Annotated in this window: 54 protein-coding genes (1 of these 54 only partly in view); 43 read left to right on the forward strand and 11 right to left on the reverse strand. The window is 64.0% G+C overall.

The window, feature by feature from the left end; all coding sequences use genetic code 11:
• Window positions 1-144 precede the first annotated feature (144 nt).
• The gene (locus AC6LKD_RS15515) at window positions 145-1,347 is read right to left on the reverse strand and encodes an aminotransferase-like domain-containing protein (protein WP_498116705.1); all 1,203 of its coding nucleotides are present in this window, start codon (window positions 1,345-1,347) and stop codon (window positions 145-147) included.
• Window positions 1,348-1,526: 179 nt separating this feature from the next.
• Between AC6LKD_RS15515 and AC6LKD_RS15520 the strand changes: the two genes are divergently transcribed.
• The 7 genes from AC6LKD_RS15520 (at window position 1,527) to AC6LKD_RS15550 (ending at window position 7,896) form a co-directional block, all read left to right on the forward strand.
• Window positions 1,527-2,012: a GAF domain-containing protein gene (locus AC6LKD_RS15520; RefSeq protein ID WP_498116706.1), complete on the forward strand. Its 486-nt coding sequence runs from the start codon at window positions 1,527-1,529 to the stop codon at window positions 2,010-2,012.
• A gap of 73 nt (window positions 2,013-2,085) precedes the next feature.
• Entirely contained in the window at window positions 2,086-2,214 is a 129-nt protein-coding gene (locus tag AC6LKD_RS15525; RefSeq protein WP_013396910.1) for a hypothetical protein, read from the forward strand.
• 141 nt (window positions 2,215-2,355) lie between these two features.
• A complete protein-coding gene (gene dapA / locus AC6LKD_RS15530) occupies window positions 2,356-3,252 on the forward strand; it encodes a 4-hydroxy-tetrahydrodipicolinate synthase (protein ID WP_498116707.1) in 897 nt (298 codons plus the stop codon).
• A 123-nt stretch (window positions 3,253-3,375) separates the two neighbouring features.
• Window positions 3,376-4,152: a sterol desaturase family protein gene (locus AC6LKD_RS15535; protein WP_498116708.1), complete on the forward strand. Its 777-nt coding sequence runs from the start codon at window positions 3,376-3,378 to the stop codon at window positions 4,150-4,152.
• Window positions 4,112-5,044, forward strand: a complete 933-nt coding sequence (locus AC6LKD_RS15540; protein ID WP_498116709.1) for a fatty acid desaturase — start codon at window positions 4,112-4,114, stop codon at window positions 5,042-5,044. Before AC6LKD_RS15535 ends, AC6LKD_RS15540 begins: the two co-directional genes overlap by 41 nt.
• A gap of 33 nt (window positions 5,045-5,077) precedes the next feature.
• Entirely contained in the window at window positions 5,078-7,000 is a 1,923-nt protein-coding gene (locus AC6LKD_RS15545) for an iron-containing redox enzyme family protein (RefSeq protein WP_498116710.1), read from the forward strand.
• On the forward strand, window positions 7,000-7,896 hold the full coding sequence (locus tag AC6LKD_RS15550; protein ID WP_013396905.1) for a DUF6999 family protein: 897 nt from the start codon (window positions 7,000-7,002) through the stop codon (window positions 7,894-7,896). Before AC6LKD_RS15545 ends, AC6LKD_RS15550 begins: the two co-directional genes overlap by 1 nt.
• Window positions 7,897-7,900: 4 nt before the next feature.
• On the opposite strand, the gene AC6LKD_RS15555 is transcribed toward AC6LKD_RS15550, so the two are convergent.
• Window positions 7,901-8,773 carry a MurR/RpiR family transcriptional regulator gene (locus tag AC6LKD_RS15555; protein ID WP_492273871.1) on the reverse strand — a complete coding sequence of 291 codons (873 nt, stop codon included), beginning with the start codon at window positions 8,771-8,773 and terminating at the stop codon, window positions 7,901-7,903.
• A gap of 26 nt (window positions 8,774-8,799) precedes the next feature.
• Complete coding sequence (locus AC6LKD_RS15560; protein WP_498116711.1) at window positions 8,800-10,131, reverse strand: aspartate aminotransferase family protein; 1,332 nt, start codon at window positions 10,129-10,131, stop codon at window positions 8,800-8,802.
• Between the two features lie 129 nt (window positions 10,132-10,260).
• Between AC6LKD_RS15560 and AC6LKD_RS15565 the strand changes: the two genes are divergently transcribed.
• The 8 genes from AC6LKD_RS15565 (at window position 10,261) to clsB (ending at window position 19,610) form a co-directional block, all read left to right on the forward strand.
• Window positions 10,261-11,241 carry a Bug family tripartite tricarboxylate transporter substrate binding protein gene (locus AC6LKD_RS15565; RefSeq protein ID WP_498116712.1) on the forward strand — a complete coding sequence of 327 codons (981 nt, stop codon included), beginning with the start codon at window positions 10,261-10,263 and terminating at the stop codon, window positions 11,239-11,241.
• A gap of 24 nt (window positions 11,242-11,265) precedes the next feature.
• Window positions 11,266-12,777 carry a M81 family metallopeptidase gene (locus AC6LKD_RS15570; protein ID WP_498116713.1) on the forward strand — a complete coding sequence of 504 codons (1,512 nt, stop codon included), beginning with the start codon at window positions 11,266-11,268 and terminating at the stop codon, window positions 12,775-12,777.
• 134 nt (window positions 12,778-12,911) lie between these two features.
• Window positions 12,912-14,195: a putative Na+/H+ antiporter gene (locus tag AC6LKD_RS15575; RefSeq protein ID WP_498116714.1), complete on the forward strand. Its 1,284-nt coding sequence runs from the start codon at window positions 12,912-12,914 to the stop codon at window positions 14,193-14,195.
• 228 nt (window positions 14,196-14,423) lie between these two features.
• Window positions 14,424-14,732 carry an FmdB family zinc ribbon protein gene (locus AC6LKD_RS15580; protein ID WP_498116715.1) on the forward strand — a complete coding sequence of 103 codons (309 nt, stop codon included), beginning with the start codon at window positions 14,424-14,426 and terminating at the stop codon, window positions 14,730-14,732.
• 16 nt (window positions 14,733-14,748) lie between these two features.
• Window positions 14,749-15,414, forward strand: coding sequence for a DUF502 domain-containing protein (locus AC6LKD_RS15585; RefSeq protein WP_498116748.1), 666 nt, complete (start codon window positions 14,749-14,751; stop codon window positions 15,412-15,414).
• A gap of 41 nt (window positions 15,415-15,455) precedes the next feature.
• A complete protein-coding gene (gene aspS, locus AC6LKD_RS15590) occupies window positions 15,456-17,243 on the forward strand; it encodes an aspartate--tRNA ligase (protein WP_498116716.1) in 1,788 nt (595 codons plus the stop codon).
• A 292-nt stretch (window positions 17,244-17,535) separates the two neighbouring features.
• On the forward strand, window positions 17,536-18,402 hold the full coding sequence (locus AC6LKD_RS15595) for an endonuclease/exonuclease/phosphatase family protein (RefSeq protein WP_498116717.1): 867 nt from the start codon (window positions 17,536-17,538) through the stop codon (window positions 18,400-18,402).
• Window positions 18,399-19,610: a cardiolipin synthase ClsB gene (gene clsB / locus AC6LKD_RS15600; RefSeq protein WP_013396895.1), complete on the forward strand. Its 1,212-nt coding sequence runs from the start codon at window positions 18,399-18,401 to the stop codon at window positions 19,608-19,610. Before AC6LKD_RS15595 ends, clsB begins: the two co-directional genes overlap by 4 nt.
• 11 nt (window positions 19,611-19,621) lie before the next feature.
• Here the strand turns inward: clsB and AC6LKD_RS15605 are convergent, their stop codons facing one another.
• The 3 genes from AC6LKD_RS15605 to AC6LKD_RS15615 form a co-directional block, all read right to left on the reverse strand.
• Window positions 19,622-20,491 carry a DMT family transporter gene (locus AC6LKD_RS15605; protein ID WP_498116718.1) on the reverse strand — a complete coding sequence of 290 codons (870 nt, stop codon included), beginning with the start codon at window positions 20,489-20,491 and terminating at the stop codon, window positions 19,622-19,624.
• A 19-nt stretch (window positions 20,492-20,510) separates the two neighbouring features.
• Window positions 20,511-21,863, reverse strand: coding sequence for an MFS transporter (locus AC6LKD_RS15610; protein ID WP_498116749.1), 1,353 nt, complete (start codon window positions 21,861-21,863; stop codon window positions 20,511-20,513).
• 96 nt (window positions 21,864-21,959) lie between these two features.
• Entirely contained in the window at window positions 21,960-22,529 is a 570-nt protein-coding gene (locus AC6LKD_RS15615) for an SRPBCC family protein (protein WP_498116719.1), read from the reverse strand.
• Window positions 22,530-23,047: 518 nt separating this feature from the next.
• On the opposite strand from AC6LKD_RS15615, the gene AC6LKD_RS15620 reads away from it, so the two are divergent.
• The 17 genes from AC6LKD_RS15620 (at window position 23,048) to AC6LKD_RS15700 (ending at window position 43,650) form a co-directional block, all read left to right on the forward strand.
• Window positions 23,048-23,839 carry an ABC transporter permease gene (locus AC6LKD_RS15620; RefSeq protein WP_498116750.1) on the forward strand — a complete coding sequence of 264 codons (792 nt, stop codon included), beginning with the start codon at window positions 23,048-23,050 and terminating at the stop codon, window positions 23,837-23,839.
• Window positions 23,829-25,256: an ABC transporter ATP-binding protein gene (locus AC6LKD_RS15625; protein ID WP_498116720.1), complete on the forward strand. Its 1,428-nt coding sequence runs from the start codon at window positions 23,829-23,831 to the stop codon at window positions 25,254-25,256. Before AC6LKD_RS15620 ends, AC6LKD_RS15625 begins: the two co-directional genes overlap by 11 nt.
• Before the next feature lie 32 nt (window positions 25,257-25,288).
• Window positions 25,289-27,274 (forward strand): class I SAM-dependent methyltransferase, encoded by a 1,986-nt coding sequence (locus AC6LKD_RS15630; protein ID WP_498116721.1) that lies wholly within the window; start codon window positions 25,289-25,291, stop codon window positions 27,272-27,274.
• A 178-nt stretch (window positions 27,275-27,452) separates the two neighbouring features.
• Entirely contained in the window at window positions 27,453-28,682 is a 1,230-nt protein-coding gene (locus tag AC6LKD_RS15635) for a glycosyltransferase family 4 protein (protein WP_498116722.1), read from the forward strand.
• Complete coding sequence (locus tag AC6LKD_RS15640) at window positions 28,679-29,755, forward strand: acyltransferase (protein WP_498116723.1); 1,077 nt, start codon at window positions 28,679-28,681, stop codon at window positions 29,753-29,755. Before AC6LKD_RS15635 ends, AC6LKD_RS15640 begins: the two co-directional genes overlap by 4 nt.
• A 4-nt stretch (window positions 29,756-29,759) precedes the next feature.
• Window positions 29,760-31,034: a glycosyltransferase family protein gene (locus tag AC6LKD_RS15645; RefSeq protein ID WP_498116724.1), complete on the forward strand. Its 1,275-nt coding sequence runs from the start codon at window positions 29,760-29,762 to the stop codon at window positions 31,032-31,034.
• A gap of 66 nt (window positions 31,035-31,100) precedes the next feature.
• Window positions 31,101-32,165, forward strand: a complete 1,065-nt coding sequence (locus AC6LKD_RS15650; RefSeq protein ID WP_498116725.1) for a glycosyltransferase — start codon at window positions 31,101-31,103, stop codon at window positions 32,163-32,165.
• Window positions 32,162-33,406, forward strand: a complete 1,245-nt coding sequence (locus AC6LKD_RS15655) for a glycosyltransferase family 4 protein (RefSeq protein WP_498116727.1) — start codon at window positions 32,162-32,164, stop codon at window positions 33,404-33,406. The genes AC6LKD_RS15650 and AC6LKD_RS15655 overlap by 4 nt, the downstream gene beginning before the upstream one ends.
• 1 nt (window position 33,407) lies before the next feature.
• Complete coding sequence (locus tag AC6LKD_RS15660) at window positions 33,408-34,274, forward strand: dTDP-4-dehydrorhamnose reductase family protein (protein WP_498116728.1); 867 nt, start codon at window positions 33,408-33,410, stop codon at window positions 34,272-34,274.
• Between the two features lie 19 nt (window positions 34,275-34,293).
• Complete coding sequence (locus tag AC6LKD_RS15665) at window positions 34,294-35,304, forward strand: polysaccharide biosynthesis protein (protein WP_498116729.1); 1,011 nt, start codon at window positions 34,294-34,296, stop codon at window positions 35,302-35,304.
• Entirely contained in the window at window positions 35,297-36,424 is a 1,128-nt protein-coding gene (wecB, locus tag AC6LKD_RS15670) for a non-hydrolyzing UDP-N-acetylglucosamine 2-epimerase (RefSeq protein WP_498116730.1), read from the forward strand. The genes AC6LKD_RS15665 and wecB overlap by 8 nt, the downstream gene beginning before the upstream one ends.
• Before the next feature lie 19 nt (window positions 36,425-36,443).
• Window positions 36,444-37,472 carry an MraY family glycosyltransferase gene (locus tag AC6LKD_RS15675; RefSeq protein ID WP_498116731.1) on the forward strand — a complete coding sequence of 343 codons (1,029 nt, stop codon included), beginning with the start codon at window positions 36,444-36,446 and terminating at the stop codon, window positions 37,470-37,472.
• 282 nt (window positions 37,473-37,754) lie between these two features.
• Window positions 37,755-38,330, forward strand: coding sequence for a PglD-related sugar-binding protein (locus tag AC6LKD_RS15680; RefSeq protein ID WP_498116732.1), 576 nt, complete (start codon window positions 37,755-37,757; stop codon window positions 38,328-38,330).
• 58 nt (window positions 38,331-38,388) lie between these two features.
• Complete coding sequence (locus AC6LKD_RS15685; RefSeq protein ID WP_498116733.1) at window positions 38,389-40,278, forward strand: polysaccharide biosynthesis protein; 1,890 nt, start codon at window positions 38,389-38,391, stop codon at window positions 40,276-40,278.
• Entirely contained in the window at window positions 40,275-41,147 is an 873-nt protein-coding gene (locus AC6LKD_RS15690; protein WP_498116734.1) for an NAD-dependent epimerase/dehydratase family protein, read from the forward strand. Before AC6LKD_RS15685 ends, AC6LKD_RS15690 begins: the two co-directional genes overlap by 4 nt.
• A 165-nt stretch (window positions 41,148-41,312) precedes the next feature.
• Window positions 41,313-42,353 carry a lipopolysaccharide heptosyltransferase I gene (gene waaC / locus AC6LKD_RS15695; protein ID WP_498116735.1) on the forward strand — a complete coding sequence of 347 codons (1,041 nt, stop codon included), beginning with the start codon at window positions 41,313-41,315 and terminating at the stop codon, window positions 42,351-42,353.
• A gap of 1 nt (window position 42,354) precedes the next feature.
• Window positions 42,355-43,650 (forward strand): 3-deoxy-D-manno-octulosonic acid transferase, encoded by a 1,296-nt coding sequence (locus AC6LKD_RS15700; protein WP_498116736.1) that lies wholly within the window; start codon window positions 42,355-42,357, stop codon window positions 43,648-43,650.
• 36 nt (window positions 43,651-43,686) lie between these two features.
• Here AC6LKD_RS15700 and AC6LKD_RS15705 read toward each other — a convergent pair whose 3' ends face one another.
• The 3 genes from AC6LKD_RS15705 to AC6LKD_RS15715 are packed head-to-tail and all read right to left on the reverse strand — an operon-like array spanning window position 43,687 to window position 45,530.
• Complete coding sequence (locus AC6LKD_RS15705) at window positions 43,687-43,863, reverse strand: hypothetical protein (RefSeq protein ID WP_013396859.1); 177 nt, start codon at window positions 43,861-43,863, stop codon at window positions 43,687-43,689.
• Between the two features lie 15 nt (window positions 43,864-43,878).
• A complete protein-coding gene (locus AC6LKD_RS15710) occupies window positions 43,879-44,685 on the reverse strand; it encodes a type III pantothenate kinase (protein ID WP_498116737.1) in 807 nt (268 codons plus the stop codon).
• Entirely contained in the window at window positions 44,682-45,530 is an 849-nt protein-coding gene (locus AC6LKD_RS15715) for a biotin--[acetyl-CoA-carboxylase] ligase (RefSeq protein ID WP_492273905.1), read from the reverse strand. The genes AC6LKD_RS15710 and AC6LKD_RS15715 overlap by 4 nt, the downstream gene beginning before the upstream one ends.
• 96 nt (window positions 45,531-45,626) lie before the next feature.
• Between AC6LKD_RS15715 and AC6LKD_RS15720 the strand changes: the two genes are divergently transcribed.
• From AC6LKD_RS15720 to AC6LKD_RS15740, 5 genes are read left to right on the forward strand one after another with little or no spacing between them, the layout of a single operon-like run.
• Window positions 45,627-46,757 carry an MlaE family ABC transporter permease gene (locus tag AC6LKD_RS15720; protein ID WP_492273906.1) on the forward strand — a complete coding sequence of 377 codons (1,131 nt, stop codon included), beginning with the start codon at window positions 45,627-45,629 and terminating at the stop codon, window positions 46,755-46,757.
• Window positions 46,757-47,596, forward strand: a complete 840-nt coding sequence (locus tag AC6LKD_RS15725) for an ABC transporter ATP-binding protein (RefSeq protein ID WP_424238224.1) — start codon at window positions 46,757-46,759, stop codon at window positions 47,594-47,596. Before AC6LKD_RS15720 ends, AC6LKD_RS15725 begins: the two co-directional genes overlap by 1 nt.
• Window positions 47,583-48,539 (forward strand): MlaD family protein, encoded by a 957-nt coding sequence (locus AC6LKD_RS15730; RefSeq protein WP_013396854.1) that lies wholly within the window; start codon window positions 47,583-47,585, stop codon window positions 48,537-48,539. Before AC6LKD_RS15725 ends, AC6LKD_RS15730 begins: the two co-directional genes overlap by 14 nt.
• Complete coding sequence (locus AC6LKD_RS15735; protein ID WP_498116751.1) at window positions 48,539-49,138, forward strand: ABC-type transport auxiliary lipoprotein family protein; 600 nt, start codon at window positions 48,539-48,541, stop codon at window positions 49,136-49,138. Before AC6LKD_RS15730 ends, AC6LKD_RS15735 begins: the two co-directional genes overlap by 1 nt.
• 33 nt (window positions 49,139-49,171) lie before the next feature.
• Entirely contained in the window at window positions 49,172-49,825 is a 654-nt protein-coding gene (locus AC6LKD_RS15740; RefSeq protein ID WP_492273907.1) for an alpha/beta hydrolase, read from the forward strand.
• Between the two features lie 33 nt (window positions 49,826-49,858).
• Here AC6LKD_RS15740 and AC6LKD_RS15745 read toward each other — a convergent pair whose 3' ends face one another.
• Window positions 49,859-50,500, reverse strand: coding sequence for an HD domain-containing protein (locus AC6LKD_RS15745; RefSeq protein WP_498116738.1), 642 nt, complete (start codon window positions 50,498-50,500; stop codon window positions 49,859-49,861).
• Between the two features lie 135 nt (window positions 50,501-50,635).
• On the opposite strand from AC6LKD_RS15745, the gene AC6LKD_RS15750 reads away from it, so the two are divergent.
• The 6 genes from AC6LKD_RS15750 (at window position 50,636) to AC6LKD_RS15775 (ending at window position 55,834) form a co-directional block, all read left to right on the forward strand.
• Window positions 50,636-51,601: a GlxA family transcriptional regulator gene (locus AC6LKD_RS15750; RefSeq protein ID WP_207472682.1), complete on the forward strand. Its 966-nt coding sequence runs from the start codon at window positions 50,636-50,638 to the stop codon at window positions 51,599-51,601.
• A 155-nt stretch (window positions 51,602-51,756) separates the two neighbouring features.
• A complete protein-coding gene (locus tag AC6LKD_RS15755; RefSeq protein WP_498116739.1) occupies window positions 51,757-53,022 on the forward strand; it encodes a D-alanyl-D-alanine carboxypeptidase family protein in 1,266 nt (421 codons plus the stop codon).
• A gap of 126 nt (window positions 53,023-53,148) precedes the next feature.
• A complete protein-coding gene (locus AC6LKD_RS15760; protein ID WP_498116740.1) occupies window positions 53,149-54,015 on the forward strand; it encodes a D-amino acid aminotransferase in 867 nt (288 codons plus the stop codon).
• Window positions 54,016-54,176: 161 nt separating this feature from the next.
• Window positions 54,177-54,452, forward strand: coding sequence for a YbeD family protein (locus AC6LKD_RS15765; protein WP_013396847.1), 276 nt, complete (start codon window positions 54,177-54,179; stop codon window positions 54,450-54,452).
• A gap of 18 nt (window positions 54,453-54,470) precedes the next feature.
• On the forward strand, window positions 54,471-55,109 hold the full coding sequence (gene lipB / locus AC6LKD_RS15770) for a lipoyl(octanoyl) transferase LipB (RefSeq protein ID WP_013396846.1): 639 nt from the start codon (window positions 54,471-54,473) through the stop codon (window positions 55,107-55,109).
• Entirely contained in the window at window positions 55,106-55,834 is a 729-nt protein-coding gene (locus AC6LKD_RS15775; protein WP_013396845.1) for a tetratricopeptide repeat protein, read from the forward strand. Before lipB ends, AC6LKD_RS15775 begins: the two co-directional genes overlap by 4 nt.
• A 54-nt stretch (window positions 55,835-55,888) precedes the next feature.
• Here the strand turns inward: AC6LKD_RS15775 and AC6LKD_RS15780 are convergent, their stop codons facing one another.
• On the reverse strand, window positions 55,889-56,211 hold the 3' end of the coding sequence (locus tag AC6LKD_RS15780) for a substrate-binding domain-containing protein (protein WP_013396844.1). It continues 490 nt past the right edge of the window; the window shows 323 of its 813 coding nt (coding positions 491-813); its start codon lies off the right edge, out of view; its stop codon occupies window positions 55,889-55,891.

Below are 56,211 nucleotides of genomic sequence, written 5' to 3' on the forward strand. Positions count from 1 at the left end.
CCGTTCATGTCCTACAGCACCTACGAGGCACCCGCGTCATATTGCCACTGTCGTGGCGAAAGCGGGGCCGCACGGATCCGGGCTCCGCCGGTCCGTAGCGGCGCCCCCCTGGGGGGGAAGCGCCGCAGGCGCTTCGGGGGGGGCCTACTTCACCTCGTCTTTTAGCAGCTTGCCCAGGATCGCGATGCCGCGGCGGATCTTGTCTTCCGGCACGGTGGCGAAGCTCAGGCGCAGCGTGTTGGTCTTGCCGGCGCCGCAATAGAACGGCGCGCCGGGCACGAACGCCACGTTTTGCGCGATGGCCTTTTCCAGCAGCTTGGTGCTGTCGATGTGGTCGGGCAAGGTCAGCCAGATGAACATGCCGCCTTCAGGCTTGGTCCAGGTGACGGTGTCCGGGAACTCCTGCTTGATGGCTTCCAGCATGCAGCTGCCCTGGGCGCGGTAGATTTCGCGCACGTTGGGCAGGTGCTCTTCCAGGAAGCCGTCCTTGACGATCTCGTACACGGCCATCTGGGTCAACGTGGGCGTGTGCAGGTCGGTGGCTTGCTTGGCCTGCACCAGCTTGTTGATCAGCGGGCGCGCGGCGGCGATGTAGCCCAGGCGCAGGCCGGGGGCCAGCACCTTGGAGAACGTGCCCAGGCGCACCACGTTGGCGCCGTATTCGGCGGCCAGCGCGATCAGGCCAGGTTGCGGTTCGCCCGCGTAGCGCAGTTCGCCGTAGGGGTCGTCCTCGACGATGGTCAGGTTCAGTTCCGCGGCGCGCTTGACCAGCGCGATGCGGCGTTCCAGGTTCAGCGTGCGGCCGGTGGGGTTCTGGAAGTTGGGCAGGGCGTACAGGAAGCGGGCGCCTTCGGCCAGTTCAGGGGTGATGGCTTCCGGGATCAGGCCGCCTTCGTCGGTGGGCACCGGCACGAAGTTGGGCTGGTACAGGCTGAACGATTGCAGCGCGCCCAGGTAGCTGGGGTCTTCGACCAGCACCTTGCTGTCCTTGTCGATCAGCACCTTGCCCAGCAGGTCCAGCGCTTGCTGCGAACCCGACACGATCAGGATCTGGTCGGCGGCGACGCTGGTGCCGGCCTTGTTCAGATCATCGGCAACCCATTGACGCAGCGGCGCAAAGCCTTCCGTGGGGCCGTACTGCAGGGCGGCGCGGCCGTTGGTGGACAGTACCTTGTCGAATGCCGCGCGAACTACCTCTACCGGGAAGCCGCCGGGCGCCGGCAGGCCGCCGGCGAACGAAATGACTTCGGGGCGCTCGGTGACCTTGAGGATCTCGCGGATGGCGGAGCTGGTGAGTTGCTGGGCGCGTTCCGAAAAGGAAAACGCAGGTTCGAGAGGCTTGTCCATGGAGTGCTTCTTGAAAAAGAAGGGTAGGAAAATACGGGCGGTTGGTCCCTTTGGGTGGCCCGGCGGAAAAACATTCGGCAAAAAACTATTGTCCCACACGGCGGCGGCCCGGCCCCCCTTAACGGCCGCAGCCCCTAAAATCACCTGCATCGATAACCGCCTGTACAGTTACATTTCCCATGTTCGAAGCCGCTCCCATCGTCGCCGACTCCAAGGCCGCCCTGTATGCCGGCCTGGTCGCCCAGGCCCGCGCCCTGCTCGACGGCGAGCCCGACCGCATCGCCAACGCCGCCAATCTGAGCGCGCTGGCTTACCTGGCTCTGCCCGACCTGAACTGGGCGGGCTTCTATTTCTATGACGGCACGGAACTGGTGCTGGGCCCCTTCCAGGGCAAGCCGGCTTGTGTGCGCATTCCGCTGAACCGCGGCGTGTGCGGAGCCGCGGCCAGCCAGCGCCAGACGCAGCTGGTGCCCGACGTGCATGCCTTTCCCGGCCACATCGCCTGCGACGCGGCTTCGCGTTCCGAGATCGTGGTGCCGCTGGTCCACCAGGGCCAATTGATCGGCGTGTGGGATGTGGACAGCCCGGTGCCGGATCGTTTCGACAGGGACGACCGCCAGGGCATGGAAGCCTTGTGCGCGGTGTTCCTGGCCAGCCTGGACTGAGCCGCGGCGGCAGCCGCCGCGCTGCACGCCGTTGACACGGTTGCGGCCTCCCGGTAGATTCCCGCATCTGCGCTTGCACACCACCGCATCCGTTCCCACATTCATGATTCATCAGGCCAAGCAATCCGCTTTCCCGTTCCGCGCCCAGGGCGTGGTACTGGCTTGCGCCGGCCTGAAATCCAAAAAACAGCCGCTCATCTGACCGGAGCATGCTGTTCCGTCAGATGGGCGACGGAACAGCGGCCTCCTGGCGGCGCTTGGCGCCGTCCGCGCATCCCCTGGCATCCCGAGCACTTCTGTACGGTCCCCAACCACGGTCCGCTTACAACGCAGGAGTGTTCACATGCAATCTCATCATCTATCTCCGATCCAGGGCGTCTGGGTGCCTCTGGTCACGCCGTTTTCCGGCGGCGCCGTGGATGGCGGGGCCTTGCGCCGCCTGGTGCGCCACTATGCCGCCGCGGGCGTGGACGGGCTGGTCGTGTGCGGCAGCACCGGCGAGGCCGCGTCGCTGGATGACGCCGAACAGCTGGCGGTGCTGGACGCCGTGCTGACCGAGGCCGGCAGGCTGCCCGTCATCATGGGCCTGGCGGGCAACCATCATGGACACGTGATGCAGCGCCTGGCCGCCTTCGGCACGCGTCCGTTGGCCGGCATCCTGGCGCCCGCGCCGTACTACGTGCGCCCCGGCCAGGAAGGCGCCGCCGCCTATTTCCGCTGCCTGGCCGATGCCTCGCGCTTCCCCCTGGTGCTCTACGATATTCCCTATCGCACCGGCACGACGCTGGATACAGCGACCTTGCTGGCGCTGGCCGCGCATCCCAATATCGCGGCGATCAAGGACTGCGGCGGCTCGCTGGAAAAGACGATTGCGCTGATCGCCGACGGCAACATGCACGTGCTGGCGGGCGAGGACCTGCAGGCGTTGTCCTTGATGAGCCTGGGGGGCGCAGGCATGATCGCGGCCGCGGCGCATATCCGTCCCGACCTGTTCGTGGCCATGCACCAGGCCGTGAAGGCACAGCAGTTGGACTTGGCCCGCAAGCTGTTCCACGCGCTGGTCCCCATCATCCAGCTGACCTTCGCCGAGCCCAATCCCGGTCCCTTGAAGGCGCAACTGGGGCGCCAGGGCCTGCTGAGCGAGGAACTACGCATGCCCATGCCGCCCGCCAGCATCGCCTTGGCCGCGCGCATGGACGCCGCCGTGGCGGGGTTGAACCGGCAATATCCTTGCCAGTAGCCCGAACTTGGTGAGCAGTCCGTCAGCTTTGTGGTGTTCGGATTCATTTAGTAATAAATGTCCTACCGGGAAGCTGACGGATTGCTTATCATGCGGCCATTCTTCGGGTGAAACAAAACGTTCATGGCCCAAGCTTTTGTAGCCTTGTCCGCCTGGCAAGTCATGCTGGCGGGCCTGCTTTTCTTCAGCGGCATCTATCTGGTGTTCGGTGCGGCCACCTGGCTGCTGACGCAGCACATCCTGCCCGCGTTGGGCATCGGGCGTCCGCTGGATCCGCGCCCGCTGGCGCCGGGCCAGTTGCGGCGCGAATTCGCGCAGTCCGGCCTGTCCATCCTGCTGTTCGGCACCGGCATGATTTTCCCGTGGGGCCTGTTGCAGCTGGGCTGGGCGCACCTGGACCCGGATGCGAGCTGGCAAAAGATCACGCTCGAGATCCTGGTGCTGGTGGCCTGGAACGACGTGCATTTCTGGATCAACCACCGCCTGCTGCACACCAAGCTGCTGCGCCGCTTCCACCTGCCGCATCACCGCTCGGTCGTGACCACGCCGTTCTCGACCTACAGCTTCCATCCCATCGAAGCGCTGATGCTGGGCAACGTGATCATGTTGCCCATGGTGCTGCATGACTTCAGTTTCTGGTCGCTGGCATCGGTGCCGCTGTTCAGCCTGTTCTTCAATTGCATCGGCCACGCCAACTACGACTTCTTTCCCAACGTGTCCTACGCGCACTGGTTCGCCGCCAGCCGCAGGCATCACCTGCACCACGCCTGCTACAACGGCAACTACGGCTTCCAGTTCACCTTCATGGACCGCCTGTTCCGCACCCGCCTCAAGGCCGAGGCAGCGCAGTCCCAGCTGAATGCTTTCCGGCAGCGAGAATCGCTTGGCGGGCGCGCGTAAGCGGCAGCGCCGCCTGCCGTCGCTGCGCAGCCGGCGCGACTGGCAAAGCCTGGCCTACCTGGCCGCGTTGCCGGCGCTGGCGGCGTGGCAGTGGGTGCACGGCTTCTGGTGGCCGCTGTACGGCCTGATGCTGTTCCTGACCCTGGGCGTGGGCGTCATCCACCACAACCATACGCACATCCGCATGTGGCGCGGACGCTGGATCAACCGCGCGACCGATTTCTGGATCACGCTGCTGCAAGGGCATCCGACCTTCGTGTTCTATCCGGCGCACGTGGCCAATCACCATCGGTACAAGCACGGCGCGCGCGACGTGGCGCGCACTTACCGCTTCGGCGGCGACACCAACCATCTGTGGGGCTACCTGATCCATCCATTGCAGGCGGGTTGGGTGCTGTATCCCTTGTTCTTCGCGTGGCTGGGCCGCTTGTACCGGCATTGGCCGGGCGCCTGGCGCTATTGCATGGCGCAGTACGGCGTATGGTTGGGCCTGTGGGGCGGGCTGCTGGCCGTAAACCCCATGAAGGCGCTGCTGTTCGTCATCGTGCCGCAGCTGCATGGGTTGCACTGGCTGCTGGCTACCAACTACCTGCAGCATGCGCACGCCGACGGCGGGCCGCGGTCCGTCGCGGGCCTGAACTATGCGCGAAATTTCGAAGGGCTGGTCAATCCGCTGCTCTTCAACATTGGCCTGCACACCGCCCACCACGAGCATCCGCGGGCGCACTGGTCCGAACTGACGCGCCTGCACCGCGAGCAATACCGCAACCGCGTGAATCCGGCCTTGAACGAGCCGGGCCTCACGCCCTATATGTTCCGCGTGTTCGTGCTGGGCGCCTTCATGCCGCGCTTTCGCAGCCGTTCATGCATGGCGCCCGAGCACATCCGCTAGCGCCGCACTCCCTACATCCACCAGAGGCCTCTCATGCCCATTGCGTTTCATCGTGTCTACCTGGAAAGCGCCGGCTACTTCATGCCGGGCGAGCCCGTGTCCAACGATGCCATGGACAGCTACATCGCGCCGCTGAACCGCATGTCCAGCCGCATCAAGAGCCGCATCCTGGCCGAGAACGGCATCAAGCAGCGCTACTACGCGATCGATCCCGAGGGCGCCACGGTATTCACCAACGCGCAGCTCGCGGCCAACGCCATCCGCGATTGCCTGCGGCGCAACGACAGCGACCTGTCCGCCGTGTCGCTGCTGGCCAGCGGCTCGTCGGGCGGGGACGCGTTGATGCCGGGTTTCTCCAACATGATCCAGGGCGAGCTGGCCGCGCATCCGATGGAAACCCTGTCGGTGCACGGCATTTGCGCGGCGGGCGTGTCGGCGATCCAGACGGCCGCGCAGGGCGTGGAGCTGGGCGGACACGCCAGCGCCCTGGCGGTGGCCAGCGAGCTGCCGTCGCGGCTGTTCAAGCGCTCGCGCTTCGCGGCGCGCGGCTACGACGCCGACTTCGACGCGCATTTCCTGCGCTGGATGCTGTCGGACGGCGCGGGGGCGGTGTTGTTGGGCAACAGCGGACGGCCCTTGCCGGGCGCCTCGCAAGGCGTGCGCCTGCGTCTGAAGTGGGTGCATCAGCGTTCGTTCTCGGGCGACTATCCGGTGTGCATGCAGCTGGGCCTGTCGGCCGACCGGGCCAAGGGTCATCTGGACTATCCGTCGTGGAACGAGGCCGAGGCCGATGGCGCGCTGTCCTTGCGCCAGGACATCCGCCTGCTGCCGCATCTGTTCGACATCGGCATCCATGAATACGCCAAGCTGGTGCGCGACGGCTGGGTGGATCCGGACCAGGTGGACCACTTCCTGTGCCATTACTCGTCGGAGAAGTTCATCCCCGTGGTGGAAGACTTGATGGAGAAGGCCGGCCTGGTGATCCCGCGTGAACGCTGGTTCAGCAACCTGGCATGGCGCGGCAACACCGGCGCGGCGTCCATCCTGATCATGCTGGCCGAATTCCTGGAAACGCGCGAAGTGAAGCCAGGTGAGCAGATCTTCTGCTACATCCCGGAATCGGGCCGCTTCATGGCCGCGTACATGCTGCTGGAAGCCGAGGCCGTGCACGCGCCGCAGATCGCCGTGGGCGCGCCCGCAGCGACTGCCGCGCGCGAGGACGCGAACAGCGACGACGCCGCCGCGATCGCGCCGCCGCACGATCCGGACATGGCGCCGCAAGGCCTGGGCCAGCTGCTGACCGAACTGGCCGCGATCTGGCACGACTACCGTTCGCGCGTATGGCGCACGCCGGTGGTGCGGCGCCTGCGCAACCGCCAGTTCCAGACGGCCGACTATCTGAACTGGATGGAGAACTGGATTCCGCAGGTGCGCGAGGGCAGCAAGTGGATGCGCGAAGGCGCGGCCTCGCTGACGGAGCAATACGCGCCGCTCGCGGCATTGATCGATACGCACGCCGGCGAAGAACAGAACGATTTCCAGATCCTGTTCCAGGACTACCGCAACGCGGGCGGTCCGGTGGACAGCATCGACGCCCTGCGCCGCAATCCCGGCGGCGAGGCGCTCAATGCCTATCTGCACGGCCTGGCCGCCACGCGCGATCCCATCGGCTTGTTGGGCGCCATCTACATCATCGAGGGCACCGGGCAGCGCATCGTGCCGGCGCTGCTGCCGTTGCTCAAGGCCAGCCTGCAACTGCCGCCGGACGCCTTCCGCTTCCTGGAATACCACGGCCACAACGACGAGCACCATCTGGCGCGCTGGCTGTCGGCGGTGGAACTGGCGCTGGACTGCGACGAGGATGGCCGCGCCGAACAGCGCATCGTCGACACCGCGCGCCGCACGGCCGCGCTGTACCTGATGCAGTTCCACCACGTGATGGAAGGCGACGCGTGATGAGCCAAGAGCCCGAATTCCTTGCCAAACCGCACGATCCCGCCGACCCCAGCCCCTGGCTGGCGCTCTACCTGGACCGCAGCACGCCTCTGCCGGACAAGGTCAAGAAGGCCTGGCTGACGGATTCCAGCTGCGCTTCGCGCCAGTATCTGCTGCCCTTTCTGCGGCCGCTGGCGCGCGCCTTCATCATCCTGATCCAGGTCATCAAGACCTTTCTGCCGCGCCGCTGGTCGCATTCCAAGCTGCTGCACCGCATCCTGGCCTGGGGCCTGAAGCGCTTCGTGTCGCCCGAGGCCAACTGGCTGATCCTGCGCCACTTCCACCTGGGCGCGCAGATACTGTCGTTCATCGCGGCCAACTCGCCGGTGCGTGTCACCACCACGCCGCTGGAGCCGCGCGATATCGACGATCTAAAGGACGAACTCTTCGTCAAGCACGACCTGAACCTGTTCAACTTCGTCATCCGCTTGAACCAGGCGTTGCGCGACGCAGGCGTGGAAATGCATGCGCCGGAACGGGTCGATTTTTCGATGATCCGCGATCCGGACCTGCTGCTCGAAGACATGCCGCAGGGCAAGCTGAACTTCCTGGACCTGCAAAGCGCGATCGAACTCTTCACGCCGCTGTATCAGCTGATGCTGACCGACAACGACTTCTGGCGCGCGGCCAATTCGCTGCAGCTGGACGAGACCATCGGCATCTACGCGGCCAAGCTGCTGGGTGCGCCGCAGCACCTGATCCTGGTCAACAACAACCATCCGCTGGTGCCGATGTCGACCCTGCGCGCAGGCTACCGGCTGGTGCTGCACGGGCTGTCCACCGAGATGCTGCACAGCCTGCTGATGGAAATGAAAGAGGCGCAGCAAGGCGGCGAGCCGCCCGCGCCGATCGCCTGAGGCCTTAGCGCTTTTCTGCGTACACGCCGAAGCGCTGCAGCTGCGCTTCGCTGTTGGAGATTTCGCGCAGGCTTTCCTCGCCGCTGTGCGCGACCAGCAGGGCGGCCAGCGTCTGCGCGATGGACAGCGCAGGCACCACCGAGGGAAACAGCGAGGGCGTGTCGTTGGCCACCAGCAGCAGCGCCTTTGCGCCTGGGGCAATCGGCGACACCGCGCTGTCGGTGACCGCCACCACGCCGGCGCCGCGTTCATGCGCGAATTCCACGGCCGTGACTGCCGCCTGCGCATAAGGTGCCTGGCTGAAGGCGATCAGCGCGTCGTCCGGCCCGATGCGGCGCAGTTCATCGGCCAAGGTGCCGCCTACGCCGCTGAGCAACGTGACCTTGTCCAGGAACATGCCGCAGGCATAGCTGAAGTGATAGGCCGCTGGATACAGGCTGCGCAGGCCGATGACGTAGATGCGGCGCGCGCCCGCCAGCAGGCCGTGCGCGGCCTTCAGCGCGGGCAGGGCGGCGGGGCCGAGGCTGCTGCCCAGGTTGCGCACTTCGGCATCGAGGATGTCGGCGACCAGGCCCGCGTCGGCGTCGTGCTGTGGGCGCTTGCGCAGGGCGGTGGCGCGGCCGGAAAAGCTCGACCCGCCCGCGGCCAGCCAGTCGCGGTACGGCTGGCGGAACGCCTCGTAGGTATCGAATCCCAGTTGCCGAGCCAGTCGCAGCATGACACCGGCCTGGACGCCGGCATGGCCCGCCGCGGCGCGCATCGACTCCAGGGCGATGTCCTTGGGATGATCGATCGCATAGCGGGCCGCCTGCCGCAGCTTGGGCGGCAGGGCGGAAAACTGGGCTTCGATCAGTTTGTCGATGGCGGCTTTATCCATCTGCGCTCCGTGTAAGGTGCCGCGTATTATGGCGTATCGTCCGCCAACGCCAGATCGATGGCGCGGGCCAGCGCATCGGCCGCGAACGCCAGCTCATCAGCCGTGCTGAGGTAGGGCGGCGCCAGCAGCACGTGGTCGCCGAGCTTGCCGTCCACCGTGCCGCCGCCCGGATAGCACAGCAGGCCCAGGTCGCGCGCCTGGGCCTTGATGCGTGCATGCAGCCGGCGCTGCGGCGCGAACGCGCGCAGGCTGCCGGGATCCTCGGCCAGCTCCACGCTCCAGAACATGCCGCGGCCGCGGATGTCGGCCACGTGTGGATGCTTTTCCAGGCGCGCCGCCAACATGGCGCCGAACTCCGCGCCCATGTCCGCCACGCGTTCCACCAGCTTGTCGCGCAGCACGATGCGCTGCACCGCGAGCGCCGCGGCGCAGGCCACCGGGTGGCCGACATACGTGTAGCCATGCTGGAACGCGCCCGAGCCCGCGTTGATGGCCCCGATGACGCGGTCATGCGCCAGCACGGCGCCGATCGGCAGATAGCCCCCGCCCAAGCCCTTGGCCAGCGTCAGCAGGTCCGGCACCACGCCTTCCTGTTCGAAGGCGTGATAGCTGCCGGTGCGGCCCAGTCCGCACATGACCTCGTCCAGGATCAAGAGCACGCCGTGGCGGTCGCACACCTGGCGGATCTTGCGGAAGTAGCCGGGTACGGGCGCGACGGTGCCGGCGGTGGCGCCGACCACGGTTTCGGCGATGAAGGCGGACACGGTGTCCGGGCCTAGGCGCAGGATCTCGGCGTCCAGTTCCCCGGCCAGGCGGTCGCTGTACTGCTCGTCCGTTTCGCCGGCCTCGCGGTAATGCAGGGCAAAGCAGGGCGAGACGTGGTGGCTTTCGATCAGCACGGGCTGGTACAGGGCGCGCCGGCCCGCGTTGCCGCCCACCGACAAGGCTGCCAGCGTGTTGCCGTGATAGCTCTGGCGCCGCGCGATGTAGCGGTAGCGTCCCGGCTCGCCGCGTTCAACATGGTATTGGCGCGCCATCTTCAAGGCGGTCTCTACCGCTTCCGAACCGCCCGAAACGAAATAGGCGTTGCCCAGGCCGGCCGGGCTGTTGGCCGCCAGCAACTCGGCCAGTTCTTCAGCCGCCGGCGTGGTGAAGAAGCTGGTGTGCGCGTACTCCAGCGCGTCCAGCTGCGCGACGGCGGCAGCGCGCACTTCGGGGTGCGCATGTCCCAGGCACGAGACCGCCGCGCCGCCCGAGGCGTCGAAGTAGCGCCGGCCCTCCTGGTCGATGATGAAGCAGCCTTCGCCTTTGACGGCGACGGGCAGGGGGCTGGCATTGCGATGAATGATGCGGCTCATGATGGGGGGCGGCGACTCGTGGTCTGGTTTGTCAAATAAAACACATGGTATATTTATTGTAAAAATAAACCAAACGGTTTTATTGCCGCATTGGCCGTTGCATCGTCATCATTCGCTCAAGGGGGCGTCATGAAGTTTTCCCATCTGTTGCGTGGCTGGACTCTAGGGATTGCGGCGGCTGCCGCGTTGGGCGCGGCCGGGCAGGCCGACGCCGCCTGGCCGGAACAGCCGGTGCGGCTGGTGGTGCCGTTCGCCGCCGGCGGCACGACCGACCTGCTGGGCCGCCTGATGGCCGAGGGTCTGGGCGCCGAACTCGGCCAATCCGTGGTGGTGGTCAACAAGGCCGGCGCGGGCGGCAGCCTGGGCGCGTCCGAGGTGGCGCACGCGCAGCCGGACGGCTACACCCTGCTGCTGGGCACGCCCGGCACGCAGATCATCAATGCCTACGTCTACAAGAAGATCGGCTACGACCCGGTCAAGGACTTCGCGCCGGTCGCCTATGTGGCGCAGGTGCCCAACGTGGTGCTGACGCATCCCGGGTCCGGCCTGAAGAACATGGACGACCTGCTGCGCACCGCGCGCGCGGAGCCCGGGCGGCTGAACTGGGGTTCGCCGGGCGTGGGCAGTTCGGGCCATCTGGCGCTGGAGATGATCAAGCGCATGGGCAAGGTGGACATCCGCCACGTGCCGTACAAGGGCGCCAGCCAGGCCAACAACGATCTGCTGGGCGGGCAGATCGATCTGTCCGCCGACAACCTGCCCACCGCCTTGCCCTTGATCAAGGCGGGCAAGCTGGTGGCTCTGGGCGTGACTTCGGCCCAGCCGGTGCCCGCCGCGCCGGGCGTGGTCGCCATCGCGCAGTCCGTGCCGGGCTTCGAGCTGACCTCCTGGTTCGTGGTGATGGCGCCCGCCGGCACGCCGCAAGCGGTCATCGACAAGCTCAACGCCGCCGCCCAGCGCGTGCTGGATGCGCCCGCCACGCGTGAACGGCTGGCAGCCTTGGCCGCGCAGCCCATCGGCGGCACGCCGCAAGCCTTGGCGCAGCATCTGCAGACGGAACGCGAGAAGTACCGCGTCCTGATCGAAGGCACCGACATCCGTCCGGAATAAGCGGGGAAACGCATGGGCAAGGGCATGAAGAAAAGGCTGGCGGTGGCGCGCTTCTGGTACGAAGGCAACGCCTTCTGCCCGGTGCCCTGCACCATGGCGGATTTCGAACGGCGCGAGTGGCGCAAGGGCGGCGACGCCCTGGCCGCCGCCGCTGGCACGGCCACCGAACTGGGTGAAGTGGCCGAGTTCGCCCGCGCGCATCCGGATTGGGAGGTCGTGGCCCTGCGCTGCGCATCCGCCCTGCCTGGCGGGCCGATAGTAGACGCCGTGCACCGCGCCTTTACCGAAGAGGTACTGGCCGAGCTGGTCGCGGACGACGCCGGCTGGGACGCCGTCTACCTGTCGTTGCACGGCGCCGCCATCACCGACCTGCGCCAGACGCCCGACCTGGACTTCGTGCGCGCCGTGCGGGCCCTGTTGCCCGGCGTGCCCCTGGGCGCGAGCTTCGACCTGCACGCGAACCTGGCCCCTGAACTGGGCAGTCTGCTGGATTGCGCCAGCGGCTACAAGACTTATCCCCACATAGACATGCGCGAGGCGGCGGGGCGGGTGCTCGACATGCTGCTGCGCGCGCAGGCCGGCACGCTGTCGCCGCGGGTGCTGGTGACCAAGCCGGATTTGCTGTTGTCCAGCTTCAACATGCGCACCGATGCCGGCCCGATGCGCGAGCTGCAGGATCTTGCCGCAGCGCAGGTACGAGAAGGCGTGGCCGAAGTCTCCGTGTTCGGCGGCTTTCCGTACGCGGATACCGTCGATACCGGCGCATCGGTGCTGGTGGTGGCCGACACGGCCCGCGATACCGCGGGCGCGCAGGCGCAGGCCGCGGCCGAGACCATGATGGCCGCCATGCGGCGTCTGGCGCCCGCGTTTGCGGTCACTCTGCCGACACCGCAAGAGGGCCTGGCGCAAGCCGTGGAGGCGGCGCGCGCCGGCGGCCTGGTGGCCGTTACCGATCCAGGCGACAACCCGCTGTCGGGAGGCGTGTGCGACACACCGGAACTGTTCCGCGCCTTGCTGGATGCGCAGATCGATCTGTCTTGTGTGTTCGCCAGCTTCGCGGATCCGGATGCGGTTAGGCGCGCGTACGAAGCAGGTCTGGGCGGCGATTGCGAATTGGACCTGGGTGGCCGCGTAAGCCGCGATTTCGGTCCGCCAGTGCGTGCGGCATTCCGGGTCGAACGCTACACCGACGGCGAATTCAGCAACACCGGGCCGATGGAAACGGGCGTTCGCACGCGTTGCGGTCGCACCGCGCTGCTGTCGCTGCGCGACCGGCCCAACGTGCAGGTCATCATTACCGAACTGGTGGCGCCGGCCAATGATCCGGGCTTCTTCACCCTGCATGGCATCGACCTCGATCAGGTACGGCTGCTGTGCGTGAAGGCCAAGAACCACTTCCGCGCGGCCTTCCTGCCGCTGTGCGCCGCGATCATCGACGTCGACGCGCCTGGACCCGCGGCGCTGGACCTGCGGCTGCTGCCGTTCCGGCATGCGCGCCAAGGCGCAGCCAGCGACGCGCAAGACTGGCGGAAATAGCGGCGCGGATCCGCGCGCCTTGGTGTTGACCCTGCGTTACACGGCAAGGGCCTTGCGCTATATTGCGACCCTTGCCCCGCAGGCCCGCCGGGCGGCGTCCGCGCTGTCGTATCCCTCTTCCGGAAGTCGTTTACATGCCCCAGACACTTGAAGTCATCGCCACTCTCCTGTTCGCCGTGGCGGTTCTTCATACCTTCTCGGTTCCCTTCTTCGCGCGGCTCGCGCATCGTGGCGGACCGCATGCGGGCATCTGGCATCTGTTCTCCGAAGTCGAGGCCGTGTTTGGCGTCTGGGCCTTCGTGCTGATCGTGGCGATGGCGGCGCTGTCGGGTCCGTCGCATGCCATCGAGTACATGGACACGCGCAACTTCACCGAGCCGCTGTTCGTCTTTGTGATCATGGTGGTGGCGGCCAGCCGGCCGATCCTTGAACTGGTGGGGACGCTGGTGCGGCTGGTGGCGCGGGCGCTGCCGCTGCCGCGCGAACTCGCCACCTTCTTCGTCGTGATGTCGCTGGTGCCGCTGGGCGGCTCCTTCATCACCGAACCGGCCGCCATGACGCTGGCTGCCATCCTGTTGCGCGACGCCTACTTCCGCAGCAGCGGGCGCGCGGGCTTCAAGTACCTGACTCTTGGCGTGCTGTTCGTCAACGTCTCCATCGGCGGCGTGCTGACCTCCTATGCCGCGCCGCCCGTGCTGATGGTGGCCTCCACCTTCGGCTGGGACTCGGCCTTCATGGCCCAGCACTTCGGCTGGCGCGCCGCGATCGCGGTCTGCCTGAACGCGGCCCTCCTGACCTTCATCTGCCGCAAGGCGCTGCTGGAGCGCTCGGTGGGCACGGGCGGCGGCGTGGACGCGCCGGAAGGCGGCGATGCGCGCGGACCGGTGCCGCTGCTGGTCATGCTGGTGCATCTGGTCTTCCTGGTCGCCGTGGTGCTCAGCGCGCACCATCCGGCCATCTTCCTGGGCTTGTTGATGATGTTCATCGGCTTTGCCGAAGCCTATAAGCGCTACCAGAGCCGCCTGATGATCAAGGAAGGCCTGATGGTGGGCTTCTTCCTGGCCGGCCTGGTGGTGCTGGGCGGCCTGCAGAAATGGTGGCTGCAGGACCTGCTGGGCGGGCTCGAGCCCTTCGTGCTGTTCTGGGGCGCCACCGCGCTCACCGCCATTACCGACAACGCCGCGCTGACCTACCTGGGTTCGCTGGTCGAAGGCACCAACGAGGCCTGGCGCTACATGCTGGTGGCCGGCGCGGTCACGGGCGGGGGCCTGACGGTGATCGCCAACGCGCCCAATCCTGCCGGCTTCGCCATCCTGAAGAACCACTTCCCGGACGGCAGCATTTCGTCGGGGCGGCTGTTCCTGTCGGCCCTGGCGCCGACCCTGGTGGCGGCCGTCATGTTCCTGCTTCCCGTATAGGGCGACGGGGCCGGAAAACCGGCTGGCGGCGTCCTTGAGGCGCCGCCCCAGGTGGGCTGCCGGGGGCGGACACCGGCCGTTCACGAAAAACCGCTAAAATTCAAGACTTTCCCGTATTTTTTCCGGCCTTGCCCGCCCGCCGCTTCCGTTCGGATTCAATCCGGCCCCGGACATCGCGTCCGGCGACAGCGGCTTTTGATACGCCGGGCCCGCGCCTGGGAGTCCTAGATGCCCATTTACGCTTACAAGTGCAGCGCCTGCGGCCATGCCAAAGACGTCTTGCAGAAGATTTCCGATGCGCCGCTTTCGGTTTGCCCCGAATGCGGCCAAAGCACGTTCTCCAAGCAGGTGACCGCGGCTGGATTCCAGCTCAAGGGCTCCGGCTGGTATGTCACGGACTTCCGCGGCAACGGCAACGGCAACGGCGCCAGCCAGGGTGCGGCTGCGGCCAGCACGCCGGCGGCGCCCGCTGAAAGCGCCGCGCCTGCAGCCCCGGCCGCCCCGGCGACGCCTGCCGCCGGTAGCGCCGCCTCCTAGAGCACACGCGATGCGTATGCGCGTCATCAAGAAGTACTTCATCACCGGCCTGCTGATCTGGGTTCCCCTGGTCATCACGGTGTGGGTGCTGGGCTTGCTGGTCGCGACCCTTGAAGGGTTCGTGCCAGGCTTCCTGTCGTCCGAATCGCTGTTCGGCATCGACATTCCCGGCTTCCGCTTCGTGCTGGTCATCGTGGTGGTGCTTCTGACGGGCGTGTTCGCCGCCAACCTGATCGGCCGCACCATGGTGGATCAGTGGGAAAATATGCTGGGCCGCATACCCCTGGTGCGCTCGATCTACAACTCGGTCAAGCAGGTCAGCGATACCGTGCTTGCGCCCAACGGCCAGGCCTTCCGGCGCGCGGTGCTGGTGCAGTATCCGCGCGCGGGCAGCTGGACCATTGCTTTCGTTACCGGCTCGCCCAGCGGCGAAGTGGCCGACCGGCTGCCCGGCGACCACATCAGCGTGTACGTGCCGACCACGCCGAATCCCACGTCCGGCTTCTTCCTGATGGTCCCGCGCGCTGACGCGATGGATCTTCAGATGAGCGTGGACGCGGCATTGAAGTACATCGTTTCCATGGGCGTAGTCGCGCCGGTTCAGGCGGCGACGCCCGCGGACCGGCCGGCCGCTCCCGTCCCGGCTCCTGGCGTGCAGGACACGCCTCGCGCCGATTCGTAACCCTTACGCTATAACCAAGCACATAAACGGAGTCATCCCGCATGCGTACCTGCTACACCGGCCAGGTTTGCCGTGACCATCTCGGCCAGACCGTCACCCTGTACGGCTGGGTGAACCGCCGCCGCGACCACGGCGGGGTCATCTTCATCGACCTGCGCGACCGCGCGGGCCTGGCGCAGATCGTGTTCGATCCGGACAACGCCGCCTTCGCCACCGCGGAGCGCCTGCGCAACGAATTCTGCGTCCGCGTCACCGGCCTGGTGCGCGAGCGTCCGGCGGGCACCGCCAACGCCGAACTGGCTTCGGGTGAAATCGAAGTGCTCTGCAAGGAAGTCGAGATCCTGAACGCGTCGGTCACGCCGCCGTTCCAGCTGGATGACGACAACCTCTCGGAAACGACGCGCCTCACGCATCGCGTGCTGGACCTGCGCCGTCCGCAGATGCAGCGCAATCTGATGTTGCGCTATCGCGTGTCGATCGAAACGCGCAAGTTCCTGGACCAACTGGGTTTCATCGACATCGAAACCCCGATGCTGGCCAAGAGCACGCCCGAAGGCGCGCGCGACTACCTGGTGCCCTCGCGTGTGAACGCTGGCCATTTCTTCGCGTTGCCGCAATCGCCGCAGCTGTTCAAGCAGATGCTGATGGTGTCGGGCTTTGACCGCTACTACCAGATCACCAAGTGCTTCCGCGACGAAGACCTGCGCGCCGACCGCCAGCCTGAATTCACCCAGATCGACTGCGAAACCTCGTTCCTGAACGAATTCGAGATCCGTGAAATCTTCGAGAACCTGATCCGCCACGTGTTCAAGGTGGTGCAGGGCGTCGACCTGGCTTCGCCGTTCCCGATCATGCCGTGGACCGAAGCCATGCGTCGCTACGGTTCGGACAAGCCGGACCTGCGCGTGAAGCTCGAATTCACTGACATGACCGACGTCATGCGCGATGTGGACTTCAAGGTGTTCGCCGCCGCCGCCACGGCGCCCGGCAGCCGCGTGGTCGCCTTGCGCGTGCCCGGCGGCGCCGAAATGTCGCGCAGCGAGATCGACGGCTACACCCAGTTCGTCGGCATCTATGGCGCCAAGGGCCTGGCCTACATCAAGGTCAACGAAGTGGCCAAGGGCCGCGAAGGCCTGCAATCGCCCATCGTCAAGAACCTGCATGACGCTGCCCTGGCCGAACTGGTCAAGCGCACCGGCGCGCAAGATGGCGACATCATTTTCTTCGGCGCGGATCGCGAGAAGGTCGTCAACGACGCCATCGGCGCGCTGCGCGTGAAGATCGGTCACAGCGAATTCGGCAAAAAGACCGGTTTGTTCGAAGCCGGTTGGCAGCCGCTGTGGGTGGTCGACTTCCCGATGTTCGAATACGACGAGGAAGACGGCCGCTACACCGCCGCCCACCACCCCTTCACCAGCCCGAAGGATGGCCACGAAGACTTCCTGGAAACCGATCCCAGCAAGGCGTTCGCCAAGGCTTACGACATGGTGCTGAACGGTTGGGAAATCGGTGGCGGCTCGGTCCGTATCCACCGCGAGGAAGTGCAGAGCAAGGTGTTCCGCGCGCTCAAGATCGGCGCCGAGGAAGCACGCGAGAAGTTCGGCTACCTGCTGGATGCGCTGCAGTATGGCGCGCCTCCGCATGGCGGCATCGCCTTCGGCCTGGACCGCATCGTCACGATGATGACCGGCGCCGAATCGATCCGCGACGTGATTGCCTTCCCGAAGACCCAGCGTGCCCAGGATCTGCTGACCCAGGCGCCCTCGGAAGTCGACGAGAAGCAGCTGCGCGAACTGCACATCCGCTTGCGCAACGTAGAACAGAAGTAGTCCCCCCCGAAGCGCCGGAGGCGCTTCCCCCCCAGGGGGGCGCCGCTACGGACCGGCGGAGCCCGGATCCGTGCGGCCCGGCTTGGGGGGCGTTGTTTGCTTGCGGCGTGGGGTGCTCGACTGGGCGCTGGGACCTGTTGCTGCTTGAGGGCGGGGTCAGCGCCGCGGCGGTGGGAACGGTCTTCTGAATTGGAGTAATCTGGCAAACGCCGCCTGATTTTGGCGGTGCTGGCCGGGCTTCTTTTTTTGCGGTGGCCGGCGGTTCCCAAGTTTTGAAAGGCGCCATTTTTCCATGTCGCTCATCCGCGTCGTCAGCTACAACATACACAAGGGCCGCTCGGCATTGGGCCGGCGCGACTCCCTGAACGAATTGCGTCTGGGCCTTTATGGCCTGCGTCCGGATCTGGTCTTCCTGCAAGAGGTCCAGGGCCGCAATGAGCAGAAATCGCTGCTCGATGCCCAGCACGAATCCCTTGCCGCCGCCTTGCGGCTGGATGTGGCCTACGGCCGCAATGCCATCCGCCATGAGACGGACCACGGCAACGCGCTGTTGTCGCGCTTTCCCATTCTTGACCACGAAAACCTGGATATTTCCGACCACCGGCTGGAGCAGCGCGGGTTGTTGCACGCCCGTATCGAGCTGGGCGGGCGTGCCGTGCATTGCTTCGTCGTGCACCTGGGCCTGTTCGCCGGCAGCCGCAGTCGCCAGATCCTGGCGCTGACCGAGCGCATCCGGCGCATGGTGCCGGATGGCGAGCCCATCCTGATCGCGGGCGATTTCAATGATTGGGGCGACCGCCTGGCGCCGCTGTTCGTGCAGCAGCTGGGTCTGTACGAAGTGTTCTCGCATGCCCCGCGCAGCCATGGCGGCGGATTGCCGCGCCTGCGCGATTCGGTCAAGCGCCTGAGCAATGCCCTGCGCGGGCTGCCCAATGGCGGCGTCTCCGTCATGGAACGCACCAACCAGCTCGGCATGGGCGACAGTTCGCGCCTGTTGCTGCCGCCGCCGCGCACCTTCCCCGCGGTGTTCCCGTGGTTCCGCCTGGACCGCATCTACCAGCGCGGCTTCGCCGTGCGCAGCGCCCGCGTGCTGCGCGGCCGCGAATGGGCCAGGCTTTCTGATCATTCCCCCTTGCTGGCCGAGCTGGAACTGCCGTGAGGGCAGAGCAGTCCAAGCTGGACTGGACGCAGGGCAACGACATCCGGTTGCTCCAGAACGGCGCCGACTTTTTTCCCGCGCTGTGCGCGGCCATCGACGCCGCCCAGGTCAGCGTGCACCTGGAAACCTACATCTTCACGCCGGACCGCACCGGTTCCCAGGTGCTGGACTGCCTGGAGGCCGCCGTGCGGCGCGGGGTCAAGGTGCGTGTCGTGCTGGACGGCTTCGGCAGCGCCGAGTTCGTCGATCCCTTGCGCACGCGCCTGACCAACGCCGGCGCGCAGTGCCGCATCTTCCGGCCCGAACCGCGCTGGTTCGCGCGCTACATCCCGTCGCGCAGTCGCCTGCGGCGCCTGCACCGCAAGGTTACGGTGGTGGATGGACGCATCGCCTTCATCGGCGGCATCAACATCATCGACGATTACGATGACCAGGATCCGACGGACGGCATCACGGGGCCGCGCTTCGATTTCGCGGTTCAGGTGCAGGGGCCGCTGGTCACCGAAGCCTCCTATGCCCAGGAACTGCTGTGGGTGCGGCTGAACTGGGCGCGCCTGCGGCGCCATCCGCGCGACTGGAACCGCATGCGCCTGCTGAAGCCGCGCCACGCTTCCGTTGCGCCCTGTGGCGACCTGCGCGCGGCGCTGGTGCTGCGCGACAACCTGCGCTTCCGCCAGACCTTCGAACGCGCCTACCTGTACGGCATCGCGCATGCGCGCCGCGACATCCTCATTGCCAACGCCTATTTCTTCCCCGGCCGCCAGTTCCGCCGCGCGCTCGCCAAGGCCGCCGCGCGTGGCGTGCGCGTGCGCCTGCTGCTGCAGGGCAAGATCGAATACCGCATGCAGTACCACGCCACGCGCTCGCTGTACGACCAGCTACTGCGCGACGGCATCGAGATCTACGAATACATGCCGAGCTACCTGCACGCCAAGGTGGCAGTCATCGACAACGTGGCGACGGTGGGGTCGTCCAACCTGGACCCCTTCAGCCTGCTGCTGGCGCGCGAAGCCAATGTGGTGGTGGACGACCAGCCCTTCTCCTGGGACCTGCAGGAACGGCTGGAGGCGGCCATCCGGGAGGGCGGGCGCTTCATTCGGCCGATCGAATACCAGCGCCGCGGATGGTTGCGGCGTTGGGTCGACGCGGTTTCCTATACGCTGCTGCGCATCGGGGTGGCGTTGACGGGGACCTCGGACAAGTACTGAGCGCGGGGCGCTCAGGTACGCCGCTTGATCAAACCCAGCGCCAGCGCCGTGCCGACCAGGATGACGGCGGCGCCCGCCGCAATCGATGGCGTGATGCTCTCGTCCAGGAACCACGACCCCCACAGCACGCCGAAGACCGGCACCAGGAACGTCACGCTGACGGCGCCGGTCGGACCGACATTGGCGATCAGGCGGAAGAAGATGATGTAGGCTGCGCCCGTGCACACCACGGCCAGCAGAATGGTGGCGATCCAGGCCTGCATCGACGCGGGCGCCTCGGGCCAGTGAGTGACCGCCAGGGGCAGCAATACCAGCGTCGCGCCTATCATGCTGCCGGTGGCGTTGGCCAGCGCATCCACGCCGGTCAGGAAGCGCTTGGTCCAATTGGCCGCGATGCCGTAGAACACCGGCGCCGACACGGCCGCCAGCACCGCCGGCCCGGTGCCGCCATCGCTGAAGTTCAGCTTGTCCCACACCAGCACCACGATGCCGACCACGCCTATCATCAGCCCCAGGGAGCGCATCCAGGGCAGCTTGTCCTTGAGCCACAGCCAGCCGATGACCGCGCCCCACACCGGCGTCACCGCGTTGGCCACCGACAGGAAGCCGGCGCCCAGCGATTGCGCGGCGTAGGCGAACAACAGGAACGGCACGGCCGCGTTCAGCACGCCCACCATCAGCAAGGCCTTCCAGTGCCGCGCGATGACGGGCAGCTTGCCGCGCCACAGGGCGGCAGGCAGCAAGACCAGCGCGGCCAGGCCCACGCGCAGTTCGATCAGCGCAATCGGCCCGAATTCCGGCACCGCCAGGCGCATGAAAAGAAAGGAGCCGCCCCAGACGGCAGCCAGGAGCAGTAGATCCAGCAAGTTGCGTTGACGCATGTTCAGTCCCGCGTGGGGCTCATTTGCGGCTAGTGGCCAGGTTCTTCATCTTGACCCGGTAGGCCAGCAGGGCACAGGTCAGCGATAGGACGATACATAGCACCAAGCCCGCGCGCACTCCGTTTAGTACCGTGCTGTGCGAAATGATGATGCCAACCAAGGCCGTTCCCAGCGCGCTGCCGATGGCGCGCGTGGTCTGGACCAGCGCCGACGCCACGCCCACGTCGCGCCGCTCGCTCAGCATCTGCATGAACAAGGTCAGGTTTGGCAGCAGAAAGCCCAGCGCACAGCCATTGACGAAGAAGGCGGCCAGGATCCACCAGGCCGAGGTGCCCGGCGAGATCAGCAGCACCATCAGCGAACCCGCCGCCAGCAGGCAGCCGCCGAACACCATCAGGCGCTGCGGTTCGCTTTGCTTGGGAAACAGGCGGCCATTGATGATGCTGCCGACCGAAATCGCGGCGACCAGCGGCGTGAGCAGCAGCCCGGCTTCGCTGGGGGTGTAGTTCAGCACCTGTTGCAGCAGCAGTGGGCTGTAGAAGATCTGCACGAACATGACCGCGCCCACCATCATCGCCGCCAGATTCAGCAGCCGCGATTCCGCGCCGCCCAGCACTCGCAGCGGAAAGATCGGGGAACTTACGCGCCGTTCCGTGGGGATCAGGATGGCGATGGCCGCCACGCCCACCACGGCCAGGGTGAGTCCCAGCATGGGGCGGGCATGGTCGCCGCTGGCAAACGCCAGCTCCAGTGCGGCCAGCGGCGCACCCACCGCCAGGACCAGCAGAATGGCGCCCAGCCAGTCGATCTTGCGGCTGCCGTCGTGGATGGGGCGGATGCGGGGGAAATAGCGGGCCAGCAGGAAAAATGCGCCCGCGGCCGCGATCGGCGCGATGAAGAAGGCCGCCCGCCAGCCCAGCGCCTGCGTCGCCGCCCCGCCCAGCACCGGGCCGATGCCGCTGGCCATGGCGAACGCCGCCGACACCAGCGCCATCCAGCGCACCCGCTGCTTGGCGTCCGGAAACAGGTCCGCTGGCGCGGCGAACGCGGTCGCGATCATCATCCCACCGCCTATGCCTTGCAGCGACCGGAAGATGATCAGCTGGATCATGGTCTGCGACAGGCCACAGGCGATGGAGCCCAGCGCCACGATCAGCACCGACAGCAGCATCAGAGGCTTGCGGCCGAACATGTCGCCCAGCCGTCCGAAAATCAGGATGGACGCGGCGGTGGCCAGCAGGTAGCCGGTTCCAACCCAGGCATACAGCGCCATGCCATTGAGCGCCTCGGCCACGCGCGGCAGCGTGGTGCTGATGATGGTGGAATCCAGCGCGGCCAGGACCACCGTTGCCGAAACCCCCGCCATGCCCATCAGCAGGTCGCGTCGTGTATGGGCGGGGGCGGATGGAGACTGTGATTCGGATGGCGGCGTCATGCCGCACAGAATATCACCAGCGCCTCAGGGATTTCACTTATAGAAGGCGTGGTAACCCCAGAAAACCGCGATGACCAGCACCACCATGATCCACGACCAGCGCGAATTGGACAGTCCGCGCGGCTCCGGTTCGGGGGGAGGGGGCGGCGGCGCGAGACGGGGTTGGCCAGCCATGTGGTCGATGAAGGCGGCGAAGAACTTCTCGATGATCTTCTCGCCGGCTTTCAACACCAGGCCCTCGCCGCATTCGGCCAGTTTGCCTCCGGTCATCCCGGCGACGGTGTAGGCCACGCGGGTGCCTTGATCCTTGGTGCTGAGGTTGATCTGGGCGGTGCCGATGGCCAGACAGGCCGCGCGGCCTTTGCCTTCGAACACCAGGGTGCAACTATCGGGCGGGTTGACGTCCGACAGCAGGATCTCGCCGTCGTAGTCGGTATCCAGGCCGGCAATCTTGGCCCGCAGGGTGACGCCGTACTCCGTGTCGCTGCGTTTGTCGACAGCGATGCATCCGGGGATACATCGCTGCAGCACGGCCGGGTCCGTCAGAGCATCCCAAGTCTGGTGCTGGGTTGAAGGAATCCACTGGGCATCGGCAATGCGCATGGCTGTCTCCTTTCTGCAGACGTATGAGTCCATTGTGGACCACCCTGCAAGAAAACGCCATGCCAACCCGGTTGTTACTCGGCAGCGATGTTGATGTTTACCATTATTTGTAATTTGCATGAAAATACTGCCGGGCGCCGCTGGCCTGCGGTAGACCGGCCGCGTGCGTGCTATCATTCTATGTTATTCCGAATTTCATGATGCGACTATTGCGCTCTGAAAATTTGGCTGTTCATTTTGAATTTATTTCTTAAATATAGTTTCCCATAATTCGTCGGCATTGATACGCGCCGAAAACCTTTATTCCATGAGAATGGTGACGTTATTTGTGAGGCCCGGTTTTTGCCAGAAAGCGGGAAATCGGATGCGTGCCTATCGGTTTTTTTTCGACGCCTTGCTTGCCAGTATTCTAATAACTCTATGTCCGGTTCGGATCTGCGCATCCAAAAAAGAACGGACGTCCTAGCGGAATAGGTAGTGTGAATCCCCATCAGGCACAGCGTGTATCTTTAGCAGCGATGTTTTCGAGCATCTGGAGCAATCGCAAGCTCGCCATCCAAATGTGTAAACGTGAAGTGCTTGGCCGTTATCGTGGATCGATGCTCGGCCTGGCGTGGTCTTTCTTCACTCCTTTGCTCATGCTAACGGTCTACACATTCTTCTTCACCGTGGTATTCAAGTCCAGGTGGGGGGTCGGTCAAGATGCGAGCCACGCGAATTTTGCGGTGGTACTGTTCGTCGGCCTCATTGTGCATGGCCTGTTTTCGGAATGCCTCAGTCGCGCGCCGGGTCTGATTCATAGCAATGTGACATATGTGAAAAAGGTGGTATTTCCGCTGGAAATATTCCCCTGGGTCGCCATGGGCGCGGCCTTGTTTCACGCGGCTATCAGCGTAGTTGTCCTGCTTATAGCGCAACTGGCCCTTGGCGGATCCCTTTCCTGGACCGCCATTTTCTTCCCCATTGTGCTATTGCCCCTTTTGCTGTTGACTATGGGGCTGGCGTGGTTTCTTTCAGCTACGGGTGTATATGTGCGCGACATCGGGCAGACAATTGGCCTGTTGATGTCGGTGTTGCTTTTTATCTCCCCAGTGTTTTACCCAATTGCAAATTTGCCGCCGAAGGTCCAGATGATTGTCATGTTCAATCCTCTGACTCTGATTATTGAGGAATCGAGAAACGTGCTTCTGTACGACAAGTTGCCCAACTGGGGCGCTTTAGGTATTTATGCGATTATCAGCATGATCGTGGCATGGTTGGGGTTTTGGTGGTTCCAGAAAGCGCGCAAGGGGTTCGCTGATGTCCTCTAATGGCGATGTCATTCGCGTTGAACAGCTGAGCAAGTGTTATCACATTTATGATCGGCCCCATGACAGGCTCAAGCAATTTGTCGCTCCGCGGTTGCGCAATCTCCTGGGGCGTGCACCCGTCAATTATTTCCGCGAGTTTTGGGCGTTGCGCGACGTCTCGTTCAACGTTGGGCGCGGCGAAACAGTTGGCATCATCGGACGCAACGGCTCAGGCAAGTCCACGCTGCTGCAAATGATTTGCGGTACTTTGGCGCCTACATCGGGCACCGTCGAAACCTCTGGCCGCGTTGCCGCATTGCTTGAACTGGGGGCTGGGTTTAATCCCGAGTTCACCGGGCGCGAGAATGTATATCTCAACGCGATGGTGCTGGGCTTGAGCCAACATGAAATCGAAGAGCGCTTTGACGAAATCGCTGCCTTCGCCGATATTGGCCAGTTCATCGAACAGCCAGTCAAACTCTATTCCAGTGGCATGTACGCCCGCCTCGCTTTTGCCGTCGCAATCAATGTCGACCCGGACATCCTGGTTGTGGACGAAGCCCTGGCGGTCGGCGATGAGCCATTTCAACGGAAATGTTTTGCCCGGATTGATGCAATCAAGAATCGTGGGGCCACGATTCTATTCGTATCGCATTCGGGTGCATCCATCATCAATCTCTGTGACCGCGCGATTCTGTTGAACGCCGGTGAACGTTTGTTTACCGGGGTTCCCAAGCGCGCCGTCTATTTTGGACAGAAGCTTGGCAATACGACTGACGACAAGGCGGCGGATCTGATTGCAGAAATCCGCAGGAGCGATGCTGCCGGCGCTGGCGAAGCGGCTTCAGCTCCCGTGGCCGCGGAGTCAGCGACGGAGGTCGCTGCGCCAGTTGAAACGAAGACTGCTGCTGCGGCGTCACCCTCGGACAAGTCCTCCAGCGGCACAGGGTTGGAACCGTTTTTTGATCCCACCTTCGTGCCTGAAACGCTTTCCTATGATGTGGTGGGCGCGCGGCTGAGTCTGCCCATGCTGCAGACGCCGGAAGGCGTGCAAGTGAACCATGTCTTGCGCGGCCATCGCTATAAGCTGAAATGCACAGTCCAGTTTCACGAGGATTGCCCTTCGGTCCGATTTTATGCCTTGATCCGCACAACGTCAGGCCTGGATCTGGCTGGCTGCTCCCATCCGATTCTTGATGAGCACGGCATCGACTTCAGTGCCGGAGCCACACTGGACCTGGAATTTGAGTTCGAATGCGCACTGAATCCGGCCACCTATTTTTGTAGCTTTGCGGCACAGAGCCAAGACGGGTCTTTGCATCATCGTCTGGTTGACGCGCTCGTCTTCCGCGTCATGGCGGATGAACCTCGGCCTGCGACCGGTTTGTTTGATATCGGTTTTCAGCCTCGTATTTTGATGGATATGCCATCCAAGTGAGTGGGCTGAGCACGAGCCATTAGAGAACAGTCATGCATAATCTACCGACCGATTATAAAGAACATCAGGGTATGCTGTTTCCGGAAACGGATGGCAGTATTCCAGAATTTACCTATACCGATGGTGCGGACTTTGAGCTTGAAATAGAGCGAATCATTGCTCAAGCCAAGGATCGCTCCTTGTTTTCGCGAGAACTCGTCAGCGCGGTATGGGACTGGCGGTCGGCCTGTCATTTGTCGCCCGTGCGCGCGAATATTCTGCGTCCCCTGGAATCCCTATGCCGCAGGCGAGTCCTGGAACTGGGCTCGGGGTGCGGCATCATCACTCGCTATCTGGGCGAATTGGGTGGAGACGTCGTGGCGCTGGAGGCTTCGGCGCACCGGGCATCGATTACGCGTCAGCGCACGGTGGACCTGCCGAACGTGACTGTCGTGTGCGACCGTATTGAAGATTTCAACGCCGAGCAGAAGTTCGATGTTGTGACGATGATCGGTGTACTTCAATATGCGCGCATTTTTTCGCATTGTGGCGATCGCGCCGAATTGGCCTTGATCGAGAATGCCGCTCGCCAGTTGAAGGACGACGGGGTCCTGGTCATCGCGATCCAGAACAAGTTGGGTCTCAAGTATTTTTCCGGTTTTCCGGAGCCGAACGTCGATGTCCCGTACTACGGTGTGGAAAATCAATACGGCCCAGAAACAATCATTCGGTTTGGTCTGGAGGAACTCAAAGGCATCTTGGGTTCGGTAGGGCTGACTGCTCAGGAAGTGCTTTTTCCGCTTCCGGACTACCACATGCCGGTTTCGCTGCTGAGTTCCAAGGGCATGGATCCGCAGGGTCCGTTCGACGCTCGGGCCCTGCTGTCTGGCACCGTTGGCCGCGACCGAGCGCGGCCGGACTGGATCGTCCCGAACTTTTCGCTGGAGCAGGTCTGGGAGTCCATCCACGAAAACGGCTTGGCCGAGGACTTGGCCAACTCGTTTTTGGTCATTGCCGGCAAGACAAGCCGCTCGGTCGCGCCGCTACGCGAGTCATCGGACTTGGCGTGGCACTACAGTGTAGAGCGGCACCCGTCCTTCGCCACCGCCAAGCGCTTCTTTCTGCAGGATGGTGACGTGCATACCGCCAGGGAGCGCGTGACGCAGGAGTTGGCGCCGACGGTACCAGTTTCGCACGCCACCGATGATGGTCCATACCTCCGGGGAAAGCTCTGGTGGTTGGGGCTGGTAAAGATACTTAACACGCCGGGCTGGTCGGCGTCCGATGTTTGCGAATGGGCCAGGCCGTGGATTGATGCTCTTTGCCGCGAGGCGGAGCTGGGCGCCGCCGTGTCGCTTTCCCTGGATAAGGCCGTGCCTGGTGCGCTTTTCGACTGGACGCCGCTTAATTGCATCGAAACCGAAACGGGCCGACTGGAGTTCTTCGACAAGGAATGGACCATCGAGTCGGAGCTGACGCTGTCCTATGTGATCTTGCGTGGCCTGTTTGGTAGTCTGGCAAATGTCGCCAGCTGCGCCAAGCCGGCAGATGGTACTTCCGTGGAAATCCTGGGGTTGCTGCGCGAAGCACTACGCATGCAGAGTATCGGTATCACGGATGACCATGTTGAAAAATACATCGCGCAGGAGTCGAGTATTCAACATTGGATAAACGGTGGTGTCGAAGGTGGTATCGGCCAGCCGTGGGTCACGTATATCAAAAGCGGCAAGCTGCTCGTGCGTACCGACACTCGGAACATGCACTCGGTGTTGCAAGAGGCTGAGGCGCGCGACGCGGATCGGCAACGAGTGCTGCATGCGCAAGCCGCGGAAATTGCTGCGATGCGATTGACGCTGGATCAGTTGCAGAACAAGCTGCTTGCGGAAGAGGAACAGAACAGACTATTTGCCGAGGAGAATGAGAACAGGCTTCTCGCGGAAGAGCAGCAAAAAAAAATGCTTCAAGCTAACCAGAAAAATGTCAAGTTGAGATCCGTCCGGGCATTTATTCGCAGGATGTTGTTTGGAAAACAAAGCTAATTTTTACAAGCGATTTTAATTTTCCGGCAGCAGTGACGCACAACATTGGATGTGCTTCACGATTCGTATCGAAATCATTCAAATCCCATGTTGCACTTGAGGGGGGCGCTTGCGTGCGAAAGTGGCGTAATGCAAGCGCGAGTTCGGGTTCAGCACAAGAGGATAGGCGGTTACATCAATGAAGGTTCTACAAGTAAACGGGTATCAGTCTCCTGGGCGCCGCTTCAATGGTCTGTCTCTGAAGCCCTATCTCGAAACGCTGGGCGTGTCGTCCAAACATTTTGTATGGGAACAGGACAAGCAGGAAGAAGGTGTCGTCAGCCTGCACGGCAGTATGCTGCGCAAAATCAATCGGCTGACGCGCGGAGTGGAAAAGACCCTTTCCTTGCAGTCACAGCTCTATTCCAACGGTATGTATTTCCGCCGCATGCCGGAGTTTCTTGAGGCCGATCTGGTTCATTACCACATCATCCACTCAGGCTTCCTGAGCATGCAGTCGCTGCCCTCGCTGACAGCTCGCAAGCCTACGCTTTGGACTCTGCACGACCCATGGGCCATGACGGGCCATTGCATCCATCCATTTGCCTGCCAGCGTTGGAAGACGGGTTGCGGGCAGTGCCCAGACTTGAAGACGGATTTTGCCATTCAGCGCGATACGACGGCACTTAACTTCCGTCTGAAGCGTCTGGCTTATCGGCGCGCCAAATTCGAGATCCTGGTGGCGTCCGCGTGGATGGAGAACATGGTCCGGCAATCGCCCCTGCTCGAAGGCGTGCCGGTTCACAAAGTGCCCTTCGGCCTGGACCTGGAGTTTTTCAGGCCCCACGATCAGGCGGCTGCAAAGGCCAGATTGGGGATCGAGCCGCAGCGTCTGGTCCTGTGTTTCCGCTCCGTCATGAATGACTTCAAGGGACTGCAATACGTTGTTGAAGCTTTGGAGAGATTGCAGACCGAGGTTCCGATCTGCCTGTTGACCTTGAACGACAAAGGTCGCGTCGATCAGTTCAAGGGCCGCTTCCAGTTGGTCGAGTTGGGCTGGACCAACGAGGACTCCGTAATGCAGGACGTCTATAGCGCGACCGATCTGTTCCTGATGCCGTCACTGGCGGATTCGTTCGGCCTGATGGCCGTTGAGGCCATGGCAAGCGGTAAGCCTACGATCTGTTTCGAAGGAACGGCATTGCCCGAGGTCATCTTCACACCGGACGCAGGCTTGGCCGTTCCCAGCCGCGACTCGGCGGCGTTGTCGGCAGCCATAGAACATCTAATTCGCAATCCCCAGGAACGCCTGCGCCGTGGGGAGAGGTCGCGTCAACTGGCGGAGCAGAACTACGATATACGCTTGCAGGCCGAGCGCATGGCGGCGGTGTACGACCAGGTACTTCACAACAGGCAAAAAGTGCAATGACGGCGCAGGGTGTATCGGTGCAAGAGGTTGTGGACGCCGCCTCCGGAAGCGTGACGCGCAGGCCGCGGGCGGCATGGGCGGATCTATGCCGTGTCGTTGCCATTTATGGCGTGCTACTGATTCACTCGTGCGGGTCCTTTTTCTACGACTATGGCAAGGCGCCGCTTTCCGATTGGCTATCCGCGAATGCGTTGGATTCCATGGTACGCGTGGCGGTGCCGTTGTTTGTCATGATATCGGGCGCAATGCTGCTCAAGCCTGATGTGTCAATCTCTACGCCCAAAGATATCTTGCGCCGGACTCTGAAGGTACTGGTTCCATTGGTTTTCTGGAGCATCGCATATCTGTATAGGAACAAGGCGCTTGGGAGCAATGAGCAGAGTGTGTGGACGATCTTCTCCCAGCCCGCCATGTACCATCTGTGGTTCGTGTACATGATCATAGGGCTCTATCTGTTGCTGCCTTTCCTGCAGGCAATATGCGAAGCCTTGCGCACGAGGCCCGCGATGGCGGTGTATTTCTTTGCAGTTTGGTTTGTGATTACATCCGTGCCCAAATACTGGCCATTGCCGGTATTGCAGATCATGCAGCAGACCAGCTTCTTGGGATATGGCGGCCTGTTCATATTGGGCGGGCTCATTGCCGGCATCAGGCGTGCATCGATTCCCCGATGGTGGTGCGTGGCGATATATGCCGCATGCTCCGTCATTACTTTCTATCTGACCTGGCGCTTCAGCGTAAACGCGAATACGGCGGTCGAGCGCGCTTATGCCTATTTCACTCCGAACGTCGTCATTGCCGCCATTGCGGCTTTCCTTGCATTTTCGACCATCGAGCTTTCCGGACGTGCGGCTGCAGTATGCCAATGGCTTGGGGATCGTAGTTTTATTATTTTCTTTGTGCATGTGGCGGTATTGGAAGAGGTACGGTTCAGTGCTGCCATCCGCGCGGCGGCAGAATATCTACCTGCCTTCTTCTTAATTCTCCTGATTTCGTTGACCACTTTTTTCTTCAGCTGCCTGATTGCTGCAGCGATTCGATTGATCCCAGGGGCCAGTCGTGTCACCGGATAATATTGTGAATACCTTGAATGCTCGGACGGTTGCCTCGGCGGTGCCAAGCCAGACCAAGACTGATGTCAAGGGCAGGATTCTGCTTTTCAGCTATGCATTTCCTCCGATGCAGGTGCAGATGACCGCGGCGGTATATAAACCGATGGCAGCGATCGCGCGCTCCGGCTATGAGGTCGATGTGCTTTGCGCGGATTCGTTTTGTGCAGAGTTGCCTCTGGATCACAGCTTGGTGCCATTTGCGGAGAGGACGTTTGGCAAGATTGAGCGTCTTCGCCCAGACGCCGGCTTCGTGAACCGGTTGCGTACCACTTTGCGCATGGGCCGGGTGCCGGACTTGATGGCTGGGTTGCGGGAGTCGGCCTATCGCAAGCTCATGGACATGGATCTGAGCCAGTATGACGCAGTCATGACCTGGTCGCCTTTTCATTCGGTCAATGCTGTCATGACGCGGGTCAAGAGGGCGCGTCCCTCCGTCAAGTGGCTGGCGCAGTTCAGCGATCCTTGGGCGGGAAACCCCTTGGAGATAAGCCGGTTGACAAAGGCATGGAACGCCTGGAACGAGCCTCGGGCGGTGGCGGCCGCTGACTTCATCGTGCACAGCTCTCGCTATTCGCTGGATCTCATGATGAGCAGTCAGCCCGAGTCCGTGCGTCGTCGCACCGACGTGATCGCGCATGCGTACGACGAAACTCTGTTTCCACAGCGGCCGAAAGCGAACAACGAGCGCATTGTGTTGCGCTACGTCGGAGTGCTTTACGGGCGACGTTCGCCGGAACCCGTGTTCCAGGCGCTGGCGCGCTTGTTTGCCAGGCGCCCTGAATTGCGTGACAAGCTTTGCGTCGAATTGGTCGGCCTGGTGCCACCGGACATGCTTGCCAGCGATGCTGCCAAAAGCCTGCCTCAGGGTACAGTGCGGGCGGTGGGAAATGTTTCGTTCGTCGAGTCGCTGGAGCACATGTATGACGCGGATATCCTCCTTTTGATCGAGGCCAACATCCGGCAAAATCTTTTCCTCCCGAGCAAGCTGTCGGACTACATTGGCGCCGATACGCCGATAGTGGGGTTGACGCCGCCCGGCGGCTCCGAGGACGCGATGAAGCGGTTGGGCTGTTGGCATGCTCGCCCGTCAGACGTGGAGGGTATCGAGAAGGCGGTCGAGGGAGCCGTGGACCATGTTCGCGGTCGCAACGGATCGCCCTGGTGTGATCAAACCTACCGAGATACATTCAGCGGCGCGCAGATTGCGCGGCGTTTCGGCAATATCCTAGAACGGCTCTGATCGTTTCGCCTGCGCGCGCGACCATCATTTCCAAATGACATTCATGCATTCCAGTTTCCATTGACCATGCCCGCAGACGTTGTTCTTTATGCGCCCAATGTGCATACCGGAGGCGGGTTTGTGCTTCTGCAAGCGCTGCTCGGCGCGTGGCCCCGGCAGGCGCCGTTGCGCCTGTTCCTCGACGCGCGAGTCCAGGAACGTCTGACGCTGCCGGACGGTGCATTGGTGCACTGGGTCCAACCCAGTGCGTCGGCGCGCCTGGCCGGCGAATTTGCCGCCCGACGCACAGCTCATGAGGGCACAGTATTTTTTTGCTTCCACGGTCTGCCGCCGGTCTTGCCATCGCGTGCGAGGGTGATTGTTTTTCTCCAGAATCGGAACTACCTGAATGGAGTCGAACTTGCTCAGTTTCCGTTGAAGACGCGGCTGCGATTGATTTTCGAGCGGTCTATCGGACGTTTATTTCGCCACCGCGTGGCGGAGTACATCGTGCAGACGCCAACCATGCGGCGCGCGGTATTGGAATGGTTCGGCAGCCAGGGCAAGGCGCCGCCGGTACGCGTTGCACCCTTTGTCGAGGATATGGCGCAAGCGCATTCCGCCCCGATTGATGAGATGCCGCGCCAGTGGGATTTCGTTTATGTTGCGGATGGCGTGGCTCACAAGAACCATCGGCGTCTGGTCGAGGCTTGGCGCTTGCTGGCAGAGGAAGGCTTATACCCATCCCTCGTTCTCACGCTGGGCTCAAGGGACGCATTGCTGGCGAACGAGCTACTGGCCGTTGCGGGGCAGCACGGTTTGCGGATCGAGAACCAGGGCGAACTGACGCGCGCGGGAGTGGCCAGGCTCTATGCCCAGGCGGGCGCCTTGGTGTTTCCCTCATTCGGCGAGTCTTTCGGCTTGCCATTGGTCGAGGCGACCAAGGCGGGGTTGCCGATCGTGGCATCCGAACTGGATTACGTTCGTGATGTCTGCGCGCCGGTCCAGACGTTCGACCCGGGCTCGGCGATATCGATCGCTCGGGCCGTGCGGCGGCAATTGGCCGTCCCGGCGGCCATTCCGGCTCCGGCAAGACCAGACCAGTTCTGGGCGATGCTGCGCGGAAGCGATTCCGGAATGGGTGCCGAATGAAGATCCTGATAGTCACCCAGTACTTCTGGCCAGAACAGTTTTTCGTGAACGACTTCGTGCGCGCCTTGACCGCACAGGGGCACGCTGTGGAAGTGCTGACCGGCAAGCCCAATTATCCGGACGGCAAAGTTTTCGAGGGTTATGGCGAAAGCGGGTTCTGCCAGGAGCGCATGGCGGATGGGACGTTGGTCCACAGGGTTCCTTTGCGCTCCCGGCGCCAAGGTGGCGGCAAGAACCTTCTGCTGAACTATTTTTCATTTGTCGTGAACGGATTGCGCCATGGGCATCGGGCTCTGGGCGCCAGGGATTTTGATGTCGTCCTGGCCGTTGCTTTTTCGCCGGTCATTTCGGTGATTCCCGCGATCTATCTGAAATGGCGCCTGAAACGGCCATTGTCCATTTGGATTCAGGATCTGTGGCCGGAAAGCTTGAGTGCGACCGGCTTCGTGCGCAATCGCGCCATTCTGGCTGGAGTGGGAGCGATAGTGCGGGCAATTTATGCCTCGGCATCTCAATTGCTTGTGCAATCGGAGGCTTTTCGTGCTCCGGTCGCTCGTCTTGCTTCGGCGCGAAAGATCGTCTACTACCCGAATTCGAGCCGGGATCCGCAGGCGGAGCCGCTGGCGCCGTGCGCGGTGGAACCTGCTTTGCTGTCGACCTTGCAAGAGAATTTTTGCGTAGTTTTCGCGGGCAACCTCGGGACGGCGCAATCGTTGCACACGGTACTGGAAGCAGCGCGTCAGTTGCGCGGCCTTGCCGATTGCAAGATTGTATTGGTCGGCAGCGGCAGCATGCTGGGGCGCATCCGCGAGCAGGTGGGGCGTGAAGGACTGGACAATGTGGTGCTGGCAGGCCGTTATCCGAGCGAGCAAATGCCGCACATATATGACCGTGCGGGAGCGTTGTTGGTGACCTTGAACCGTGACCTCATTCTGACGCAGACGATTCCTAGCAAGGTGCAGGCCTACTTGGCAGCCGGGCGTCCCATCATTGGAGCGCTGGATGGCGCAGGCGCGGAGGTTCTACGCGCGTCCGGCGGGGGGCTGGTGTGCGCAGCTGAAGATGTAGACGGCTTGCGCAGTTGCATCGAGCGTATATACGCGATGAGCGCGTCGGACCGTGATGCGCTTGGCGCCGCCGGACGGCGGTTTTACCTCGAGCATTTCGAGATAAACCGGCAGGCGCGCCGATTAGTGAGTATTCTTTCCGAGAACCTGAAATTGCATCAACAAAAGGCTTAGCATGAAGATATTGATTCTGGGTGTAACAGGCATGCTTGGCAGCGCCGTTTTTGCGCGTTTCAGCGAAGATGCCCGCTTTGACACCTGGGGAACCTTGCGTGGCGCGGCGGGGCTGCGACAGTTTGGCGAGCATTCGCGCCAGAAACTTCTGACTGGCGTGGACGTGTTGGACAACGACTCCCTCGTAGCCGCGCTCGGTCGGGTAAAACCTGATGTTGTCATCAATTGCATCGGCCTTATCAAGCAGCTTGCCGACGCCAATGATCCCCTGGTCGCCCTGCCGGTCAATGCCATGTTGCCGCATCGGCTGTCCCGGCTGTGCGCGCTGGCGTCCGCGCGGCTGATCCATGTCAGCACCGATTGCGTGTTCGACGGCCGCAAGGGCATGTATCTCGAATCGGATCCTTCCGATGCGGAAGATCTGTACGGCAAGTCGAAGTACATTGGCGAGGTTGTCTCCGACACCCATGCGATTACTCTGCGTACATCGATTATCGGGCATGAACTGGGCAGCAATGTGGCGCTGATTGATTGGTTCCTGGCTCAGTCCGGCCCCGTCAAGGGTTATACGCGTGCAATTTTCTCGGGCTTGCCGACGACCGAATTGGCGCGTGTAATGAAGGACTTCGTGATTCCCGATACTTCGTTGCATGGTCTCTACCATTGTGCGGTCGAGCCCATCGATAAATATTCGCTTCTCAAGCTGGTGGCTCAAGTTTACGGTAAGGAAATCGAAATTTCTCCAGACGACCGGGTCAAGATCGACCGGTCGCTGGATGCCACGCGTTTCAAGCGGGCTACCGGTTATGTGCCCCCCGCCTGGCCGGAATTGATTCAAGAAATGCATGCGCGTCGCGCGCTTCCCTAATGGATTGAATGGTTGACCTATGTTTGACGATAAAGTTCTCATGATTACCGGAGGCACCGGTTCCTTTGGACACACGGTGCTGAAGCGTTTTCTCTCCACAAATGTGCGCGAAATACGCGTCTTCAGTCGTGACGAGAAAAAGCAGGAAGACATGCGCATTGCGCTCGCCGACGACAAGGTGAAGTTCTACATTGGCGATGTGCGCGATTACGACAGCATTTCGCAGGCGATGATAGGCGTTGACTATGTATTTCACGCCGCCGCGCTCAAACAGGTGCCCTCCTGCGAGTTTTATCCAATGGAGGCGGTCAAGACCAATGTGCTTGGCACCGAGAACGTGTTGAACGCGGCAATTGCTGCCTCGGTCAGCCGGGTGGTCGTGCTCAGCACCGACAAGGCGGTGTATCCGATCAATGCCATGGGCATTTCGAAGGCCATGGCGGAAAAGTTGGTCGTGGCGAAGTCGCGTATCGGCACAAAGACTGGTCCGGTGATCTGTGCAACTCGGTATGGCAATGTCATGGCGTCGCGCGGCTCGGTCATTCCCTTGTTTGTCGACCAGTTAAAGTCTGGCGAGCCTATGACGGTGACCGATCCTAATATGACCCGTTTCCTGATGTCGTTGGAGGATTCGGTCGACCTGGTCTTGTACGCGTTCGAACACGCCGAGCAGGGTGACATCTTCGTTCAGAAGGCGCCTGCCTCGACGGTTGCGGATCTGGCGGTTGCGCTTAAGGAATTGATCGGTGGCGATAGCCCGATAAAGATCATTGGCACGCGCCATGGCGAGAAATTGTATGAGTCGCTGATCTCGCGCGAAGAAATGGCCAAGGCGGAAGATATGGGGCGATATTTCCGCATTCCCGCGGATAACCGTGACCTGAATTACAAGAAGTATTTTGTCGATGGCGAGACGCAGATCTCCGAATTGGACGACTATACGTCCCACAACACGGAGCGATTGGACGTAGGTGCTGTCAAAGAACTGCTCTTGAAGCTGGATTACATTCGGGAGCAGATTAATGCTTAAGGTAATGACGCTAGTCGGCACGCGGCCCGAACTCATCAAGATGAGCCGGGTCATTGCCGAGCTGGATGCTCAGGTCAATCATGTATTGGTGCATTCAGGTCAGAACTACGACTACGAACTCAATCAGGTTTTCTTTGACGATCTGAATATTCGCAAGCCTGATTATTTTCTGGGCGCCGCCGGTGATACGGCAGCCAAGACTATCGGCGACGTCATCATCAAGTCCGATGAGATTTTCGACCAGGAGAAACCTGACGCGCTCCTGCTGTATGGCGATACGAATACCTGCCTGGCGGTCATAGCCGCCAAGCGGCGCAAGATTCCTGTCTTTCATATGGAGGCGGGGAATCGCTGTTTCGACCAGCGCGTGCCGGAGGAGTTGAACCGCAAGGTGCTGGACCATTTGAGCGACATCAACATGGTTCTGACGGAGCATGCGCGCCGCTATCTGATTGCCGAGGGAATTCGTCCCGAGACCATCATCAAGACGGGTTCGCACATGCAGGAAGTGCTGACCCATTACATGCCTGCGATTCAGGCCTCCGACGTCCTGTCGCGCGAAGGTCTGACCGAAGGAAAGTACTTCGTGGTCAGCGTGCACCGCGAGGAGAATGTGGACACACCGCAGAACCTTCGCGACCTGCTGGAAACGTTGCGTACCTTGGCTGATGCGCATGGCCACCCCATCATCGTGTCGACGCATCCACGTACCCGCAAGCGTCTGGAGGCGCTGGGCGATGCGCTGGACCATCCGCTGATCCGTTTCGTGAAGCCGTTCGGCTTGCTGGACTACATCAAGCTCCAGATGGGCGCTTTCTGCGTGTTGTCCGATAGCGGAACCATTACTGAAGAGGCTTCGCTATTGAATCTGCCTGCGATCACGCTGCGCAATGCGCATGAGCGTCCGGAAGGCATGGATGAAGGCACGCTCATCATGAGCGGTTTGAAGGCCAACCGCGTCGCCGAGGCTGTCCGCGTGGTCACCAGCCAGCATCGCCGTGACGAGCGGGTAATCCCGATCGTCAAGGACTACGAAGGCGGTCCCGTCTCCAAGCAGGTCGTGCGCGTTGTGCTGAGCTATACGGACTACGTGAACCGGACGGTCTGGTCGAAGCCCTGAATCATCTAGTAGCCGAATCATGTCGACCACGACTCTTTCTTGCATTCTGGTGGCAGCTCTGGGCCTGGCGTGGCTGCTTACAGGGGCGTTGCGCCGGTACGCGCTTGCCAGCCGCAGCTTGTTGGACGTCCCGAACAGCCGCAGCTCGCATGCGGTCGTCACTCCTCGGGGCGGCGGTGTAGCTTTTGTGCTGAGCTTCCTGGGGGGACTGCCCGTTTTGGTCTGGCTGGACCTGCTGCCCATGACTACCGCAATTGCGCTGGGTGGCGCGGGTGCGGCGGTCGCAATCATAGGCTTTCTGGATGACCGTGGCCACGTTGCGGTCCGGTGGCGTCTGCTGGTGCATTTCGCCAGTGCGCTGTGGTTGCTTTTCTGGTTCGGCGGCCTGCCGGCGGCGATCTTTTCCGACGATGGCTCCAGATTCTGGGCGGTAATGGCAAGCGTGCTGGGAATGTTCGCGTTGGTCTGGCTGCTCAATCTCTACAATTTCATGGATGGCATTGACGGCCTGGCTGCATCCGAAGCCATTTGCGTGGCGGGCGGTGGGGCCTTGTTGTATGTCCTGACCGGGGACGACAGCGCGGTTGCGGCGCCATTGCTGCTGGCGGTTGCCGTGACCGGGTTCCTGCTTTGGAATTTCCCGCCAGCACGGATATTCATGGGCGATGCGGGCAGTAGCTTTTTGGGGATCGTCCTGGGCGGGCTGGCATTGCAGGCAGCTTGGCAAAACGCCGCTCTGTTCTGGGCATGGATCATCCTGTTAGGCGTGTTCGTGACGGATGCCACGTGGACGCTGCTGCGGCGGCTCGCGCGCGGCGAACGCGTGTATATGGCCCATCGTATGCATGGCTATCAGCATGCGACGCGTCGGTTCGGTGCTCACAAGCCGGTCCTGCTGTCGGTCATAGCGCTGAATGTGTGCTGGCTGTTCCCATTGGCACTCTGCGTGGCGCGCGGCTGGCTTTCACCTGTTGCTGGCGTGTCTCTGGCATATGGCCCGCTGCTGCTCCTGGCGATCGGAAGCAAGGCGGGCGAGCTCGAGCGTTGAGCCCGGTGCTCGCCACCGTCGTTTGACAAGTGCATTTGCGTGATGCCATCCCCCGCGCGGATCGCGGGGGCGCATGACAATTTTGGCGTACAGATGGCGGCTCCGCGGGCTGTACGCAACGAGAACGAGATAGTGGGCAAAGGGCGGATTCACGCCGCGACTATATTGCTACACTTCCGATTTCTATGTTAGTCGCAGCGTTGACGTGATCCGGTAGCTGGCAGCACCGGTGGCCGGCGCACGGCGGATGGGTTCAGCAAAAAATAGGGACAATAAGAAACAATGACGAGATCTCTGCTGATTGTCGGTGCGGGCATGCATGGACGCGCCGTAGCTGAGGCTGCGGCGCTTGACGGTAGCTGGCAGGACATCCTATTCGCGGATGATCGTTGGCCAGAGCTGCAAGAGTCCGCCGGCCGCAAGGTCGTTTCCAATTTGGCGGCCTTGGGTGACTATGCGGCAGATGATATTCAGGCAATCGCAGCGGTTGGCAACAACGCCTTGCGCGCCAGTTGGGTCAAGGCAATTCAAGACGCCGGGTTGCCACTAGCGACCGTCATCCATCCGACCGCTTGCATCAGCCCCAGCGCGACTATTGAAGCAGGGACGGCCATTTTGGGGATGGCCATGGTCGGCGCCAGCGCTTATGTTGGGATGGCGGCCATTCTGAATGCGCACAGCACCGCGGATCATGATTGTCATCTGGAAAGTTATGCGCACCTTGGTACGGGCGTTCATCTGGCGGGCGGCGTAAAGGTCGGGGCGGGTGCCTGGCTGCAGGCTGGATGTTGCGCCGGGTATGGCGTGATCGTTCCGAATGGGCAGGTGTGTCCGCCTGGAACTGTGTTGAGCAATTGATTTACAGCCACCTTATTCTTTCGTCAAACATTTAACTGGGCGCCTGAAGGCGTAGGCCGTGTTGTTACCCATCGCATTTCGCTCACTCATGGTTTTTCTGTTCGACCTATTGGCGGCGCTCGTCGCGTGGGTCGGCGGGTTTCTCCTGCGCTTCAATTTCGAATGGCCGACGGGATATGTAAACCAAATGTTGTTCGGTCTGCCACTACTGCTCCTGGTGCATGCGATCGCCTGTCGTTGGGCCGGCTTGTACCGTGGGATGTGGGTATTTGCCAGCCTTCCCGACTTGAAGCGAGTCCTCAAGGCTGTGGCTGTTTCCGCGCTTGCGCTACTCATTGCGGCCCATTTGGTGCCGCCTAGTTTCACGGTACCCAGATCGCTGTTCTTGCTTTACCCGTTGCTGCTGCTATTGATCATGGGAGGGGGCCGGGCAGCTTGGCGGATGTGGAAGGAACATCGGCTTTATGGCGGTTTGATAGCCCAGGGAAAGCCCGTGGTCTTGGTCGGTGCCGGCAGTCGTGCAGCATCGTTGGTCCGCGAGCTTGAGCGCAGTCGAGACTGGCAAGTCGTTGCGCTGGTTGACGACGATCGCAACAAATGGGGTCTAGAGTTGGGGGGCCATCCCGTGGTGGGGCCGCTGGACAGTCTGCCAAACGTGTTGCAGGAGTTCAAGGCGCGGCACATGATTCTGGCCATGTCTAGCGCACCGGCCGAAGTAAAGCGGCGGGTGACGCAACTGGCGGTTCATTCGGGAGCGCAGGTCTTCGTACTGCCCGAGGTGGATGACCTGATGAGCGGACGCGTCGCCATCAGCCAGATGCGACCGGTAGAAATCGAGGATTTGCTGGGTAGGGAACCGGTGCACATCGACACTGCCCACGTCAGCACGATGCTGAGCGGAAGAGTTGTGCTGGTTACTGGGGCCGGCGGGTCGATCGGCAGCGAACTGTGCCATCAGCTTGTGCGTTTCGCGCCTACGCGAGTAATTCTGGTCGAGACAAGCGAATTCGCGCTGTACGTGATCGAACAATGGTTCGCGCAGCATCGGCCCGACGTGCACGTCACCGCGTTGGCGGGCGATGTGAAAGACGCCGATCGGATGGATGAGATATTCGCGCGCTACAGGCCGCAAGTAGTCTTTCACGCTGCTGCGTACAAGCACGTACCGCTGATGGAAGTCGGCAATGCCTGGCAGGCGGTGCGCAACAACGTCGGCGGTACGCTGGTGGTGGCGCGCTGCGCGCAGCGGCACGAGGCCGAGCGGTTCGTCCTGATTTCGACAGACAAAGCCGTGAACCCCACCAACGTCATGGGAGCGACCAAACGCTTGGCGGAGATGGTCTGTGAGGCCTTCCACGTCTGCAAGGGGCCGACGCGCTTCGGTATGGTCCGATTCGGCAATGTGCTGGGCAGTACGGGCAGCGTCATTCCCAAGTTTCATGAGCAGATCCAACGTGGTGGGCCGGTAACGGTGACGCACCCCGACATTACCCGCTATTTCATGTCGATTCCCGAGGCGGCGCAGCTAGTACTGCAAGCGGCGGCGATGGGGCAAGGCGGCGAGGTCTACGTATTGGATATGGGGTATCCGGTGAAGATCGTGGACCTTGCCCGCAACATGATTCGTCTCTCCGGGTACGACGAGGAGCAGATACGCATTGAGTTCACCGGCTTGCGTCCGGGCGAGAAACTGTATGAGGAGCTGCTGGCCGATTGCGAGCAGACGCAACCGACGCCCCATGCGAAGCTGCGAATCGCCCGATCACGGGAAGTGCCTCAGGATTTCCTGGACGAGTTGACCTCTTGGCTCGATGGTGAGACGGTGGTGAGTGACGAAAGCGTCCGCGCAACGCTGTTGCGATGGGTGCCCGAGTACACGCCGAAGACGCAGGATTCAGGGACGCAAGCGGCTTCCATCAATCGAATCCAGGCTACGGAGCGGCTATGACGGTTGGACAGGAGATGAATTGTATTGGCGTACTTGGGGCGACCAGCCTGGTTGGCTCCGCGCTGTTGAACGAGCTCAAGGCCCAGGCGCTGGAACCGATAGCTTTTTCCCGGCAGCAGCCCTTGCCCGAGAGCGGGGGTGTTCGGTGGTGCGCGTTGCCAGGCCCTGGGGTGGAGGCGCAATCCGTGTTCGGCGCAAGACAGATTCCTCTATGGGTGTCGTTGGCACCGATCTGGGTTTTGCCTCAGTACTTCGACGCCCTGCGTGCCAGCGGTGCGAAACGGGTGGTCGCGCTCTCTTCCACCAGTCGGTTTACCAAGACGGCTTCTTCGGTCGAATCCGAGCAGGCGCTGGCGAAGCGGCTGATCGATGCCGAGGCAGCCTTGGTCGAATGGGCTAAAGCCTTCAATATTGAATATGTCATTCTTCGGCCGACCTTGATCTACGGTGGCGAGCATGACGGCAATATTTCCGAGATCGCGCGCTTTATCCGGCGGTTTGGTGTATTTCCGGTATTCGGGGCCGCGCGGGGCCTGCGTCAGCCGGTAAAGGCATCGGATATCGCGGCGGCCAGTGTCGCTGCCGTCAGTGCTCCGGCGGCGGCCAATCAGGCCTATAACCTTTCGGGCGGCGAAACCCTGCAGTACCGGGAAATGGTCGCCCGGGTATTTGCATCCCTGGGCTTGCGGCCTAGGGTTCTGACGGTGCCGCTAGGTGTATTCCGCCTGGCTCTCGCGTTTGTGCGCAGGGTGCCGCGCTATCGGCATTGGTCCGTCGGCATGGCGGAGCGTATGAATGAGGATTTGGTGTTTCCGCATGATGATGCTCGCCGAGATCTGGGATATAAGCCATCGTCATTCGAGCCTTAGCCGCGGCCTGCCCTGTCGGTAGCTCGTGAGTTGATCGGTGGGGCTTCGCATGATCCCAATGGATTGTTGTAAATTGCCGGAATTCTTGGATTTTGTCGCCTTCCCTCCGGCCCACGCAACCATGACGGCCTCATGCGTCAGGGCTGAACATATGTTTTCTTCTTGATGCCAAATCGAATTCTCATAGTTCGCACTTCTTCGCTAGGCGATCTGGTGCACATGCTGCCCGCCATATCCGATATCGCCCGGCATGTGCCGGACGCGGAGATTGACTGGATTGCAGAAGAAGCTTTTGCGGATATCCCGGCATGGCATCCCGCAGTCAAGGAAGTCATCAAGGTGGCCCACCGGCGCTGGCGCAAGGCTTGGTGGTCGGCCCAGGTTCGAGCCGAGCGCCGCGCGTTGAAAGAACGCCTGCGGTCCAAACAGTACGACATCGTGCTCGACATGCAGGCGCTCTTGAAATCCGCCTGGCTGGTGCGCCAGACCCGTGGTGTGCGGCATGGGTTGGACTGGCGTTCGGCGCGCGAGCCGCTGGCGTCGCTGTTCTACAACGTGCGGCATCGGGTGGAGTTCTGGCAGCCGGCGGTGATCCGCCAACGCAAGCTTGCCGCCCTGACGTTCGGTTACCAGTACGCCGGCGCGCCCGATTTCGGCCTGCAGGCTTTCGCGCGCCAGGCGACACAGGCTGCGGCGGACCCCGTGCTGGAAGTCGGCAGCGAGGGCATGAACATCGGCGAACTGCCGCGTTTGCACCATCTGGATACGGACCGTGGCTACGCCGTGATCATGCCGTCGGCCAGCCGCGACGACAAGCTCTGGCCGGAAGAAGACTGGCGCGTCGTTTTCCGCCGCCTGCGCGAGGCGGGCTGCACTTTGAAATTGCTGGCGGGGAATGAGCAGGAGGCCGAGCGCGCCCGCCTGCTGATTGCCGGCATGGACGGCGCCGAGGTGATGCCGCGCATGGATCTGAGCGCGGTGGCGCGCCTGCTGGCCGGGTCCCGCATGATGGTGGGGCTGGACAGCGGCCTGACCCATCTGTCGGCCGCGCTGGGCCGTCCCACCATCGGCATTTACCGCGCCTCGACCCCGGTGCGCACGCCGCTGGTCGGCTCCAGCTACACCGCCAGCCTGGGCGACCGCGGGGCTTCGCCTTCGCGCGAGGCCGTGATGGCGGCGGTGGAGCAGGCCTTGGCCGCCCAGTGACATGAACCGCGGCGTCTACTCGCTGGCGCTCAGGGCTTTGTCACCGCTGGTCTGGCTCTGGATGGGCCACCGCGCCCGGCGCGCGGGCGGCCAATGGGAAATCTTCTCTGGCGAACGCTTCGGTCATGCCCCGGCCCCCGCTATTTCTTGTACAGCGTGGACGGCTCCCGTCTGGGTGCATGCGGTCAGCCTGGGCGAGACCCGCGCTGCGCAGCCCTTGCTGCAGGCTTTGCTCGACCGGGGGCTGCCGGTGCTGCTGACGCACATGACGGCCACCGGCCGGGCCGAGGGCGCGCGCCAGTACGCCTACGCGATCGCCCGCGGGCAGTTGCGCCAGGCATGGCTGCCCTACGATTTTCCCGGCGCGACCCGCCGTTTCATGGCGGCCTGGCGGCCGCGTTGCGGCCTGCTTATCGAACGCGAGATCTGGCCCAACCTGCTGGCCGCCGCTCGCGGCGCCGGCGTGCCGATGGCGCTGGTCAGCGCGCGGTTCTCGGCGTCGTCGCTGCGGCAGGCGGGCAGGATGGGCGGCGTGATGCGCGAAGCGCTGGGCGGACTGGACTCGGTGCTGGCGCAGACCGCCGAGGATGCGGACCGGCTGGTGCAGGCCGGGGCGCCGCAGCCGGTCGTGACGGGCAATCTGAAATTCGATCTGGTCCTGCCGGCGGCGCGAGTTGCCGCGGGACAGGCTTGGCGCGAACGGCTGGGCCGGCGGGTGGTGGCGGTGGCCAGCACGCGTGAGGGCGAGGACAGCGGTTTCATCGAGGCCATCAAGCGCCATGCCGCCCGGCCCGGCGCGCCCTTGTTCGTGTTGATTCCGCGCCATCCACAGCGTTTTGACGAGGCCGCGCGTCTGCTGTCAGCGGCCGGGCTGCCGTACGTCCGGCGGTCCGTGGGCGAGGCGCCGGGCCCGGACACGGCGGTGCTGCTGGGCGACACGCTGGGCGAGATGGCGTTCTACTACGCCGCTTCGGACGCTGCGATCGTGGCGGGCAGCTTCGCGCCGTTGGGCGGGCAGAACCTGATCGAGGCCTGCGCAGCGGGCGTGCCGGTCATCGTCGGCCCGCATACCTTCAATTTCAAGCAGGCGGCGGAAGACGCCATCGCGGCGGGCGCTGCGTTGCGCGCGGCCGATGCCGCCGAGGCGGTGGATGCGGCGATGGCCTTGCTGGCGGACGAGCCGCGCCGTCAGCGTGCGGCAGAGGCGGCACTGGCATGGTTCCGCATGCATTCGGGGGCCACGGAGCGTACGTTGGACGCGCTGGCGCCGTGGCTGGAGGCGGGAAGGGCGGGCTAGCGCCCATCTCGGCCGGCGCGTGCGCCGGCTGGGGCTTCAGGGGGCGCGGGGCGGCGCCGTCTTGGGGACCAGGGTCACGGCGTCCGGATTCAGTTGCTGGTTGAAGCGGCGCGGGTCGCGGCCTTCGTCCTCGGGGCGCACGCCCAGCCAGCCCTGGCCCAGCGCATAGACCCCCAGATTTGCAAGCAGGATGAGGATGAAGAGCACGCGCATGGCCGGGGGCTCCGTTCAGGCGTCGACGTCCAGGGTGGCGCGGGCAACCGCCGCCAGGCCGTCCAGGACGGGGTGATCCAGATAAATCGGCACCGGAGCGGCGCCGAAGGCGCCGCCGGCGTCCGCCAGCAAACGTTCGATTTCCTGGTGCACTTCGGGCCAACCGCCGCCCGCCGCGTAGATTTGCGGCGTCTGGCCGTAGCGCTGGCGTCCGGCCAGCCATTGGCGCACCACGGCGCCGGCCTGCGCGGCGGCGATGCCGGAGGCGATGGCCTCGTGCGTGTCCGTGGGATAGGCCACGACCTGGCCGTTGGCGATGGGGAGATTGGCGGTGCCATGGGCCAGGGCGCTGCGCATCATGGCCGGGCCGGGCAGGATCAGGCCGCCGGCGAAGACGTTGTCGGGGCCGACGGTGTCAATGGTGGTGGCGGTGCCAAAGCTGGCCAGCACGAAGGGCGGGTGCGTGCCAGGCAGGCGCGACAGCACACCCAGCAGCGAGGCCCAGCGGTCGGCGCCCAGTTGCGTGGGCGTCTTGTAGCTGTTGACCAGCCCCAGCGTGGTCGCCTGCGATGGCGACCAGGTCACCGCGCAGCCGTGTTTTTGCAGGATGGCGGCGATGGCTGCGCCGCGGGCCTCGCCGGCCACATTGACGCCAAGCGCGCGCAAGGGGCGGCGCGGCAAGGTGGACAGCCAGCGGTCCAGGGCGTCCAGGTCCAGACCGTCGAAGGCCACCGCCGCCGGCTCGCGCGGCGTGTCGGGGTTGCCGGCGTCCAGCCAACCCACCTTGAGACGGCTGTTGCCGGAGTCGATGAGAATAATCATGCTTGGCGTCGAATCGAGATTTCACCGACCAGGATCGGCTGGGTGCCGTCCGGCGTTTGCACCAGCAGGCGGCCTTGCTCGTCCACGCCGCTGGCGGTGCCGCTTAGAAGAATAGCGCCCTTGTCCAGCACGTTGACCTTGCGGCCGGCCAAAGCGTCCACCTGGTCGAAACGCTGCCTGAAGGCGCCAAAGCCCTCGCGCTCCAAGGTCTGGACCGTTTCGAGCCAGGCCATGGCGCTGGCGCAGACCAGGTCGGCGGCGCTTGCCTGGCGGGCCGCGCCCGCCTGTACCTGGCACCAGTCGGCGACTTCGCGCTCCAGCGCGAGCGACAGCCGGGCGGCGTCGACCAGGTTCACACCCATGCCGATGACGACCGTATGGCCGGCCTCGCTGCCGCCAGGATTGCGGGTGGTTTCCACCAACACGCCCGCCAGCTTGGCGTCGTGCCATTGCACGTCGTTGGGCCACTTCATGCACAGCCCTGTGGCGTGCGGGCCGGCGACGGCGCGCAGGGCCTCGCAGGCGGCGATGCCGGCCAGCGGCGACAACGCGGGCAGTTGCGCGGGCGGCAGATGCACGTCGAAGGCACAGGAGAACATCAAGGTGGAGCCCGTGCGGTTCTGCCACGGGCGGCCGGCGCGGCCGCGCCCGGTTTCCTGCAGGTGAGTGCCGAGCAGCCAGGGCTTGCCGCCAGCGCCCGCGCGTGCGCGTGCCAGAAGGTCGGCGTTGGTTGATCCGGTGCTGCCGGTCCAGGCGATGTCCTGGAAGGCGGGCAGGCGCGTGCTGAGCGTGCGGGCCAGGGTTTCCGGCGCGGGCAGGTCGATGGGGCTGGCTTGAGCGGGCATATGGCGGCGATTGTAGGGCACGCGGCCCGCGCTCGCGGTCTGCCTGCGCCAGCGTTTATGATTGGCGATACATTTTTGCACCGGTATTCTGTCTTCATGCCGCATTCCGCTACGTCCGCACCTGCCGCCGCGCCTTTCCGCTTTGAAGGAGGCGTGTGCCATGTGGCCGGCGACTGGAGCGTGCTGGCGCTGGCCGAACCCGGCGAAGTGCAGCGCCGCCGCGAGGCGCTGGCCTGCGCCACCGATGGCGGCGCGCGCTGGGACCTGCACGGCATCGGCCGGCTCGACACCATCGGCGCGCTGCTGATCTGGGAAGCCTGGGGCCACAAGCTGCCCGAGCGCGTGCGCTGGTCGGCGGGCCAGCAGGATGTTTTCAACGCCCTGGCCATGAACAAGGGCGAGACGCCGGCCGCAGCGTCCAAGCGGGATCCGTGGAGCTGGCTGCGCGCCGTGGGCGAGGCGATCTTCCAGGCCATCGACAATGGCCGCGCCTTGCTCGTCATGCTGGGTCAATTGGTGCTGGACTTCGGCGGCATGCTGCGGCGCCCGCGGCTGGGGCCCTGGCGCGAGATTTCGGCGCAGGTGTACCGCACTGGCGCGCAGGCGCTGGGCATTACGGCGCTGGTCGGTTTCCTGATCGGGGTGGTGCTGTCCTACCTGTCGGCGCAGCAGCTGCAGATGATAGGCGCGGACCGCTTCATCGTGCGTCTGCTGGGCGTGTCCATCGTGCGCGAACTGGGCCCGGTGCTGGCCGCCATCCTGGTCGCCGGTCGTTCGGGTTCCGCGATCACCGCGCAGATCGGCGTGATGCGGGTGACGCAGGAATTGGATGCGATGCTGGTCATGGGCATTTCGCACGGGCAGCGCCTGATCCTGCCGCGGGTGGTGGCGCTGGCCGTGACCATGCCGCTGCTGGTGCTGTGGACGGACGCCATGGCGATCCTGGGCGGCATGCTGGCCGCGCAGATGCAGTTGGGGGTGTCGGCGCAATGGTTCCTGCAGTCGCTGCCGGATGCGATTTCACTGACTAACTACTGGATCGGCATTCTGAAGGGTGTGACCTTTGGCATGTTGATCGCGCTGATCGCCTGCCATTTCGGTCTGCGCATCCAGCCCAACACGGAAAGCCTGGGACGCGGCACCACTACCTCGGTGGTGACCTCCATTACCGGCGTGATCCTGCTGGACGCGTTTTACGCCGTCATCTTCAGTTCGGTGGGCATTTGATGAACAGCGCCGCTCAGCACAAGCTGTTCGCCGAGGACGGGGTCACGGTAGAACCCGTCATCACGGTGCGCGGGCTACGCACGGCGTTCGGCGACCATGTGGTGCACGACAATCTGGACCTGACGGTCTTCCCTGGCGAGATCCTGGTGCTGGTGGGCGGCTCGGGTACCGGCAAGACGGTGCTGCTGCGGCAGATCATCGGGCTGGACCGGCCGGCCGCGGGCACGGTGCGGGTGCTGGGACATGCGCTGTTCGAGCTGACGGCGGGCGAACGCCGGCGGCTGTCCTACCGCTGGGGCATGCTGTTCCAGGCGGGGGCGTTGTTTTCCGCGCTGTCGGTGTTCGACAATGTGGCCTTGCCGCTGCGCGAGCTGCGCACGGTGCCGGAAGACCTGGTGCGCGACGTCGTCATGTGCCGGCTGGCGATGGTGGGCCTGTCGGCGCGCGACGCCGACAAGCGGCCTTCGGACCTGTCCGGCGGCATGGTGAAGCGCGTGGCGCTGGCGCGCGCGCTGTCGCTGGATCCGGAACTGCTGTTCCTGGACGAGCCCACCGCCGGCCTGGACCCGCTGCGTTCGGACGAATTCGTGGACCTGGTGCGCAGCCTGCACCGACAATTGGGATTTACCGTCGTCATGGTGACGCACGACTTGGACACGCTGCTGGCGTTGGCCACGCGCGTCGCTGTGCTGGCGGACAAACGGGTGATCGTGTGCGACACGGTGCCGGAAGTATTGAAGGTCGATCACCCGTTCATTCACACGTTCTTCCTGGGCGAGCGCGGTTTGCGTGCGCTGGGGGATCTGGCGCCGAAGGGATTGCATCATGGAAAACCGTAGTCATGCGCTCATGGCCGGCATCTTCACGCTGGTCCTGCTGGCCGCAGCCGCCCTGGTGGCCATCTGGATCGGCCGAGACCGGACGCAGCTGCAGCCATACGAAATCATCTCCGCCACCGCCGTCAGCGGCCTGAACCCGCAGTCCACGGTGCGCTACCAGGGCGTGCCGGTGGGCAAGGTGCAGTCGCTGGCCCTGAACCCGGACAAGCCCGGGCAGGTGCGCATCCGCATCGGGGTGGCGCCGAACACGCCGATCACCGAATCCACCTGGGCCGAGCTGGGCGTGCAGGGCGTGACCGGCATGTCCAACGTGGAACTGCGCGACGACGGCACGTCGATGAAGCGGCTGGCGTCGTCGGCCGCGCATCCGGCCGCCATTCCGCTGCGCCCCGGTTTTCTCGATCGCATCGAGCAGCGCGGCGGCAAGCTGATCTCGAACGTGGAAGAGGTCACCGAACAACTGCGGCGCGTGCTGAGCGAGCAGAATGTGCAGGCGCTCACTGCCAGCCTGCAGAACGCTACCGATATCACCCAATCGCTCAGGGCTGCCAGCCAGGATCTGGGGCCCACGATGGCCAAGCTCGGTCCCCTGATGGATTCCTTGGACAAGACCTCGCGCCAGGCCGACCGCGCCGCGCGCGAAGTTGGCGACTTGGCCGCGCAGGCCCGCCAGTCGCTGGCGCGCCTGAATGCGCCTGGCGGACCCCTGTCCGCCGCCACCAGCAGCCTCAACGACATCGCCCTGGCCGCCGCGCGGCTGGATGGCGAGACCCTGCCGGCGATCACCGGCATGGCCGCCAATGTCAGCGCGGCCGCGCGCGGCGCCACCGTTACCCTGCGCCGTGTGGACAACACGCCGCAATCGTTCCTGTTCGGCCCGGCGCCCCGCGAGCCCGGGCCCGGCGAGGCCGGCTTTGCAGGCTTCGGGAGATCGTCCAAATGATGAAGATGCGTAGCGCCGTTCTTATCCTGACGTTGGCCCTGGCCGGTTGCGGCATCGGCCGGGTGGCCGCACCGCCCTCGGTGTTCGACCTGGGCCTGGATTCCCGCCCGGCGCCGGCCTTGCCCGCGCGCGAGACGATTGCGCTGGTCTTCCAGGCCGTGCCCAGCCTGTCCGATACCGGCGTGATCTGGCGCGTGGGCGACAGCGCCGCGCCCAAGGCCTATGCCAGCTATCGCTGGGCCTCGCCGCCGGCGGATCTGGTGCGGCAGCGCCTTACCGAGCGCCTGTCGCGCCAGGGGCCGGTGCTGGATGAGCGTGTCACCCTGCAGACGCCGCAGCTGCAGGTGTCGTTGTCCCAGTTCGAACAGGTATTCGCGGCCGACGGCCAGTCCAGCGAGGGCCGCGTGCTGCTGCAGGCGGTGTTGCTCAGCGGCCGCAGCGTGCTGGGCCAGACGCGCATCGAGGCACGCGCGCCGGCGCCCACGCAGGACGCGCAAGGCGGGGTCACGGCGTTGCGCCAGGCGACGGACGACGCCGCCGACCAATTGGCACAGTGGCTGGCCACGACGCTGAAGCCCGCGCCCAGGGCGGGCGGTTAACATCGCTTTTTTTTCCGCATCCTGAGTTACGCCATGTCCGCACGCACTGAAACCCACGCATTCACCGGAGCCGCCGGCCGCATCGACTGCGCCGTGGATTGGCCTGCGGGCACGCCGCGCGGCTGGGCGCTGGTCCTCCATCCGCATCCGCTACAGGGCGGCGCGCGCGAGAACAAGGTGGTCACGACCCTGTCGCGCGCTTGCGTGCAACATGGCCTGGTGGCGGTGCGGCCCAATTTCCGCGGGGTCGGCCAGTCCGAAGGCACGTTCGACAAATCCGTGGGCGAAACCCAGGACATGCTGGCGGTCGTGGCGCAGATGCGCGAACTGCATCCTGAACTGGCCCAGGCACCGTGGGTGCTGGCCGGCTTTTCGTTCGGCACTGCCGTCGCGGCGCAGACCTATGCCGCGTTGGCGGAGCAGGGTGACGCTGTGCTGCCGTCGGCCCTGATGCTGATGGGACCGGCCGTGAACCGCTTCCAGTCGCACGAAGTGCAGGTGCCGGACGACACGCTGCTGGTGCACGGCGAGGAAGACGAAGTCGTGCCGCTGTCCGAGGCCATGGACTGGGCGCGTCCGCGTTCGATCCCCGTCGTGGTGGTGCCCGGCGCATCGCACTTCTTCCACGGCAAGCTGCTGGTGCTGCGCCAACTGGTGCAGGCGCGGTTGAAGGTCGCGCTGGACTAAGACGGGGGCGCCGCTTTTGCGGCGCCAACGCCTTCAGCCTGGCCAGCGAGAGCCGCGGATCACACTGCAGAAGTTGCCGGGCTTGAAGGCCGGCTCCTTGTCGGCGATCACATCGGCCTTGACGTTGCCGAACGTCGTCTGCGGCTTGTGCTTGATGCCATCGTAGAAGGCCTGGATGATCTCTTCCTTGAAGCGCGGACTGCGCGGATGCGCCGCTACCACGGCTTCGCGCTGGGCGTCGCCGTATTCGCCATAAGTCAGGCCGAGCACGTCCATTTCCACGCCCGCCGTCACCAGCGCGACGACCGGGTGCATGAATTCGGGAATGCCGGGCGTGGTGTGCAGCGCAATGGCGGTCCACACCAGATCGATGTCCTGTTGCGAAATGCCGCGGCTACTCAGGAAGTCGCGCGCCGCGTTGGCGCCGTCCACCTCGAAGCGGCAGCAGTCGCTGCTGTGCTGATGCGTCAGGCCCATGTCGTGGAACATGCAGCCGCAATAAAGCAATTCCGGGTCGAACTTCAATCCGCGGCGCTTGCCAGCGAGCGCGCCGAAGTAGTAGACACGGCTGGAATGGTGGAAGAGCAGCGGCGTGGCGGTGTCGCGTACCAGCTCCGTGATTTCACGGGCGAGCTTGCTGTCGGGGATCTGAATGCCGTCGATGACAGGGTTCATGGCGAGTCCTTACAGGTGGTGGGGTAGGGGTTCGATAAATTCTCCCGCCGCACTAGAATGGCTTCAATCGTCGTAATACGCCAGATTCCGCCAAAACATGCGATTTCCCGACACCAGTCGGCAAGGCGCGATTCCATGACCAAGACCATAGCCATTCTTGCGCTGCCAGGTGTCCAGATGCTCGATGTCTCCGGGCCCCTGGACGTGTTCGCCCAGGCCAATGCCGAACTCGGGCGCGAGCAGTACGCGCTGCGCGTGGTGGGCTACGAGGCGGGTCCGATCCGCAGTTCATCGGGCGCGCGCCTGCTGCCCGACCTGACGCTTGACGGCCCTGTGCCGCGCCTGGATACCCTGCTTGTTGCCGGCACGCCGCAGGCCGCCAGCGCCATGCTCAGCAGCTCCGCCTTGCAATGGCTGCGCGCGACGGCCAGGGGCGCGCGGCGCTATGGCTCCGTCTGCACTGGCGCCTTCATGCTCGCCGCGGCAGGCCTGTTGGATGGACGACGGGTGACGACCCATTGGAATGCGGCGGCGCAGCTGCGTCTGGCCTATCCCAAGGTGACCGTCGAAGAGGACGCCCTGCATGTGCGCGACGGCAAGGTGCGCACGTCCGCCGGCGTGACGGCTGGCCTGGATCTGGCGCTGTCGCTGGTCGAGGAGGACCTCGGCCGGGAACTGGCCGCCAGTGTGGCGGCCCAGTTGGTGATGTTCTTCAAGCGGCCAGGCGGACAACTGCAATTCAGCCGCAAGGGACAGGCCGGCCCGGTAGGGCGCTCGGCGCTGCAGGAGGTCCAGCGCTGGGTCGCCGGCAACCCTGGGCTGCCGCTGTCGGTGGAAGCGCTGGCCGAACATGCGGGCCTGAGCCCCCGGCACTTCACGCGGCTGTTTCACGCCGAGGTCGGCGTCACGCCGGCCGCGTGGGTGGAGATGACGCGCATCGCCGCAGCCCGCGCGCTGCTGGAGGCGGGCTCGGCCACGCCCAAGCAGGTGGCCGCGCAATGCGGCTTTGCCAACGTCGACACCTTGCGCCGCGCCTTCGTCAAGCACGTGGGCGTTTCTCCGGCCGTGTACCGCCGCCATCACGGCGGCAGTCCCGATTGATCCGTTGCCGCGTCCCGAGGCCGCCAGGTTGCATCAAGTTGCATGTTTTAAATGCGCGGGAACCCCTGGCGGGCCGGACGGGTCTGATCGACTGCCTATAATTGTCAGCCACTTGCCCCGCGCCGGCGGGCGTCATTACTGGACCCACGTTGCCGATGAAGAATTTGCCTTACTCCGCTCACGCCCCCGTTGTCTTCACCCGTCGCCTGCTGTCAGGCGCGGTGCTGTCAGCCATGCTGGCAGCTTCGATGCCGGTCTGGGCGCAGCAGGCTCCGGCCGCGGCGCCGGCCGCAGCCGCTGGCGCCGCGGCCCCGGCGCCGAATGCTTCGGCGGTGGTGCCGGTGGGCGACGTCTCGGCCGTGCCGGCCCCCACCATCGCGGCCAAGGCCTGGATCGTGATGGACGTGAACAGTGGCCAGACCCTGGCCGCCTCCAACCCGGACATGAAGGTCGAGCCGGCCTCGCTCACCAAGATCATGACGGCCTACGTCGTGTTCAACGCGCTGGATGAAAAGCGCCTGACGCTGGAGCAGACCGTGCCGGTGTCCGAGCGCGCCTGGCGCACGGGCGGTTCGCGCATGTTCATCGAACCGCGCAAGCCGGTCACTGTTGATGAACTGAACCAGGGCATGATCGTGCAGTCCGGCAACGACGCCTCCGTGGCCCTGGCCGAGGCCGTGGGCGGCAGCGAGGCCTCGTTCGCTTCGCTGATGAACCAGGAAGCCGAACGCCTGGGCATGCGCAACACCCACTTCATGAACGCGACGGGCCTGCCCGATCCGCAGCACATGACGTCCACGCGCGACCTGGCCATCCTGTCCTCGCACCTGATCACCGATCACCCAGACCACTTCCACTACTACAAGCAGAAGAGCTACACCTACAACAAGATCACCCAGCCCAACCGCAACCGCCTGCTGTGGGCCGACCCCTCGGTGGACGGCATGAAGACCGGCCATACCGATTCGGCCGGCTACTGCCTGGTGTCGACCGCCGTGCGCGGCGACCGTCGCATCCTGGTGGTCGTGGTAGGCACGGACAGCGAAGCCACGCGCGCCGAGGAAAGCCTGAAGCTGCTGAACTGGAGCTTCCAGAACTTCGACACCGTCAAGCTGTTCGACAAGAGCCAGCCTGGCATCGATGCGCGCGTCTGGGAAGGCACGGCAGAAAGCGTCAAGCTCGGCCCGCCCAACCCTGTGTCGATCGCGGTGCCGCGCGGCAAGGCCGGCGACTTGAAGCCGGTGGCGCAGCGCACGGATCCGCTGATTGCCCCGCTGGCCAAGGGCCAGCAGGTCGGCACCCTGCAATTCACGCTGGACGGCAAGGTGCTGCGCACCGAACCGCTGGTGGTGCAGGACGCGGTCGAGCGCGCCGGCTTCTTCGGCCGCATGGTCGATACCGTCAAGCGCTGGTTCGAATAATCCTGCCGCGCCGTGGGCGCGGGGGGTGTAAGCTAGCAACGGGCGTTTCGCATGAAACGCCCGTGCTTTATTCACGGGACGGACCAGACGGTTCGTCCCTCTCCATTTCATACTCAGGAGTGCCTCATGATTCCGGGCGTGCCGGGCGAAAGCCAGGTGTATCTCAACGGTGAGTTTCTGCGCGTGGACGAGGCCAAGGTCTCTGTCCTCGACCGTGGCTTCATTTTCGGCGACGGCATCTACGAAGTCGTCCCCGTGTACCAAGGCAATGCGTTCCGCATGGCCGAACACCTCAACCGCCTGGACCGCAGCCTGGCTGCCTTGCGGATTGCCCAGCCTTTCGACCGCGCAGGCTGGATCGACCTGATCCAGCAGCTGCTGGCGCGCACCAAGCTGGAGACCTGCATCGTTTACCTGCAGGTGACGCGCGGCGTGGCCAAGCGCGACCACCAGTTCCCCTCGACCCCCGTCACGCCGACGGTCTTCGGCATGATCTCGGCCTGGTCGCCGCCGCCTGCCGCCCAGCGCGAGCGCGGCCTCAGCGCCATCAGCATTCCGGACGAGCGCTGGCTGCATTGCGAAATCAAATCGGTGTCCCTGCTGGGCAACGTATTGGCCAAGCAGCAGGCGGTCGATGCCGAGGTCGACGAAGCGGTGCAGTTCCGCGACGGCTACCTGACCGAAGGCTCGTCCACCAATATCTGGGTAGTTTCCGGCGGCAAGCTGTTGGCGCCGCCCAAGAACAACCTGATCCTGGAAGGCATCCGCTACGGCCTGATGGGCGAGCTGGCCGCCGAGGCCGGCATTCCTTTCGAGTCGCGCCCCATCACGCGGCAAGAAGTGGAACAAGCCGACGAGCTGATGCTGTCCTCGGCCACCAAGGAAGTGCTGGCCATCGTGTCGCTGGATGGCAAGCCGGTGGGTTCGGGCAAGCCCGGCCCCGTTTTTGCGCAATTGCGCGCGGGTTATGATGCCCGCATCGCCGCGCTCTAGGCCCGGCATCACCGGGCGGCTCCTGCGGGGCCGCCCCGGCGGTCTTGCCGGCTGGCGGCTTGCCCCCATATACATAGGATCTGGCCGCCCCGTGGCACAGCCCTCGGGTGCAGGATCGAGCAGTGGCCGAGCCCTGGGGGGCAACACCTTATAGGCACATCATGCAAAATATTCCGCCCGAAGACTCCCTCATCGAATACCCCAGCGACTTTCCCATCAAGGTCATGGGCAAGCAGCACCCGGAATTCGCGCAGACGCTGACCGAAGTCGTGCTGCAGTTCGACCCCGAGTTCGACGCAGCGACGGTGGAAATGCGGCCCAGCAAGGGCGGCAACTACATGGGCCTGACCTTCACGGTGCGCGCGACCTCGCGCGAGCAGCTGGACGCGCTCTACCGCGCCCTGCACGGCCATCCGATGGTGTCCATCGTTCTCTGACGCAAGAGCAGGACAGCCGTGATCAAGTGGCTCGCGCGGCCGGCCGACTACCTGTCGGTCTGGCACGATATGCAGGCGTACACCAATCTGCGTGGCGCCGATACGCCTGACGAGATCTGGCTCTGCGAACACGCACCCGTCTACACCTTGGGCCAGGCCGGCCAGCCCCAGCATGTGCTCAACCCCGGAAACATTCCCATCGTCCACTGCGACCGCGGCGGGCAGGTGACCTACCACGGTCCCGGCCAGGTCATGGCCTACGCGCTGTTCGACCTGCGCCGCGCCGACATCTACGTCAAGGAATACGTCAATCTGCTGGAGGGCGCGGTCATCGACACGCTGGCCCAGATGGGCGTGGCCGACGCCTGCCGCAAACCGGGCGCGCCGGGGGTCTACGTGCCCGATCCGGACGGGGGCGAGCTGGCCAAGATCGCCGCGCTGGGCATCAAGATCCGCAATGGCCGGGCTTATCACGGCGTATCGCTGAACGTGCGGATGGACCTGGCGCCGTTTCTGGGGATCAACCCCTGCGGCTATGCGGGCCTGCGTACCGTGGACATGGCGGCCTGCGGCGTGCACCGCGAGCCGACCGAGACAGGCGAGACGCTGGCGCGCAATCTGGCGCAGGCCTGGGACCGCGCAAGGAACAAGACATGAAGAGCTATACCGCAGCCGACGTGGCCGCGACCACGCCTGAAGAGTTGGCGCGCCTGCGCGAGCGGGGGCCGGCCGAGGACTACGCGGCATGGATCCGCGCGGCGGCCGAGCTGGGGCTGATCGAAGCCCAGACCATCTACGGCCAGATGCTGCTGGATGGCGCCGGCGTCGAACGCGATCAGGAACAGGGACTGGCATGGTTCAAGCGCGCCGCCCATGCCGACCATCCCATGGCCATCAACATGGTGGGTCGCTGCTACGAGAACGGCTGGGGCGTGCCGCGCGACGACACGGTCGCGGCCTACTGGTTTCGCCTGGCCGCCGACAAGGGCCTGGACTGGGGCATGTACAACTACGCCCACATGCTGCGCAGCGGCCGGGGCGGCGTGGCGCAGAATTCCGCGGCGGCCCTGGCCCTCTACCAGAAAGCGGCGCAGGCCGGCCACGTGAAGTCCATCGGCGTGGTGGGCCGCTACTACGAGGCCGGCGACGTGGTCGAACAGGACCTGGACCGCGCTTTCGATTGCTACCAGCGCTGTGCCGAAGGCGGCGATTTCCGTGGCATGTTCCATCTGGGCCGCCTGCTCTTGCTGCGTGGCCGCAAGGAAGACGCCGTGCAGTGGCTGATCCAGGTTCCGGAGACGGCCACGCCCGCTTTTCTGCGGGAAGCCAACGGCATGCTCCAGGCCAGCGGCTTTCCGCCGCTGTATGAAGGCATTGCCTAGCCCAGGGACGGCCGGGGCCGCCAGGGCCGGGCTGCCGGCCACCTCCGATACGCCCTAGGTACTGAGCCGTTCCTCGAACACCACGTCGACGATTTCCCGCTCGCCCGTGCCGCGTTCGCCTTCCAGGCGGTCCAGCAGCAGCTGGCCGGCGCGCCGGCCCAGGGTCGCGGCGTCGGCGCCCAAAGTGGTCAAGCCCTGCGCCCATTGCGCGGCGCTGCCGTCGTCCGAGTAGCCCAGCACCGCCAGGTCCTGCGGTACCTGCAGGTCGCGGTTGTGGGCTTCGGATACCGCAGCGGCGGCCAGCAGGTCCGTGGTGCAGAACACCGCGTCGAAGATCGTGTTGGTGGCCAGCAGGCGCAGGAAGGCCATGCGGCCGT

It is taken from the genome of Achromobacter sp. D7-1 (assembly GCF_059760445.1).

Coding starts and splice junctions, on each gene's coding strand:
- AC6LKD_RS15625 (WP_498116720.1), top strand. CDS start 23,829: ATGTCCTCTAATGGCGATGTCATTCGCGTTGAACAGCTGAGCAAGTGT.
- AC6LKD_RS15680 (WP_498116732.1), top strand. CDS start 37,755: ATGACGAGATCTCTGCTGATTGTCGGTGCGGGCATGCATGGACGCGCC.
- AC6LKD_RS15740 (WP_492273907.1), top strand. CDS start 49,172: ATGTCCGCACGCACTGAAACCCACGCATTCACCGGAGCCGCCGGCCGC.
- AC6LKD_RS15750 (WP_207472682.1), top strand. CDS start 50,636: ATGACCAAGACCATAGCCATTCTTGCGCTGCCAGGTGTCCAGATGCTC.
- AC6LKD_RS15730 (WP_013396854.1), top strand. CDS start 47,583: ATGGAAAACCGTAGTCATGCGCTCATGGCCGGCATCTTCACGCTGGTC.
- dapA (WP_498116707.1), top strand. CDS start 2,356: ATGCAATCTCATCATCTATCTCCGATCCAGGGCGTCTGGGTGCCTCTG.
- AC6LKD_RS15715 (WP_492273905.1), bottom strand. CDS start 45,530: ATGCCCGCTCAAGCCAGCCCCATCGACCTGCCCGCGCCGGAAACCCTG.
- AC6LKD_RS15735 (WP_498116751.1), top strand. CDS start 48,539: ATGAAGATGCGTAGCGCCGTTCTTATCCTGACGTTGGCCCTGGCCGGT.
- AC6LKD_RS15690 (WP_498116734.1), top strand. CDS start 40,275: ATGACGGTTGGACAGGAGATGAATTGTATTGGCGTACTTGGGGCGACC.
- AC6LKD_RS15710 (WP_498116737.1), bottom strand. CDS start 44,685: ATGATTATTCTCATCGACTCCGGCAACAGCCGTCTCAAGGTGGGTTGG.
- AC6LKD_RS15595 (WP_498116717.1), top strand. CDS start 17,536: ATGTCGCTCATCCGCGTCGTCAGCTACAACATACACAAGGGCCGCTCG.
- AC6LKD_RS15635 (WP_498116722.1), top strand. CDS start 27,453: ATGAAGGTTCTACAAGTAAACGGGTATCAGTCTCCTGGGCGCCGCTTC.
- AC6LKD_RS15585 (WP_498116748.1), top strand. CDS start 14,749: ATGCGCGTCATCAAGAAGTACTTCATCACCGGCCTGCTGATCTGGGTT.
- AC6LKD_RS15665 (WP_498116729.1), top strand. CDS start 34,294: ATGTTTGACGATAAAGTTCTCATGATTACCGGAGGCACCGGTTCCTTT.
- wecB (WP_498116730.1), top strand. CDS start 35,297: ATGCTTAAGGTAATGACGCTAGTCGGCACGCGGCCCGAACTCATCAAG.
- AC6LKD_RS15565 (WP_498116712.1), top strand. CDS start 10,261: ATGAAGTTTTCCCATCTGTTGCGTGGCTGGACTCTAGGGATTGCGGCG.
- AC6LKD_RS15640 (WP_498116723.1), top strand. CDS start 28,679: ATGACGGCGCAGGGTGTATCGGTGCAAGAGGTTGTGGACGCCGCCTCC.
- AC6LKD_RS15765 (WP_013396847.1), top strand. CDS start 54,177: ATGCAAAATATTCCGCCCGAAGACTCCCTCATCGAATACCCCAGCGAC.
- AC6LKD_RS15675 (WP_498116731.1), top strand. CDS start 36,444: ATGTCGACCACGACTCTTTCTTGCATTCTGGTGGCAGCTCTGGGCCTG.
- waaC (WP_498116735.1), top strand. CDS start 41,313: ATGCCAAATCGAATTCTCATAGTTCGCACTTCTTCGCTAGGCGATCTG.
- AC6LKD_RS15655 (WP_498116727.1), top strand. CDS start 32,162: ATGAAGATCCTGATAGTCACCCAGTACTTCTGGCCAGAACAGTTTTTC.
- AC6LKD_RS15700 (WP_498116736.1), top strand. CDS start 42,355: ATGAACCGCGGCGTCTACTCGCTGGCGCTCAGGGCTTTGTCACCGCTG.
- AC6LKD_RS15515 (WP_498116705.1), bottom strand. CDS start 1,347: ATGGACAAGCCTCTCGAACCTGCGTTTTCCTTTTCGGAACGCGCCCAG.
- aspS (WP_498116716.1), top strand. CDS start 15,456: ATGCGTACCTGCTACACCGGCCAGGTTTGCCGTGACCATCTCGGCCAG.
- AC6LKD_RS15605 (WP_498116718.1), bottom strand. CDS start 20,491: ATGCGTCAACGCAACTTGCTGGATCTACTGCTCCTGGCTGCCGTCTGG.
- AC6LKD_RS15615 (WP_498116719.1), bottom strand. CDS start 22,529: ATGCGCATTGCCGATGCCCAGTGGATTCCTTCAACCCAGCACCAGACT.
- AC6LKD_RS15620 (WP_498116750.1), top strand. CDS start 23,048: ATGTTTTCGAGCATCTGGAGCAATCGCAAGCTCGCCATCCAAATGTGT.
- AC6LKD_RS15650 (WP_498116725.1), top strand. CDS start 31,101: ATGCCCGCAGACGTTGTTCTTTATGCGCCCAATGTGCATACCGGAGGC.
- AC6LKD_RS15660 (WP_498116728.1), top strand. CDS start 33,408: ATGAAGATATTGATTCTGGGTGTAACAGGCATGCTTGGCAGCGCCGTT.
- AC6LKD_RS15725 (WP_424238224.1), top strand. CDS start 46,757: ATGAACAGCGCCGCTCAGCACAAGCTGTTCGCCGAGGACGGGGTCACG.
- AC6LKD_RS15755 (WP_498116739.1), top strand. CDS start 51,757: ATGAAGAATTTGCCTTACTCCGCTCACGCCCCCGTTGTCTTCACCCGT.
- AC6LKD_RS15775 (WP_013396845.1), top strand. CDS start 55,106: ATGAAGAGCTATACCGCAGCCGACGTGGCCGCGACCACGCCTGAAGAG.
- AC6LKD_RS15570 (WP_498116713.1), top strand. CDS start 11,266: ATGAAGAAAAGGCTGGCGGTGGCGCGCTTCTGGTACGAAGGCAACGCC.
- AC6LKD_RS15705 (WP_013396859.1), bottom strand. CDS start 43,863: ATGCGCGTGCTCTTCATCCTCATCCTGCTTGCAAATCTGGGGGTCTAT.
- AC6LKD_RS15520 (WP_498116706.1), top strand. CDS start 1,527: ATGTTCGAAGCCGCTCCCATCGTCGCCGACTCCAAGGCCGCCCTGTAT.
- AC6LKD_RS15540 (WP_498116709.1), top strand. CDS start 4,112: ATGCTTTCCGGCAGCGAGAATCGCTTGGCGGGCGCGCGTAAGCGGCAG.
- AC6LKD_RS15760 (WP_498116740.1), top strand. CDS start 53,149: ATGATTCCGGGCGTGCCGGGCGAAAGCCAGGTGTATCTCAACGGTGAG.
- AC6LKD_RS15535 (WP_498116708.1), top strand. CDS start 3,376: ATGGCCCAAGCTTTTGTAGCCTTGTCCGCCTGGCAAGTCATGCTGGCG.
- AC6LKD_RS15545 (WP_498116710.1), top strand. CDS start 5,078: ATGCCCATTGCGTTTCATCGTGTCTACCTGGAAAGCGCCGGCTACTTC.
- AC6LKD_RS15560 (WP_498116711.1), bottom strand. CDS start 10,131: ATGAGCCGCATCATTCATCGCAATGCCAGCCCCCTGCCCGTCGCCGTC.
- AC6LKD_RS15580 (WP_498116715.1), top strand. CDS start 14,424: ATGCCCATTTACGCTTACAAGTGCAGCGCCTGCGGCCATGCCAAAGAC.
- AC6LKD_RS15720 (WP_492273906.1), top strand. CDS start 45,627: ATGCCGCATTCCGCTACGTCCGCACCTGCCGCCGCGCCTTTCCGCTTT.
- AC6LKD_RS15745 (WP_498116738.1), bottom strand. CDS start 50,500: ATGAACCCTGTCATCGACGGCATTCAGATCCCCGACAGCAAGCTCGCC.
- AC6LKD_RS15630 (WP_498116721.1), top strand. CDS start 25,289: ATGCATAATCTACCGACCGATTATAAAGAACATCAGGGTATGCTGTTT.
- AC6LKD_RS15575 (WP_498116714.1), top strand. CDS start 12,912: ATGCCCCAGACACTTGAAGTCATCGCCACTCTCCTGTTCGCCGTGGCG.
- AC6LKD_RS15610 (WP_498116749.1), bottom strand. CDS start 21,863: ATGGGCATGGCGGGGGTTTCGGCAACGGTGGTCCTGGCCGCGCTGGAT.
- AC6LKD_RS15555 (WP_492273871.1), bottom strand. CDS start 8,773: ATGGATAAAGCCGCCATCGACAAACTGATCGAAGCCCAGTTTTCCGCC.
- AC6LKD_RS15550 (WP_013396905.1), top strand. CDS start 7,000: ATGAGCCAAGAGCCCGAATTCCTTGCCAAACCGCACGATCCCGCCGAC.